The sequence below is a fragment of the Streptomyces sp. 5-10 genome (assembly GCF_014712245.1).
Taxonomy (GTDB): Bacteria; Actinomycetota; Actinomycetes; order Streptomycetales; family Streptomycetaceae; genus Streptomyces; species Streptomyces violaceusniger.
This window is the reverse complement of record NZ_JACVYG010000055.1, coordinates 1-56070: the sequence shown is the minus strand read 5'-3', so window position 1 is coordinate 56070 and position 56070 is coordinate 1. Positions and strand designations below refer to the sequence as shown.

At 71.9% G+C, this 56070-nt stretch carries 54 protein-coding genes (1 of these 54 only partly in view); 26 read left to right on the top strand and 28 right to left on the bottom strand.

The genetic code is table 11. From position 1 onward, the window contains the following. On the bottom strand, positions 1-442 hold the start of the coding sequence (locus IEJ02_RS39375; protein WP_191069173.1) for a helix-turn-helix domain-containing protein. It extends 758 nt beyond the left edge of the window; the window shows 442 of its 1200 coding nt (coding positions 1-442); the start codon lies at positions 440-442; its stop codon lies beyond the left edge, outside the window. Between the two features lie 31 nt (positions 443-473). On the opposite strand from IEJ02_RS39375, the gene IEJ02_RS39370 reads away from it, so the two are divergent. Further along, positions 474-1196, top strand: coding sequence for an HAD family hydrolase (locus IEJ02_RS39370; protein WP_191069172.1), 723 nt, complete (start codon positions 474-476; stop codon positions 1194-1196). 229 nt (positions 1197-1425) lie between these two features. On the opposite strand, the gene IEJ02_RS39365 is transcribed toward IEJ02_RS39370, so the two are convergent. From IEJ02_RS39365 to IEJ02_RS39325, 9 genes are all read right to left on the bottom strand, one after another. Then, complete coding sequence (locus IEJ02_RS39365; protein WP_223865194.1) at positions 1426-3261, bottom strand: ATP-binding cassette domain-containing protein; 1836 nt, start codon at positions 3259-3261, stop codon at positions 1426-1428. Between the two features lie 236 nt (positions 3262-3497). Next, the gene (locus tag IEJ02_RS39360; protein ID WP_191069171.1) at positions 3498-3914 is read right to left on the bottom strand and encodes a lasso peptide biosynthesis B2 protein; all 417 of its coding nucleotides are present in this window, start codon (positions 3912-3914) and stop codon (positions 3498-3500) included. Next, entirely contained in the window at positions 3911-4117 is a 207-nt protein-coding gene (locus IEJ02_RS39355; RefSeq protein WP_191069170.1) for a hypothetical protein, read from the bottom strand. The genes IEJ02_RS39360 and IEJ02_RS39355 overlap by 4 nt, the downstream gene beginning before the upstream one ends. A gap of 99 nt (positions 4118-4216) precedes the next feature. Then, a complete protein-coding gene (locus IEJ02_RS39350; RefSeq protein ID WP_191069169.1) occupies positions 4217-5962 on the bottom strand; it encodes an asparagine synthase-related protein in 1746 nt (581 codons plus the stop codon). Positions 5963-6045: 83 nt separating this feature from the next. Then, on the bottom strand, positions 6046-6219 hold the full coding sequence (locus IEJ02_RS39345; RefSeq protein WP_191069168.1) for a hypothetical protein: 174 nt from the start codon (positions 6217-6219) through the stop codon (positions 6046-6048). A 137-nt stretch (positions 6220-6356) separates the two neighbouring features. Further along, positions 6357-7541, bottom strand: coding sequence for a M20 family metallopeptidase (locus tag IEJ02_RS39340; RefSeq protein ID WP_191069167.1), 1185 nt, complete (start codon positions 7539-7541; stop codon positions 6357-6359). 19 nt (positions 7542-7560) lie between these two features. After that, entirely contained in the window at positions 7561-8340 is a 780-nt protein-coding gene (locus IEJ02_RS39335) for a helix-turn-helix domain-containing protein (RefSeq protein WP_275559263.1), read from the bottom strand. Positions 8341-8808: 468 nt separating this feature from the next. Further along, a complete protein-coding gene (locus tag IEJ02_RS39330) occupies positions 8809-9666 on the bottom strand; it encodes a 3-hydroxybutyryl-CoA dehydrogenase (RefSeq protein WP_137980278.1) in 858 nt (285 codons plus the stop codon). A 123-nt stretch (positions 9667-9789) separates the two neighbouring features. Next, positions 9790-12123, bottom strand: coding sequence for a xyloglucanase (locus IEJ02_RS39325; protein WP_343299672.1), 2334 nt, complete (start codon positions 12121-12123; stop codon positions 9790-9792). Between the two features lie 480 nt (positions 12124-12603). Between IEJ02_RS39325 and IEJ02_RS39320 the strand changes: the two genes are divergently transcribed. Beyond that, complete coding sequence (locus tag IEJ02_RS39320; protein ID WP_191069165.1) at positions 12604-13836, top strand: glycoside hydrolase family 10-like protein; 1233 nt, start codon at positions 12604-12606, stop codon at positions 13834-13836. A 26-nt stretch (positions 13837-13862) separates the two neighbouring features. On the opposite strand, the gene IEJ02_RS39315 is transcribed toward IEJ02_RS39320, so the two are convergent. Both IEJ02_RS39315 and IEJ02_RS39310 read right to left on the bottom strand, forming a co-directional pair. After that, the gene (locus IEJ02_RS39315; RefSeq protein ID WP_020867170.1) at positions 13863-14069 is read right to left on the bottom strand and encodes a DUF1918 domain-containing protein; all 207 of its coding nucleotides are present in this window, start codon (positions 14067-14069) and stop codon (positions 13863-13865) included. 68 nt (positions 14070-14137) lie between these two features. After that, complete coding sequence (locus IEJ02_RS39310; RefSeq protein ID WP_223865193.1) at positions 14138-15403, bottom strand: DMT family transporter; 1266 nt, start codon at positions 15401-15403, stop codon at positions 14138-14140. Here IEJ02_RS39310 and IEJ02_RS39305 point away from each other — a divergent pair. Continuing rightward, positions 15402-16856, top strand: coding sequence for an aminotransferase-like domain-containing protein (locus IEJ02_RS39305; RefSeq protein WP_191069164.1), 1455 nt, complete (start codon positions 15402-15404; stop codon positions 16854-16856). The genes IEJ02_RS39310 and IEJ02_RS39305 overlap by 2 nt on opposite strands. Positions 16857-17363: 507 nt before the next feature. Then, positions 17364-17936 (top strand): histidine phosphatase family protein, encoded by a 573-nt coding sequence (locus tag IEJ02_RS39300; RefSeq protein ID WP_191069163.1) that lies wholly within the window; start codon positions 17364-17366, stop codon positions 17934-17936. A 47-nt stretch (positions 17937-17983) separates the two neighbouring features. On the opposite strand, the gene IEJ02_RS39295 is transcribed toward IEJ02_RS39300, so the two are convergent. After that, a complete protein-coding gene (locus tag IEJ02_RS39295; RefSeq protein WP_223865200.1) occupies positions 17984-18493 on the bottom strand; it encodes a GNAT family N-acetyltransferase in 510 nt (169 codons plus the stop codon). A gap of 150 nt (positions 18494-18643) precedes the next feature. On the opposite strand from IEJ02_RS39295, the gene IEJ02_RS39290 reads away from it, so the two are divergent. Continuing rightward, positions 18644-20863 (top strand): NADP-dependent isocitrate dehydrogenase, encoded by a 2220-nt coding sequence (locus IEJ02_RS39290; RefSeq protein ID WP_191069161.1) that lies wholly within the window; start codon positions 18644-18646, stop codon positions 20861-20863. A gap of 122 nt (positions 20864-20985) precedes the next feature. Here IEJ02_RS39290 and IEJ02_RS39285 read toward each other — a convergent pair whose 3' ends face one another. Both IEJ02_RS39285 and IEJ02_RS39280 read right to left on the bottom strand, forming a co-directional pair. Next, positions 20986-22197 carry a PP2C family protein-serine/threonine phosphatase gene (locus IEJ02_RS39285; protein WP_191069184.1) on the bottom strand — a complete coding sequence of 404 codons (1212 nt, stop codon included), beginning with the start codon at positions 22195-22197 and terminating at the stop codon, positions 20986-20988. Positions 22198-22415: 218 nt separating this feature from the next. After that, positions 22416-23003 (bottom strand): TetR/AcrR family transcriptional regulator, encoded by a 588-nt coding sequence (locus tag IEJ02_RS39280; RefSeq protein WP_191069160.1) that lies wholly within the window; start codon positions 23001-23003, stop codon positions 22416-22418. Positions 23004-23074: 71 nt separating this feature from the next. Here IEJ02_RS39280 and IEJ02_RS39275 point away from each other — a divergent pair, with 71 nt between their 5' ends. The 7 genes from IEJ02_RS39275 to IEJ02_RS39245 all read left to right on the top strand — a co-directional run bounded on the left by IEJ02_RS39275 (position 23075) and on the right by IEJ02_RS39245 (position 31012). Continuing rightward, entirely contained in the window at positions 23075-23968 is an 894-nt protein-coding gene (locus IEJ02_RS39275) for an NADP-dependent oxidoreductase (protein ID WP_191069159.1), read from the top strand. A gap of 239 nt (positions 23969-24207) precedes the next feature. Continuing rightward, positions 24208-25770 carry an amidase gene (locus IEJ02_RS39270; protein WP_223865192.1) on the top strand — a complete coding sequence of 521 codons (1563 nt, stop codon included), beginning with the start codon at positions 24208-24210 and terminating at the stop codon, positions 25768-25770. A gap of 329 nt (positions 25771-26099) precedes the next feature. Continuing rightward, positions 26100-27128: an N-acetyl-gamma-glutamyl-phosphate reductase gene (gene argC, locus IEJ02_RS39265; RefSeq protein WP_137980285.1), complete on the top strand. Its 1029-nt coding sequence runs from the start codon at positions 26100-26102 to the stop codon at positions 27126-27128. Continuing rightward, complete coding sequence (gene argJ, locus IEJ02_RS39260; RefSeq protein WP_191069158.1) at positions 27125-28279, top strand: bifunctional glutamate N-acetyltransferase/amino-acid acetyltransferase ArgJ; 1155 nt, start codon at positions 27125-27127, stop codon at positions 28277-28279. Before argC ends, argJ begins: the two co-directional genes overlap by 4 nt. Next, positions 28276-29253, top strand: a complete 978-nt coding sequence (gene argB, locus IEJ02_RS39255; RefSeq protein ID WP_191069157.1) for an acetylglutamate kinase — start codon at positions 28276-28278, stop codon at positions 29251-29253. The genes argJ and argB overlap by 4 nt, the downstream gene beginning before the upstream one ends. Next, positions 29250-30452, top strand: a complete 1203-nt coding sequence (locus IEJ02_RS39250; RefSeq protein ID WP_191069156.1) for an acetylornithine transaminase — start codon at positions 29250-29252, stop codon at positions 30450-30452. Before argB ends, IEJ02_RS39250 begins: the two co-directional genes overlap by 4 nt. Before the next feature lie 8 nt (positions 30453-30460). Continuing rightward, on the top strand, positions 30461-31012 hold the full coding sequence (locus IEJ02_RS39245) for an arginine repressor (protein ID WP_191069155.1): 552 nt from the start codon (positions 30461-30463) through the stop codon (positions 31010-31012). Positions 31013-31170: 158 nt separating this feature from the next. On the opposite strand, the gene IEJ02_RS39240 is transcribed toward IEJ02_RS39245, so the two are convergent. Then, positions 31171-32223, bottom strand: coding sequence for a LacI family DNA-binding transcriptional regulator (locus tag IEJ02_RS39240; protein ID WP_191069154.1), 1053 nt, complete (start codon positions 32221-32223; stop codon positions 31171-31173). 155 nt (positions 32224-32378) lie between these two features. Between IEJ02_RS39240 and IEJ02_RS39235 the strand changes: the two genes are divergently transcribed. From IEJ02_RS39235 to IEJ02_RS39210, 6 genes are read left to right on the top strand one after another with little or no spacing between them, the layout of a single operon-like run. Continuing rightward, entirely contained in the window at positions 32379-33200 is an 822-nt protein-coding gene (locus IEJ02_RS39235) for an ABC transporter permease (RefSeq protein ID WP_275559276.1), read from the top strand. After that, positions 33200-33985: an ABC transporter permease gene (locus IEJ02_RS39230; protein ID WP_191069153.1), complete on the top strand. Its 786-nt coding sequence runs from the start codon at positions 33200-33202 to the stop codon at positions 33983-33985. The genes IEJ02_RS39235 and IEJ02_RS39230 overlap by 1 nt, the downstream gene beginning before the upstream one ends. 11 nt (positions 33986-33996) lie before the next feature. Then, positions 33997-35031, top strand: a complete 1035-nt coding sequence (locus IEJ02_RS39225; protein WP_165556287.1) for an ABC transporter ATP-binding protein — start codon at positions 33997-33999, stop codon at positions 35029-35031. Next, the gene (locus IEJ02_RS39220; protein ID WP_191069152.1) at positions 35028-36080 is read left to right on the top strand and encodes an ABC transporter substrate-binding protein; all 1053 of its coding nucleotides are present in this window, start codon (positions 35028-35030) and stop codon (positions 36078-36080) included. Before IEJ02_RS39225 ends, IEJ02_RS39220 begins: the two co-directional genes overlap by 4 nt. Continuing rightward, positions 36077-37129 carry a nucleoside hydrolase gene (locus IEJ02_RS39215; RefSeq protein ID WP_191069151.1) on the top strand — a complete coding sequence of 351 codons (1053 nt, stop codon included), beginning with the start codon at positions 36077-36079 and terminating at the stop codon, positions 37127-37129. The genes IEJ02_RS39220 and IEJ02_RS39215 overlap by 4 nt, the downstream gene beginning before the upstream one ends. A 56-nt stretch (positions 37130-37185) precedes the next feature. Beyond that, positions 37186-38898 carry an adenine deaminase C-terminal domain-containing protein gene (locus tag IEJ02_RS39210; protein ID WP_191069150.1) on the top strand — a complete coding sequence of 571 codons (1713 nt, stop codon included), beginning with the start codon at positions 37186-37188 and terminating at the stop codon, positions 38896-38898. A gap of 56 nt (positions 38899-38954) precedes the next feature. Here the strand turns inward: IEJ02_RS39210 and IEJ02_RS39205 are convergent, their stop codons facing one another. Both IEJ02_RS39205 and IEJ02_RS39200 read right to left on the bottom strand, forming a co-directional pair. Beyond that, on the bottom strand, positions 38955-39971 hold the full coding sequence (locus IEJ02_RS39205; RefSeq protein WP_191069149.1) for a bile acid:sodium symporter family protein: 1017 nt from the start codon (positions 39969-39971) through the stop codon (positions 38955-38957). Between the two features lie 66 nt (positions 39972-40037). Further along, the gene (locus tag IEJ02_RS39200) at positions 40038-40628 is read right to left on the bottom strand and encodes a pyridoxamine 5'-phosphate oxidase family protein (protein ID WP_191069148.1); all 591 of its coding nucleotides are present in this window, start codon (positions 40626-40628) and stop codon (positions 40038-40040) included. 51 nt (positions 40629-40679) lie between these two features. Here IEJ02_RS39200 and IEJ02_RS39195 point away from each other — a divergent pair, with 51 nt between their 5' ends. Next, the gene (locus tag IEJ02_RS39195; RefSeq protein ID WP_191069147.1) at positions 40680-41078 is read left to right on the top strand and encodes a DUF488 domain-containing protein; all 399 of its coding nucleotides are present in this window, start codon (positions 40680-40682) and stop codon (positions 41076-41078) included. 19 nt (positions 41079-41097) lie between these two features. Here the strand turns inward: IEJ02_RS39195 and IEJ02_RS39190 are convergent, their stop codons facing one another. From IEJ02_RS39190 to IEJ02_RS39165, 6 genes are all read right to left on the bottom strand, one after another. Then, positions 41098-41877 carry an FAD:protein FMN transferase gene (locus IEJ02_RS39190; RefSeq protein WP_174890225.1) on the bottom strand — a complete coding sequence of 260 codons (780 nt, stop codon included), beginning with the start codon at positions 41875-41877 and terminating at the stop codon, positions 41098-41100. 8 nt (positions 41878-41885) lie between these two features. Further along, positions 41886-42362 carry an FMN-binding protein gene (locus IEJ02_RS39185; RefSeq protein ID WP_191069146.1) on the bottom strand — a complete coding sequence of 159 codons (477 nt, stop codon included), beginning with the start codon at positions 42360-42362 and terminating at the stop codon, positions 41886-41888. 53 nt (positions 42363-42415) lie between these two features. Further along, a complete protein-coding gene (locus tag IEJ02_RS39180; RefSeq protein WP_191069145.1) occupies positions 42416-43786 on the bottom strand; it encodes a ferredoxin reductase family protein in 1371 nt (456 codons plus the stop codon). Positions 43787-43919: 133 nt separating this feature from the next. After that, positions 43920-44780: an endonuclease/exonuclease/phosphatase family protein gene (locus tag IEJ02_RS39175; protein WP_191069144.1), complete on the bottom strand. Its 861-nt coding sequence runs from the start codon at positions 44778-44780 to the stop codon at positions 43920-43922. A 113-nt stretch (positions 44781-44893) separates the two neighbouring features. After that, positions 44894-45175, bottom strand: a complete 282-nt coding sequence (locus tag IEJ02_RS39170; protein ID WP_191069143.1) for a hypothetical protein — start codon at positions 45173-45175, stop codon at positions 44894-44896. A 31-nt stretch (positions 45176-45206) separates the two neighbouring features. Further along, positions 45207-45923: an SDR family NAD(P)-dependent oxidoreductase gene (locus tag IEJ02_RS39165; protein WP_191069142.1), complete on the bottom strand. Its 717-nt coding sequence runs from the start codon at positions 45921-45923 to the stop codon at positions 45207-45209. A 65-nt stretch (positions 45924-45988) separates the two neighbouring features. On the opposite strand from IEJ02_RS39165, the gene IEJ02_RS39160 reads away from it, so the two are divergent. The 4 genes from IEJ02_RS39160 (at position 45989) to IEJ02_RS39145 (ending at position 50446) form a co-directional block, all read left to right on the top strand. Beyond that, a complete protein-coding gene (locus tag IEJ02_RS39160; protein WP_191069141.1) occupies positions 45989-46588 on the top strand; it encodes a MarR family winged helix-turn-helix transcriptional regulator in 600 nt (199 codons plus the stop codon). A 62-nt stretch (positions 46589-46650) separates the two neighbouring features. Next, a complete protein-coding gene (locus tag IEJ02_RS39155; protein WP_191069140.1) occupies positions 46651-47847 on the top strand; it encodes an argininosuccinate synthase in 1197 nt (398 codons plus the stop codon). Between the two features lie 113 nt (positions 47848-47960). After that, positions 47961-49391, top strand: a complete 1431-nt coding sequence (gene argH / locus IEJ02_RS39150) for an argininosuccinate lyase (protein ID WP_137980303.1) — start codon at positions 47961-47963, stop codon at positions 49389-49391. Between the two features lie 65 nt (positions 49392-49456). Next, positions 49457-50446 (top strand): aldo/keto reductase, encoded by a 990-nt coding sequence (locus tag IEJ02_RS39145; protein WP_191069139.1) that lies wholly within the window; start codon positions 49457-49459, stop codon positions 50444-50446. Between the two features lie 235 nt (positions 50447-50681). Here IEJ02_RS39145 and IEJ02_RS39140 read toward each other — a convergent pair whose 3' ends face one another. Both IEJ02_RS39140 and IEJ02_RS39135 read right to left on the bottom strand, forming a co-directional pair. Beyond that, the gene (locus tag IEJ02_RS39140; RefSeq protein ID WP_191069182.1) at positions 50682-51488 is read right to left on the bottom strand and encodes an alpha/beta fold hydrolase; all 807 of its coding nucleotides are present in this window, start codon (positions 51486-51488) and stop codon (positions 50682-50684) included. Positions 51489-51707: 219 nt separating this feature from the next. Then, entirely contained in the window at positions 51708-52382 is a 675-nt protein-coding gene (locus IEJ02_RS39135) for a lysophospholipid acyltransferase family protein (RefSeq protein ID WP_020867138.1), read from the bottom strand. 262 nt (positions 52383-52644) lie between these two features. Here IEJ02_RS39135 and IEJ02_RS39130 point away from each other — a divergent pair, with 262 nt between their 5' ends. The 3 genes from IEJ02_RS39130 to IEJ02_RS39120 all read left to right on the top strand — a co-directional run bounded on the left by IEJ02_RS39130 (position 52645) and on the right by IEJ02_RS39120 (position 55081). Continuing rightward, a complete protein-coding gene (locus tag IEJ02_RS39130) occupies positions 52645-53808 on the top strand; it encodes a glycerophosphodiester phosphodiesterase (RefSeq protein ID WP_137980306.1) in 1164 nt (387 codons plus the stop codon). Between the two features lie 124 nt (positions 53809-53932). Continuing rightward, the gene (locus tag IEJ02_RS39125) at positions 53933-54454 is read left to right on the top strand and encodes a sigma-70 RNA polymerase sigma factor region 4 domain-containing protein (RefSeq protein WP_191069138.1); all 522 of its coding nucleotides are present in this window, start codon (positions 53933-53935) and stop codon (positions 54452-54454) included. Positions 54455-54577: 123 nt separating this feature from the next. Then, complete coding sequence (locus IEJ02_RS39120; RefSeq protein WP_137980308.1) at positions 54578-55081, top strand: GNAT family N-acetyltransferase; 504 nt, start codon at positions 54578-54580, stop codon at positions 55079-55081. Between the two features lie 31 nt (positions 55082-55112). Here IEJ02_RS39120 and IEJ02_RS39115 read toward each other — a convergent pair whose 3' ends face one another. Beyond that, positions 55113-55577, bottom strand: a complete 465-nt coding sequence (locus tag IEJ02_RS39115) for a hypothetical protein (protein ID WP_191069181.1) — start codon at positions 55575-55577, stop codon at positions 55113-55115. Positions 55578-55593: 16 nt separating this feature from the next. Further along, positions 55594-55962 carry a hypothetical protein gene (locus IEJ02_RS39110; protein WP_191069137.1) on the bottom strand — a complete coding sequence of 123 codons (369 nt, stop codon included), beginning with the start codon at positions 55960-55962 and terminating at the stop codon, positions 55594-55596. Between the last annotated feature and the right edge of the window lie 108 nt (positions 55963-56070).

Genomic DNA, 56070 nt, shown 5'->3' with positions numbered 1-56070 from the left:
CGTCGGCTGTTCGTCGGGTCCGGGCAGCGTGCTCGGCATCAGCGATCAGGCTGGGTAGAACACCAGCCATGTCGGTGAACCGCGTTGGGCTGCTCTGCCAGGCTCGCCAGGCGCCCTCCACACGCTCGCGTAGCGCTGTCGGCTCGGCAGCGGGAGCGCTAAGGGGCGGCCCGTAGCCCATCAGAGCCTGCACGATCGCGGGCTCGGTTGTCTCCGGAGGCACGCGGCTGGGCGCGGGTGTGTCAGTGAGTAATGCGGCTGTGGGCACTCCAAGCTCCTGGGCGATGGCGTGCAGGATGGGCAGCGACGGGATCTTGAGCCCCCGTTCGATCTGGGACAGGTAATCGGGAGAGACACCGACGAGCCCGGCCACAACGTCCTGTCGCCGTTCGCCGCGGTAGTGCCTGATCCTGTCGCCGATGGGCAGATCGGATGCGACCATGCCTACCTCCGTACGTATCCCCACTCAGCGTATGGTGCGCGTCACCAAGGGGGCCGGTATCCAACGATCGGAAGGCGAGACAGTGTCGCTGCTTGTGTTGTGGGACATCGACCACACACTCGTAGATACCCGAGGGGTCGGCCGTGAACTCTGGGCTGAAGCCTTCGAGGAGGTCACCGGTCAACCCATGCGGGAGCAGGCGAAGATCGACGGATCGACCGAGCCGGTCATCCTCCGCGAGACTCTGGAACTGCATGGGCTGGAGGACAGCCGAGACCTGTTCGAGCGATTCGCCCAGGCGCTCGGAGCCGCACACGTACGGCGCGCCGCCGAGCTGCGTGAGCGCGGGCACGCCCTCCCCGGGGCGCCGTCGGTGCTCTCCGGGCTGGCAGCTCATGACGGCATCGTGCAGACGGTGGTGACGGGCAACATCCGCGCGGCCGCGGAGGTCAAGCTGGCAGCTTTCGGCCTCGACCCGTACATGGATCTCGCCCTCGGGGCTTTTGGTGAGGACGCCGACGAGCGACCGAGGCTGGTGAGGATCGCTCTCGGGCGCGCGCAGATGCCTGCGGAGTCGACCGTGCTTGTTGGGGATACGCCTTCCGACGTGCGGGGAGCGTTGGCGGCAGGCGTCCGCGTGGTGGCCGTGGCGACCGGGCGTACGCCCCCCGGTGAGCTGCGAGCCGCAGGGGCCGCAGAGGTGGTCAATGACCTGTCCGACACGGAACGGATGCTGAAGCTCCTGACCGGCTGAGTCCGCACAGGCGCCCGATGGGTCGGACTTATGATCCGACTGTGGACATCCCTGACAGACTCATCGAACTCCAGCAGACCGCCGACGACGGATAAGCACGACGAAAGCCTCCTCCCGGCCGCAGCCGAGAGGAGGCACCACGCGTTCAGAGGCGCCGCCGATCGGGAGTGAGCGCCGCCGGGCCGGTCCAGTCTCGATGACCCGGCCCGGCCGGCCCGGTTGGCCGGGACTACCGATCCTCTTGCAACTTGAGCATCTCGAAGAAGATCGAGGTCGCGCCCCGGCTGACGAGATCATCGAAGGTACCCGTCTCGGCGATGCGCCCTTGGTCGAGGACGATGATGCGGTCGGCGAGGCGGGTGTTGGCCAACCGATGGGTGACGAACACGGTCGCTCGTCCCTCGGCGAGTGCCATGAGTCGCGTGTAAATCCAGTGCTCGGCACGGGCGTCGAGCGCGGCGGTCGGCTCGTCCATCACGAGGACGGGTGCGTCGCGATGGAAGGCGCGAGCGACCGCGACGCGCTGCCACTGTCCGCCCGAAAGGTCGTGGCCGCCCCACCAGGAACGAGCCAGCGAAGTATCCAGCCCGTGGGGCAGAGCGGCGATAACACTGTCGGCGCCGGCCGCCTCAGCGGCGGCGTGCACGGCGGTGTCGCCCTCCGGGCGGGGCTGGCCGAGGGTGATGTTCTCGCGAGCCGCGAGAGGCCAGCGGGTGTAGTCCTGCGGCACCAGCGCCACCTTGGCGAGCACCCCGGCCGGGTCGGCGTCCGCCAGGTCCACCCCGTCCCACCGCACCGAGCCTGCCGTGGGAAGGAACAGACCGGTCAGGATGCGGGCGAGGGTGCTCTTGCCCGCACCGTTCTCGCCGACCAGGGCAATGACCTCACCGCGCTTGAGGTCCAGGTTGATGTCCTCGAGCGCGGGAGTTTCGGCGCCGGGGTAGGTGAAGGAGACGTCCGTAGCGCTGATCACCTGTGGGCCGTCCTCGGCCACCGGGGCTGAGCCACGGCGGGTCGTCCACGGCTTGGCCACGGCGAGGAACCGGGCCCAGTCGTCCAGGGACAGCGAGGTGCGGAACAGCCGCGCCCCGGCCTTCACTGTCGTGGCCAGGGCTGCCCCGGAAGTCCGCACCGCCAGCGCGGCGGTTCCCGCGACCGCGAGCTCCATACGGCCGGTGGTCACCAGGAACACGAGCACGGCCCAGGTGGCGGCGGTGCCCGCTGCGGTGAGGGTGTCGCCGATGCCTTGCACGATCAGGGCCTGCCGGGTGGCCTTGAGCTGTTCTGCCTCCAAGCGGCCGGAGACGATGCGGTACTGCCGGATCAGGAAGCCCGCCATGGTGCCCGCACGAACCTCGTCGGCGGTGCTCCGCTCAGTGGTGTACGAGCGGAACACGTTCCGCAGGCGGGAGTCAGCGAGATTGCGGTGGCGCGCGGCGTGCTCGATCCGCGCCCCCCGCACGGCACCCCACGCGCACGGCACGACGGAGAGGACCAGCAGAGGGAGCATCACCGAGTGGAGCACAGCGACGACGGTCGCCGCGGCCGCCATCTGGGCGGCGGCGGAGGTGAGGAGCTGGGCATCGAGGACGAGGTCGCCGGCCTTCTCCGCACCGTCCGAGGCGGCGGCGTGGGCGTCCTCGAAAGCCGGATCCTCGTACGCAACCAGCTCGGCTGCGGTCGCGGCAGTGATGACCTGAAGGTCGGCTTCGCGTACGGCCTTCGGCGCGAGCCGGGCCGCGGCCGCGCGGGCGCCGGCGTCGAGCAAGTAGCGGCCGGAGGCAGCGATGGCGAGGACCACCACGGCGGTCAGGTTCTGGCGCAGCCCGGCGGCGATGTCGCCGCCGGTGAACACCGCGGCCAGCACACGAGTGGTGGCCGCAAGCGCGGTCGCGGTGAGAACGGCGGCGCCGATCTGGCAGCCGAGCAAGGCCAGGACGGCGCGGTGGTCGGTGCGCCAGCCGAGCCGGGCCGCCTCGGCGAGAGTGCAGGGCAGTCGACGCGCTATCGCCCACGTGGACAGGTTGACGCTCGCCTCGAAGTGCCGGTCGGAGGCCAGACGCATGACGGGCGGCTGGCCCGCCGTGGCGACAGGCGAGGAGGGTACAGAAGGACTCACGCGCCCCATGAAGAGGCCGCACCAGACGGCCGGGCAACGGAATTGTCCCGCGCACGCCGCATCGGCGCTGGTTGCTCCGCCCGCCCGTCAGCAGCGCTTCCCGATATTCACCCGTCTGGGTGAAGCCGTGGTCCGGGGCCTGGGAGGCTCGGGCCCGCCCCGGACCACGGCAGCAGGGGCTGCTACGGCACGGACAGGACAGGCATCCACGGCCGGTCGACGGCGTCGCCGATGTCCCGGCCGACCGCCCCTTCGGGCACCTCGGCCCAGGCGTGCGCGGCGTCGGGCAGGAACCGGGCGCCGAGGACCCACCGGGAGCGGCGGCCAGTGAGAGCGGTGGCGATGACGGTAGCGAGGCTGATCTCCATGCAAGCGATCCGGCCCGGCCACCAGGAAGGGATCACCGCCAGCACCGCGGTGTAGAGGGCTTCGAGGCGGTGAAGGCGCGCGTACGGCAGGCCGCGCAGCAGACGGACGGCGGCGATCTGCCAACGCAGCGGCCACCGGCTCATCACCAGGGACAGGGCGAGCGCGGCGGCGGCCACCAAGCGGTCACGCCACAGCGCGGTAGGCCGGGCGGTCGGGACCATGACCGTCATCGGCGCCACCGTCCCCGCCGACGCGGTCGGCCTGTGTCGACGAGGACGCCGACGGCCATCAGATCGCCGACGAACGCGGCGATCTGCTCATCGACGGCCCGCGGGTCCTGGCCGGTCGGGACGGCGATCTCGTCGGCAAGCCCAGCGGTGCCGCCGCGGACGGTGAGGGCGTGCCAGATCTTCGAAGCGTCCGGATCGAGCATTCGAAGCGTCCGGATCGAGCATCAGCCACGCTCCGCGCCGGACGTCGAGCACCGCCGTCCCGTACGGGCTCGTGGCGTGATGGACGTGCGGGGCAGGGGTCAGCATGCCACCACCTCCCTCCTGGTCGTCTGACCGGTGAGCCACCAGCACGTCACGATCAGCTGGTGCAGGTCGGCGATCACCGTGGCGCTCTGCCCTCGGGCCGCCGCAGCCAGCGAGGCGCTGACGGCCGCGGAGTCGATCAGCCCGCCGTCCACGAGCGGACTGGAGACGATCAGCTCCTCGAGCTGGGCACGGTACCGAGCGAGTCCGGCGATGCGCTGGGCAGTGAACGACCCCTTCGAACGCCGGGCCGTCAGCCAGCCCGGGAGTTCGGGCAGCGCAGCCCGTAGCAGCGGCTTGTAGGACACCAGCCCGCGCCGGGCAACGGCCGGCACGGCGAAGGCGGCGCGGACGACCTGGTTGTCCAGGTACGGATACACCGGCCGGATGCCGAGAGTGGCACCGTAGGGGGCCCAGCCGCGGGCGGAGGCGCCCACCGCTCGCAGGGCGGCCCACTGGTCGAACTCGTCTGCCAGCTCCGGCTGCTGGTCGCGAGCGGCCTGCCGCAGCAGAGCGGCGACCTGGTGGCGCCCGAAGCCGGTCAGCCAGGACGCACCGGCCCCCAGGCGGCACCACGACCAGCCAGCCACAGCAGCCTCCGGGGTGCTGAGCCCGCGCTCCAGTGCCTCCGCGGCGCGTTCCAGGGAGCCGGCCCGGCCGAGGGCGGCGGCCTCTTTCAGTGCCTTCCAGTACGGGCCCGGTGCGGTGTTGCGGAGCCGGGCGAACGCCACCACCTGGCGATGGGCGTCACGGCGTCGGCCGTCCTGGAGAAGCCGCACCCAGCAGGAGCCGGAGGCGTCCAGCACGATGTCCCCGCCGTGCCCGGTCAGGTGCAGTGGCAGCTCTCGTACGGGGTGCAAATAGCTGGTGTCCATGGCGAACATCGCCGCCTCCAGCACCGGCTCCACCCCAGTCGGCTGCCCGGATGGGAAGGAGAATGGCAACTGCTCGTCGGCGCCCATGTTGACCGTGTGCGCGATCCCGGTGTGCTCGGCAACGCGGGAAGCGAACGCCATATCCTCCCCGCTGGTGTACCCGTCCGTGTAGGTCACCGCGTGCACGTCTCCGGCCTCGGCGGCCAGCACGACGGCCGCCGAGGAGTCCAGGCCGCCGGACAGGTCCGCCCCCACCACTCCGCCGGCGGCGCGGACCTGGTGCTGGACAGCCTCAGTGAGCGCGCGACCGAACCGGTCGGCACCCTCGCGAAGGTCGTCTACCGGCTCGACGCCGGAGATGTCGATGAGCCGCGGAGGTGCCCCAGGCACGAGCAGCAGCCCGAACCCGCCGGGCACCATGCGGATCTCCTCGTACGGGCTGCGGTGCGGCCAGTGATGCTCACCCGCCGCGAGCCGGGCTGCCAGATACGGCAGATCCGTCACGAGGGGACGCCCCAGCAGGCCGGGCTCGGTCGCCCACTGTGGTCTTTCCTCGCCGCGCGAGTAGTAGACGGCCCGGATGCCGGCCAGGTCGCCGCACACGAACCGCTGCCGCCCATCGTCCGCGACCACCCAGTACGAGCCCGCCCACCGGCTCAGCTCACCCCAGCGGCCCGCCCGTACGGCCGGAAGCGCGTCGCGGACCTCCTGCGTCGTGGCCGGGCAGTCGCCCACGACCCCGAGTACGACCGGTCCATCGACGGCGACGCGCACCCGCGTGGTAGGAGCCCGGCGTATATCGCCGAGCCCGTCGATCATCACTCCGTCCACGGCGGCGATGCCGCCGGTCATCCACTCCCGTTCCATCTGTTCGCCTCCCCTATTGACGGGCCCGGGGGCCGACCGTCGAAGCGGCCGGCCCCCGGGGTGTTCCGTGGTGTCCTGGACGGTCACGGGCTCTCGAAGTAGTTGCTCTTGTCCGAGTCGTTGGCGTTCTGCCTGCCCAAGGTGAGGGTGGCCACCGGGTGGGTGCTGACCTGCGGTGCGAACCGGCTGGTGCGCGGCGCCGGGATGGGCGTGCTCTCCGCGGCGGGCTGGGTGGTGACGGTGATCTGTGCGGCCATGACCGGCCTCCCTTGTCTCCGTGGATGTGGAGGTGGTGCTGCCTCTATGTCACCGCGAGCCAAGGCCCGTTCCCAGAGACGGAGTTGGGCGCTTCCTGGGAGTGGATCTGGGAGGAAGTTGGGACGGGCCTGGGACGTCAGCCCCCAAGGAGTTGGAGCACGGCCCGCCGGTAGACGGTGTAGACCTGCGGCAGCTCGGCCAGGTGGGCGCGCTCGTCGATGCCGTGGAGCCCCTCATACGGCACGCCGAAGCCGGCCGTGGCCGGGATGCCCTCCCCCGCGAGCAGGTTGCCGATGTTCGACGGCCCCGCGGTCTTCGCCCGCACCATCAGCCCTGCCTCGGCGGCGGCGTTCAGCAGGGCGGCGGCTGGCTGCTCGCCCTCGGCGAGGCGGAAGGGTGGCCAAGCGGCGACCGGGGTGACCTCGGTGGGCGTCGGAGCGGGCAACTCTGCGTCGAGCTCGGCGACCGCCTTGCGGACGAGTGTCTCGGCGTCATGGGCGTCGAAGGTCGGGGTGGTGCGGATGTCGACGTTGAGGTCGCACCGGTCGGGAGTGACCGAGAAGCCCTGGCCGCCGTGGAAGGACGTGATCGACAGCTTCGGCGGCAGGGGGAAGGCGCCGTCGACGCTGGGCAGGTCGGCGGCATCCAGGAGGCGTACGAGGTGTGCGGCCCGGGAGATGGCGCCGACCACGGCCCGACTCGATCCGGAGTGCCCAGAGGGGGCGTGGACCGCGACGCCGGCTCGCCACAGGCCCCGACCGCCGACCACGACATCGTCCAGCCCGGGGTAGCCGATCATCACCCCGGCCGGGCGAGCCGCTGCGGGGTCGGTGAGATAGGCGCGGGCACCCCCGAAACCGCCGGTGTGCTCATCCACGTCCAGGAGCACGGCGAGCCCGCCGTGCAGATCAGCCGCGTGGGGCATCAGATCGGCGGCGATGTGGCAGAACATCGCCGCGGCGAGCTTGGAGTCGGCCGCACCCCGGCCGCGCAGCCAGCTGTCCACGATGTCACCGGAGTCCGGCGGGAAAGACCAGGCAGTCTCGTCGCCGTAGGGGGCGGTGTCCACGCACGCGTCCAGCGTCCACCAGGCGCCCGGCCGACCGCCGGGGATCTCCACCAGCAGCCCGACCAGCTCGCCCGCCGCGTCGTGCAGGCGGCGGTGCGGCAGGGCACGGGTGGTGAGCCAGTCCTCCAGCACGCCCAGGACCGGCTCGTACTCGTCGATCCCGGCCCGGCTCGGGCGGCGGATCAGCTCTTGAGCCAGCTCGATCACGGATGCCGCGCGGGCCTCGGCCGCCTGCTGAAGGTTGTCGCTCACGCCTCTCCCTCGCCTCTTCTTAGTTGTGACGTATCGGCAGCGCGCGGACGGCCTCGATCGTCTCCACCGGCCGCGCTGACGCGCATGCCTCCCGCCCATGGTGGACCAGTCCGACGGCCGCCTCGCGGCTGAGTAAGACGCCGCAGTCAAAGCCCTCGGCCCCGTGAAAACTGGGCAGCGGCACCACCGCCGCGGTCTCGGAGGCAACGAAGAACCGTTCCAGCGCCTCGGCCTGCTCCACCATCCCGATGTGCAGCGTCTTAACACCGTTGCGGCGCGCGGACGGATCGCGCAGCTCCAGTAGCCGCAGCAGGTGGTCAGCGAGCGCCCGGTGCCGCGGCTCCCCGTACAGCACCCGGTAGTGCACCAGGTCCGGATGCTGGGCCACGGCCGTCTCGATCGCTGCCAGATACGCCTTCTCCCGGCTGCGGGAACCGGTGGCAACCAGGTGCTCGCGCGCTCCGGCGGCGACATCCACCATCGCCTCGACCAGGTCGGTCCAGCGGGTGAGCACCTTGACCACCACCGCGGTGCCGGAGGACTCCAGCACGCTGGTGGCCGCCCCGTCCTGATGGGCAAACAGCACCTCCGGGCGCTCCCGGTACAACTGACAGAGGGCGGCCCGGTTCCGCTTGCCGGTCCGTCGCCGGCCGGACTCCCACGCGCTCATCAGGCTCGCATCCGACGCGCCTCCGGTGATCGCGTTCAGGGCGTCGGCTGCCTCCTCCAGCGTCATGTTCCGCGCCACCCTGGCCCGCTTGAGCGCCGAGTCCGTACTGCCGACCACGGCCACGGACACCGCCCCCTCCCCATAGACCGGCATGTGTCCCCGAGTCTTCCCCACACGCCGGTCGTTCAGCACTGCGCCGCTCTCGCGGCCCGATGTCGGACCGTGCCCGTACGCTTATCGGTATGTCCCCCAGTTCTCCCGGCGCGGCACGGCCGTGCGCTGCCGAGTCCGCGAACCGGGCGATCCGCGCGTTCATGAGCGAGCGCTCCGGGCAGCCGCTGTTCGCGGAGGAGCGGGCGGAGTACGGGCGGCTCCTGAAAGCAGCCGGTACTTCAGCCCTGGCCAGCGTCCGGCCGTACCGCGCGGGTCACGGTCGCGGCGGCGAGGGGGCTGCGTGAGCTCCCGCCGAACCCCCTGAGAACTCCCTGGGTGATAAATGATCAGCAGGGGCGGCTATCCGTGGTCCGGGATGGCCGCCCTACTGATGTCCGCAGGGCCTCACGGGCTACCTCTTCGGGCGGGCGTCAGCGCTGGTCATCAGTACGTGTAGAAGCCCGAGCCCGTCTTGCGTCCCATACGGCCCGCGTCCACCATCCGCAGCAGCAGCGGGGGAGCGGCGTACAGCGGCTCCTTGTACTCCTCGTACATCGAGTCGGCGATCGCCGCGATGGTGTCCAGGCCGATCAGATCGGACAGCTTCAGCGGGCCCATCGGATGGGCGCAGCCCAGCTCCATGCCGTTGTCGATGTCCTCGCGGCTGGCGATCCCGGACTCGAACATCCGGATGGCGGACAGCAGATACGGGATGAGCAGCGCGTTGACCACGAACCCCGCGCGGTCCTGGGCGCGGATGGCGTGTTTGCCCAGGATGTCGCCGACCAGCGCCTCGGAGCGCTTGATGGTCTCCTCGCCGGTGGTGAGCGCCGGGATCAGCTCCACCAGCGCCTGCACCGGTGCCGGGTTGAAGAAGTGGATGCCGATCACCTGGTCCGGGCGGGAGGTGGCGACGGCCAACTTGACCAGCGGGATGGAGGAGGTGTTGGAGGCGAGGATCGCGTCCGGGCGGGTCACCACCTGGTCGAGGACCTGGAAGATCTCCGTCTTGATCTGCTCGTTCTCGACGACCGCCTCGATCACCAGATCACGGTCGGCGAATTCCCCCAGATCGGTGGTGAAGCTCAGCCGGTCCAGCGTCGCGTCGCGCTGCTCCTCGGTGATCTTGCCGCGCTCGGCGGCCTTCCCGAGGGAGTTGGTCAGCCGGGTACGCCCTATCTCCAGGGCCTCACCCGTGGTCTCCGCGACCATGACGTCCAGGCCTGATCGGGCGCACACCTCCGCGATGCCCGCACCCATCTGGCCACAGCCCACCACTCCGACGCGTTCGATGTCGGTCACATCGTGCCTTTCGCTGGTCCAACCGTCCGTTGTGTCGTCCCCCTGTCGCCCCAGACGTTACCCTCCGGTTATCGGCAGGGGGCGGGGCGGGGCCGGAAATCCGGCCCCGGCCCGCCCTCGCGGTCAGGAGATGTCGCCGCGCAGGATGCCGCGCCCGTTGGTAGCCAGGTAGACCCGTCCGTAGACCCGCGGGTCGCCGGTGATCGAGGCGCCCGTCCAGCCCCACTGGTGGGCGTCGTCGTTGATCCGGGTCCAGCTCGCCCCGGCGTCCGTGGAGCGGAAGACGCCGCGCACCCCGCCGATTTTCGCGCTGGTGTAGAGCGCCTGGTACGAGGCGCCCGGCGCCGCCTTGCCGAAGCCGATGGTGTCCGCCTGCTGGACGCCGCTCAGCTTGGTGAAGGTCGCGCCGGAGTCCGTGGAGTGCCACAGCCCGTACGCCCCGCCGGTGCTGCCGCCCGCGAGCCAGATGTCGCCCTCGGCGCCCGGCAGCGCCTTGAACCGCGCCGGGCCGTCGGCCGGCAGCCCGGAGGACGCCCTGGCGGTGAAGGTGGCGCCGCCGTCGGTGGAGACGTAGAAGGTGCCGGCCTTGAAGCCGTAGAACTTCTTGGGGTTCTTGCGGTCGGACTCCACGACCGCCCCGGCCGGGATGCCGCTCGACGCCGACCACGAGTTGCCGAAACCGGTGGTGTGGTAGACGGCCGAGGTGCCCTCCGGGGCCCAGACGAAGCCGCTGCCGTCGGCCGCCGCGGCCACCGTGCCGCCACCGGTGACCCCGGACGGCTCGCTGCCCTGGAACCAGTTGGCGCCGTTGTCGGTCGAGAAGGCGATCCGTGGCGCGGAGTCGTTGTTGCCCACCCGGACCACCGTGTTCGGATTGGTCTCGGCGTAGTCCAGGCTGGTGGTCGTGGTGAACGTCGGCGAGGTGTACATCCTCGCGGGCACCGCGTCGAGATCGGTGTGGCGGAAGCCCCCGATGTCACCGAGCGCGCTGAGCAGCGGGGCGCCGGTGGGCGGGCTGGCCAGGTCGTTGACCGCCGTCTCCTCCAGGCCCTTGACCATGGGCGTGATGGCGATTTTGCCGCCCGTGTCCCAGTTTCCGAGGTTCTCCGTGCCGTAGACCGTCGCCCCCGTGCCGTACATCATCCGGTTGGAGTCGAACGGGTCGATCTCCAGCGCCTCGGTCATCCAGCCCAGCTTCGGGGTGACTTCGGGCGGGGAGGGGTTGGTGCCGAAGGTCAGCCAGGGGACGGCACTGACGTCCTGGGTGTAACGGAAGGACCGGTTCGGATAGCTGGTGAAGTCCCAGGCCCGGGTCCAGGTGGCACCGGAGTCGGTGGAGCGGAAGATCTGGGTGTCCGGCCACCAGGAGCTGTAGCCGGTCACCATCAGCGTGCCCGGCTTCTGGCGGTCCACCGTGAGCCCGCCGTAGCCGAAGTAGGTGTCGGCGTCCGCCATGGGGCTGATGTTCTTCCACTCCCCGGTGGCCGTGGTGTACCGCCACACCTGGCCCTTCTCGCCGTCGTACGGGCCGCCCTTGTCGCTGGTGGTCAGGTACAGATAGCCGTTCTTGGCGTCCAGGACGCCCTTGTGGGAGAGATAGCCGGTGGGCTGCCCGGCCACCCGCGACCAGGTGGCGCCCGCGTCCGTCGAGCGGTAGACGGTGTTGTCCTTGTCCGCCACGCCCACGTAGATGGTCTTCGTGGCGCTGCCGGAGGAGCCGGTGCGCTCGTCGAAGGTCACCCACACCACGCCTTGGTTGTCGCTCAGATAGCCGCTGGTGTCGCTCGCGTCCTGGACGTACGTGCCGGGGTTGGGGAAGGACGTCACCTTCGACCAGGTGACACCGGAGTCGGTGGAGCGCCACAGCCCGTTGCCGCTCGGCGCGCCGAGGTAGAGCACGCTGTTCCGGTTGGGGTCCACCGCCAGCCGCTCGCCCATGCCGCGGCCGGGCATATTGCCGCCCAGCTTGAAGGGGAGGGTGGTGGACTGCCAGCTGGCGCCCCGGTTGGACGAGCGCAGGATCGCGCCGTTGCCCGGGTCCCAGCTGTTGGTGTACGTACCGGCCGCCACATAGACCTTGTTGGGATCCACCGAGTCGCTGGCCAGGCTCACCACCCCGGTCCAGCCCCAGTGGTCCCAGTCCAGCGAGTCCAGCAGCGGCACCCAGCGCTTGCCGGACTGGTCCCAGCGGTACGCCCCGCCGATGTCGGTGCGGGCGTAGGCGAGGTTCCTCTCCTTGCGGTTGAAGACGATGCCGGGGACGAAGCCGCCGCCGTCCACGCGGACGTTCTTCCAGGTGTAGGCGTCGGCCTGGGCGGTGGTGGCCCGAGTGGTGGCCCGGGCGGGGGCGGCTTCGGGGCGGGCCGCGGCGGGGGAGGCCGCCGCGGTGAGTAAGCCGCCGACGAGTGCCAGCGCGGCCATGAGCGCGCCGACCGGTCTTCTGCCGTTGCTGCGCACGGGAACTTCCTCTCCGGACGTGGGGGTAGTGAGGCATGAGGGCCATGCGGGCGAGGGTATTTGGGAGCGCTCCCATGCGTGCGTCATCCGATGCTAGCGGCCGGATGGCCGCGCGAGAAGGGTGAAGTCAAGGGGTCCTCAAGGGGTCCTCAAGGGGTGTTGGGCCCCGCCGTCCCGGATTCGCGGTAAGCATTGCCGGGCGCCCCGCAAGGGCCCCATCATCAGCGGGAGTTGCCACTTGCCACCACATCGGGCACGCCACCACATCGGGCACGCCGCCGCGGGGCGCCCGGCGCGGGTCGCCCGGCGCGGGCTCGGCGCGGGCCACCCGGCCACCGCTGGGTGGCGCCCCCGGCGCGTCGGCGTTGTCCGGCACCACGCTCCCTCGGGGGCGACGGGGGACGGTCTCCTGGCCCTTCGGTCCGGCTGGTGGCGGCGGGCTTACGTTGACGGCACGACCGAGGCGAGGAGTTGGGTTTCATGGGTGGGATCACGCGCAGAAGTCTCACGGTGGCGGCCGCCGGAGCCCTGGCCGCCACCGTCACGGCGGGCGACGCGCTGGCGGAGGGGCGGGGCGGTGGGCAGCGGCCCGAGTTCCGCGGGATGTGGCTGGCCACCGTCGCCAACCGCGACTGGCCGTCCAGGCCCGGTCTCCCCGCGGAGCGGCAGCGGGCCGAGCTGCTGGGCTTCCTCGACACGGCCGTGAGCCGCCGGCTCAACGCGGTGGTCTTCCAGGTGCGGCCGACGGCGGACGCGCTGTGGCCCTCACCGTACGAGCCGTGGGCGGAGTGCCTCACCGGCGTGCAGGGCAAGGATCCGGGCTGGGATCCGCTGGGCACCGCCGTGCGCGAGGCGCACCGGCGCGGTCTGGAGCTGCACGCCTGGTTCAACCCGTACCGGATCGCCAATCACACCGACCCCGCACGGCTGGTCCCCACCCATCCGGCCCGGGTGCACCCCGAGTGGGTCGTGCCGTACGGCGGGAAGCTCTACTACAACCCCGGGCTGCCGGAGGTTCGCCGCTTCGTCCAGGACGCCATGCTGGAGGCGGTCGCGCGCTATGACATCGACGCCGTCCACTGGGACGACTACTTCTATCCGTATCCGGTGGCCGGTCAGGTCTTCGACGACGACGCGGCGTACGAGCGCTACGGCGCGGGCTTCCCGGACCGCGCGGCCTGGCGGCGGAACAACATCGACCGCCTGGTGTACGAGACGGCCGTGCGCGTCAGACGACTGAAGCGGCGGGTGCGGTTCGGCATCAGCCCCTTCGGCGTCTGGCGCAACCAGGCCACCGACCCGCTCGGCTCCGCCACCACGGCGGGGGTGCAGACCTACGACGACCTCTACGCGGACACCCGTGGCTGGGTGCGGCGGGGATGGCTCGATTACGTCGTCCCGCAGGTCTACTGGAACATCGGCTTCGCCGCCGCCGACTACGCCGTGCTCGTCCCCTGGTGGTCGGAGGCGGTCCGGGGCACCGGGGTGAACCTCTACATCGGCGAGGCGCTCTACAAGGCGGGCGACCCGGCGCAGCCCGCGCCCTGGCAGGACCCGGCGGAGCTGTCCCGGCACCTCACCTTCGACCAGGGCTTTCCCCAGGTGCGCGGCAATGTGTACTTCTCGGCGAAGGAAGTGGCCGCCGACCGCAACGGCGCCATGGCGCGTGTGGTCGCCGACCACTATCCGTATCGCGTCCGTCCGCCCCGCTGACCCGGGACCTGCCCCTGTGGGGACAACTATCGCTGCCCGGGTCCGGCGGCCAGGTGGCGGACGACCGAGTCGGGCCCGGGGGAGAACAGGCACTCGTGTCCGTCGTCCTCGTAACGCACGCGGTAAGGCGGTTCCCCGTTGTCTCCGAGCACTTCGATGATCTCCGCTACACGATCGTGAATTCCGACAACCCTGCCGTGTACCAGCAGCTTGTCGCCTACGGTCGCCTCCATGTGCGTGACCTCCCGTCCGCTGGAGGGCAATGCGGTCTGCTGAGGGCAATGCGATCCCTGAGGCCAGTCTATGGCCGGTTGTCCTGGTTTGCTCCCGCCGGGGAGTGATTCCGGTCCGCCGCCTCGGGGATCCGGTCCGTCCTTTCGGGTGTCCGGTCCGCCGCTTCGGGGATCCGGTCCGATCCTTCGACGGTTTCGACGGTCTTGACGGTTTCGGCCGGACGCGTCCGGCCGGGGCCGGAAGCCCGTACCGCCCCGGCCGGGACCCGGGCCCGCTGTGTCGCCCCGATGCACACCAGCACCGCGACGGCGGCGATCGGGGCGGCGGGGGTCAGCGTCTCGCCGAGCAGCAGCACCGACCACACCAGGGTGAGCAGCGGCTGGGCCAGTTGCAGCTGGCTGGCCCTGGCCACCCCGATGGCGGCCATCCCCCGGTACCACACCACCAGGCCCACGAACTGCGAACCGGCCGCCAGCCACAGCAGCCCGGCCACCGCACGACCGCCGAGGTGGACGTCCTCGCCCGCCAGCGCGAGCACCGCGCCCGGCACCGACAGCGGCAGACAGCCCACCAGCGCCCAGCCGATCACCTGCCAGCCCGGCATGTGGCCGGCCAGCCGGCCGCCCTCGGTGTAGCCCGCCGCGCACACCACCAGCGCGCCGAACAGATACAGATCGCCGGTGGTGAGCGCCCCGCCGCTCTGCTGCACCGCGAAGGCGATCACGACCGCCGCCCCGGCCAGCGCCGCCGCCCAGAACACCCGCGAGGGCCGCACCCCGGTGCGTACGGCAGAGAAGGCGGCGGTGGTGAGCGGCAGCAGGCCGACCACCACGGCCGCGTGCGCGGTGGTGGAGGTCTCCAGGGCGAGCGTGGTCAGCAGCGGGAAGCCCACGACGACCCCGGCCGCGACGACCAGCAGCCCCGGCCAGTGGCGGCGGTTCGGCACCGGCACCCGCAGGGCGACCAGCGCCCCGCCCGCGATCAGCGCGGCGAGCACCACCCGGCAGCTGGTCACCGTCCAGGGGCCGAGGCCGGTGAGCGCCCAGGCGGTGGCGGGGAAGGTGAGGGAGAAGGCGGCCACGCCGAGCGCGGCGAGCAGGGTGCCGGTGCGGAGGGCGAACGGCGTCGGAAGCGCCGGGGCCGCCCGGGCGCCGCCCCGGTCCTGGGCTGGGCCGCGACCTGGGGCGGGGCCGCCATCCGGGGCGGGGTCGCCGTGCTGGGCGGGGGTGCTATCCGGTGCTGGGTCACCGTGCGGGGCTGGGGCGCCACCCGGGGCCGGGTCGCCGCTCACCGCTATCGCACTGCTGTCAGTAGCGCTATCCTGTGCTGTCATGCAACAGCGTAGCAGTGTGGCCGACCTCGCAGAATCCCTGCGGAAGGAGCTGGACCGCTACTCACCTGGAGAGAAGCTGCCGTCCAGCCGGGCCCTGGTCGAGCGCCACCGGGTGAGCCCGGTGACCGTCTCCCGCGCCCTCGCCGCGCTCGTCGCCGAAGGGCTGGTGGTCACCCGCCCCGGCGCCGGTGCCTTCCGCGCCGACCGGCCACGGGCCGGGGCGCAGCGGCCGGGCGACACCTCCTGGCAGGAGGTCGCGCTGAGCCTGGAGACGGCCGGTGAGCCGGTGCCGCGCTCGGTGGACGCCTCCGGCGTCCTGGCCACGCTCGCCGCCCCGCCGCCCGGGATCCTGGAGTTCAACGGCGGCTATCTGCACTCCTCCCTCCAGCCCGAGCGGGCGCTGGCCGCCGCCCTGGCGCGCGCCGGGCGGCGGCCCGGGGCCTGGGACCGCCCGCCGGTGGAGGGCCTGCCCGAGCTGCGCGCCTGGTTCGCCCGCGAGATCGGCGGCCCGGCCGGGGCCCTCGGCGCCTCCGACGTCCTGGTCACCGCGGGCGGCCAGTCCGCGCTCACCTGCGCGCTGCGCGCGCTCGCGGCGCCCGGTGCGCCCGTCCTCGTGGAGTCCCCCACCTACCCCGGCATGCTCGCCGCCGCCCGCGCCTCCGGGCTGCGCCCCGTGCCGGTCCCGGTGGACGCCGACGGGGTGCGCCCCGATCTGCTCGCCGAGGCGCTGCGGGCGACCGGCGCCCGGGTCTTCGTGTGCCAGCCGCTGTTCCAGAACCCCACCGGCGCGGTGCTCTCCGCCGGGCGGCGCCGCGAAGTGCTCGCGATCGTCCGTGCGGCGGGCGCGTTCCTGGTGGAGGACGACTTCGCGCGCCGGCTCGCCCACGAGGACGCGGGCCCGCTGCCCGCCACCTTGGCCGCCGACGACCCCGACGGGGCGGTGGTCCACGTCTGCTCGCTCACCAAGGCCACCTCGCCCAGCCTGCGGGTGGGCGCGCTCGCCGCCCGCGGTCCCGCGCTGGAGCGGCTGCGCGCGATCCAGGTCGTGGACAGCTTCTTCGTGCCCCGTCCGTTGCAGGAGACCGCCCTGGAACTCGTCGGCGCGCCCTCCTGGCCCCGCCATCTGCGCACCGTCGCCGCCGATCTGCACACCCGCCGCGAGGCGCTCGCCACCGCCGTACGGCGGGAGCTGCCCGCGCTGGAGCTGCGCCATGTCCCGCGCGGCGGCTACCACATGTGGCTACGGCTGCCCCAGGGCACCGACGAGGCCGCCCTGGCCTCCGCCGCGCTGCGCGCCGGGGTCGCCGTCGCCCCCGGCCGCCCGTACTTCTGCGCCGAACCGCCCGCGCCGCATGTGCGGCTGAGCTTCGCGTCGGTGGCGGGGACCGGTGAACTGGGGGAGGGGGTGCGGCGGTTGCGCACCGCGTGCGAGGAGGTGCTGGCGGGGGCGTAGGGGGGCGTTCGACGGGTCGTGTCGCCTGCGGCGGGCTACTCCCCTCCCCGCCCCTTCCCGAAACTGGTGCTCCGCCCCAGCCCCCGGCCGGTGCTCCGCCTCGGGCCTCGGCCGGGGTTTCGCCTCGGGTCTCGGGTCGGGGTTCCGCCCCAGGTCCCGGGCCGGGGTTCCCCTCGGGCCCCGGGGCCGGGGTTCTGCCCCCGGGGCCTCAGGCCCCAGGCCCCGGGGCCCGGACCCCGGGGTCCAGGGGCGGAGTNGGGCCTCAGGCCCCAGGCCCCGGGGCCCGGACCCCGGGGTCCAGGGGCGGAGTCCCTGGTATCGGGAAGGGGCGGGGAGGGGAAAGACCCCCGGCGGCCCGCGCCGCTTCCCGCCCGCTACCCACGATGCGCACGGTGTTCATGAGACGGCCGCTTCGAGTCGCCCGGTGACCCGGCGCACACCCAAAGGCCCCTGCTCTTCTCCTGGTTACGGGCCCTGGAGCCGGGGCCGTGACCTTACGATGCCGGGATGACGTTTCGGCTGACGCTGGTCGCCGCCGGCCGTAGCTCCTCCCGGCTGGGGGAGCGCTTCGGCGACGACCGGCCGCTGGATCCGGAGGGGCGGCTCGCCGCCGAGCGCGCGGCCCCCGCGCTGCTGCCGCTGGCCGCGGCGGAGCTGCGCTACTGCTCGCCGTCGGCCCGCAGCCGGGAGACCGGCGACGTGCTGGGCTTCACGCCACTGGTCCAACTCGCGCTGCGCGACTGCGACATGGGCCGCTGGGCGGGCCGTTCCCTCGCCGATGTGATGGCGCGCGAACCCGCGGAGGTGGACGCCTGGCTCGGCGATCCGCGCTCCGCACCGCACGGCGGGGAGTCGCTGCACGCGTTCATCATGCGGATCGGCGGCTGGCTGGACACCCGCCCGGCCGAGGACCACGCCAAGATGGTGGCCGTGGCCGACCCCGGGGTGGTCCGCGCCGCCCTGATGTACGCGATCAAGGCGCCGCCGCACTGCTACTGGAACGTCGACGTCCGTCCGCTCTCCACGGTCACCCTCACCGGCCGGGCGGGCGAGTGGCGGCTGCGCGTGGACGGTACGTGACGGAAACGCTCCCCACGTGACGGAAACACTCCCCGGGCCCCCGCCGTTCACGGCGTGAGCTCCTCGGCCAGCAGATCCATCAGCAGGCCGTCGTGCCACGTACCGTCCGGACCGCGCTCATAGGACCGCATCACGCCGACGGGCCGGAAGCCGACCTTGCCGTAGCACCTGATCGCGGCGGCGTTGTCCGCCGCCGGGTCGATCACGATCCGGTGGTGGCCGTGGTCGGCGATCAGATGGCGGGCCAGGGTGCGTACGGCGTCGGTGCCCAGCCCCCGCCCGTGCACCGCCGGGTCCAGGTAGATGTCGATGCTCGCGTGCCGGTAGTCCGGATCGGCCTCGGCCGACCACTGGATCAAGCCGATCACGGCGCCCTCGTTCTCGATGGTCCACTGCTCGGCGCCGGGGTCGGCCAGGTCCTCGCGCACCGCCGCCACCAGGTCCTCGCCGCCTTGCCAGCGCGCGTACACCTCGGGCGTGGCGCGGATCGCGGCCAGGGAGGGAACATCGGAAGGGACGGTGGGGCGCAGCACCACCCGCGCGCCCCGCAGAGTCATCGGCATGGACGGGACGATCCCACCGAAGCGCGTGCCGTGACCAGGGCGCGGCGCCTCGCGCGGCTTTCTGCCCAGGGCCCTTTCGGGAAAGCACTCGGCACCGGATATCTTGATGTCGAGCAATGTTGCAGACGTGGAGCGGAGCACCCGGTGACTGACTCGACCATCATCTATACGCACACGGACGAGGCCCCTGCCCTCGCGACGTACTCGTTCCTGCCGGTGATCGAGGCGTATGCCTCCACGGCCGGGGTCAGCGTGGAGAGCCGGGACATCTCCCTGGCGGGCCGGATCATCGCCCAGTTCCCCGAGCACCTCGAAGAGGGCCAGCGCATCCCCGACGCCCTCGCCGAGCTGGGTGACCTTGCCAAGACCCCCGAGGCCAACATCATCAAGCTGCCGAACATCTCGGCCTCGATCCCGCAGCTGAAGGCCGCGATCGCCGAGCTGCAGCAGCAGGGTTACGCGCTGCCGGACTACCCGGACGACCCGAAGACCGACGAGGAGCGGGAGATCCGCGCCCGTTACGACAAGGTCAAGGGCTCCGCGGTGAACCCGGTGCTGCGCGAGGGCAACTCCGACCGCCGCGCCCCCGCCTCGGTGAAGAACTACGCCAAGGCCAACCCGCACCGCATGGGCGCCTGGTCGGCCGATTCCAAGACCAATGTGTCCCACATGGACACCGACGACTTCCGCTCCACCGAGAAGTCCGTGGTGATCCCGGAGGACGGCTCGCTGCGCATCGAGCTGGCGGGCGACGACGGCTCCACCACCGTGCTGCGCGAGTCGGTGCCGGTGCTGGCGGGCGAGGTCGTGGACGCCTCCGTGATGCGCGTCGCGGCGCTGCGCGAGTTCCTCTCGGCGCAGGTGGCCCGCGCCAAGGCGGAGGGCGTGCTGTTCTCGCTGCACCTGAAGGCCACGATGATGAAGGTCTCCGACCCGATCGTCTTCGGCCACGCCGTACGCGCCTTCTTCCCCAAGACCTTCGCCGAGCACGGTGAGACCCTCGCCGCCGCCGGTCTGACCCCGAACGACGGTCTGGGCGGCATCCTCAAGGGCCTGGAGGCCCTGCCCGAGGGCGCGGCGATCAAGGCGTCCTTCGACGCCGAGCTGGCCGAGGGCCCGGAGCTGGCCATGGTCGACTCCGACCGCGGCATCACCAACCTGCATGTGCCGTCCGACGTCATCGTCGACGCCTCCATGCCGGCCATGATCCGCACCTCCGGCCACATGTGGGGCCCGGACGGCGAGGAGCACGACACCCTCGCGGTGATCCCGGACAGCAGCTACGCCGGGATCTACCAGGCCGTCATCGACGACTGCCGCGCCAACGGCGCCTTCGACCCGGCCACCATGGGCTCGGTGCCCAACGTCGGCCTGATGGCGCAGAAGGCCGAGGAGTACGGCAGCCACGACAAGACCTTCGAGATCCCCACCACCGGCACCGTCCGCGTCCTGGACGGGGCGGGCAACGCGGTCATCGAGCAGGTCGTCGGCGCCGGTGACATCTTCCGGATGTGCCAGACCAAGGACGTGCCGATCCAGGACTGGGTCAAGCTGGCCGTCACCCGCGCCCGCGCCACCGGTGACCCGGCCGTCTTCTGGCTGGACGAGGGCCGCGCCCACGACGCCAACCTCATCGAGAAGGTCAAGGCGTACCTGCCCCAGCACGACACCGAGGGCCTGGACATCAGGATCCTGGCCCCGGTCGAGGCGATCAAGCTCTCCCTGGAGCGGATCCGCCGCGGCGAGAACACGATCTCGGTCACCGGCAACGTCCTGCGTGACTACCTGACCGACCTGTTCCCGATCCTGGAGCTGGGCACCAGCGCCAAGATGCTCTCGGTCGTCCCGCTGATCAACGGCGGCGGTCTGTTCGAGACCGGCGCGGGCGGCTCGGCGCCCAAGCACGTCCAGCAGCTGGTCAAGGAGAACTACCTGCGCTGGGACAGCCTGGGCGAGTTCCTGGCCCTCGCGGTCAGCTTCGAGCACCTCGCGCAGAAGACGGGCAACGCGCGGGCCCAGATCCTCGCCGACACCCTCGACCGGGCGACCGGCACCTTCCTGGCCGAGAACAAGTCGCCCAGCCGCCGCGTCGGCGGTATCGACAACCGCGGCAGCCACTTCTACCTGGCCCTGTACTGGGCCCAGGAGCTGGCCAAGCAGACCGACGACGCCGACCTGGCCAAGGCGTTCGCCCAGCTCGCCGACACGCTCTCCACCCAGGAGCAGACGATCGTCGACGAGCTGATCGCGGTCCAGGGCTCCCCGGCCGACATCGGCGGCTACTACCAGCCCGACTCGGCCAAGGCCGCGGCCGTCATGCGCCCGTCCGCGACCTTCAACCAGGCCCTGGCCACCCTCGGCTGACCCGCCTGACACGCGCTCGGCGCGTCTGACACACCCACACCGCACCACACCGCCCCGGCCGGCACTCGCCCGGCCGGGGCGGTCCCCTTCTCCCGCCTCGTGCGGGCGGCTCCATGGAGCGGCTATAGGGAGGGGACGCCCATCAGGGCGGCGGCCTGAACGGTGGGGCCGGGCACCGGGCCCAGCCATTCGCAGAGCAGGACGGTGGCGTCGTCCTGGAGGTGGCCTTCGTGGTGGGCCATGACGGCACCGACCAGGCGGCGCAGGGTCTCCGGAACGGGCAGCCCGTCGGCGTGCTGCCGGATGAGGAAGTCGACGAACCGGGTCAGGCCGAACTCACGGCCGCCGGGGCGCCGTGCCTCGGTGATGCCGTCGGTGTAGAACACGATGCGGTCACCGGGCTGAAGCTGCTCGCGGCACAGCGTGGCCTCCAGCCCCGGCCCCAGGCCCATGCCCAGGGGGAGGCCCGGCGGGCACCGCAGCTGGCTGGTCCAGCGGCCGCCGCGGATGACCAGCGGCGGATGGTGGCCGTAGCTGACCCAGCGCAATTCCCCGCCACGGGTGTCCAGCTCGGCCAGGATGCCGGTGGCGTAGCGGCCTCCCTGGAACTGCTCGATGAGCGCCTCGTCGATCCGCTCGCCGGTCCGCACCAGGTCGGCACGGCGGCGGCGGGCGTTGCGGCACGCTCCCAGGGCGAGGTTGGCGGTCAGCCCGGCGGCGGTGTCGTGCCCCATCGCGTCGAAGACCGCCAGGCGCACCATCGGCCCGTCGGTGGCGTAGTCGTAGGCGTCCCCGCTGATGTCGTACGCCGGCTCCATGACGGCGGAGATGGCCACCCGGCCGTCCGCGTAGGTGGTCTGTGGCATCAGCCGCCACTGCATTTCGGCCGCGATGGTCATCGCCTCGCTGCCCACCAGCCGGGCGAAGGCGTCGCTGAAGTCGCGCTTGCTGACCACGAGCAGTGCCACCAGGGCGGAGAGCAGCTTCATGTCCTCGCGGGCCCGTGCGTCGTCGGTGGCCGTGGTGACGCGCAGCAGACCCATGCGCTCGGTGCCGTTCAGCAGCGGCACCCACCACTGGTGGCGACCCGGCTCGGCGGGGGCGGCGGGCAGCACCTCACCGTACTGGTAGGCCCGGCCCGGCACGGTGCCCTCGACCTTCAGCTCCTCCGGCTTCCCGCCCTCCGGCTTCCCGCCCTCCGGTCCCGTGGCGCCCGAGGTGGTCAGCTGCCGCAGCACCTGCCGCCGCACATCGACCAGGTAGATCAGCACCTGGCCGATACCGGCGGGTGCCGCGTGCTCGGCCACGGCGGCCGGCAGCATCTCCAGGGGCATCAGATGGCTGGCGGCCAGCAGCTCGCCGAGCAACCGCCTGCTGCCCGACTCCCGACTCCGGTCCGTCACGACCGCTCCCTCTCGTCCGAGGCCGCGGAACGCGACCCGGCACCCCCTTCAGTGTCGCGCGCCCCGGCGGCCCCGGCCCACCCGGCACCGCGCCGGGCCGAAGCCCCGCAGCCCCGGCCGGCCCCTGTCCCACCCGGAGGAACGGTGCCTCAGGTACGCCGAGAAGGTGAGGCGACCTCCCAGGCCGCCTCGATCATCCGGAAGATCTCGTCCACCGCGGCCTCCGGGTCGGCCGCCTCCCGGGCCAGCGAATAGGCGTCGATCACGAACCTCGCGATCGTCCGGCAGGCCGTCGTGGTCTGTGACCGCTCGGGATCGGCGGCGATGGCCGCTGCCAGCGACTCCGCGTGGCGCAGCCGCATCGACTCCTCGTACTCCCGCAGGGCGGGTGATGTCTCGATCATCTGCCAGATCGGGGCGGCACCGTCCGCCGTGCAGTGGCGCACCAGGGCGTGGATCTCGCGGCGCAACGCGGGGAGCAGCGGTTCGTGCGGCGCCCGGTCGGTGACCGCCCGCGTGAGGCGGCGCTCGAAGTCCTCGTCCTGCTCGAACACCAGGGCCTCTTTCGAGGCGAAGTGGGAGAAGAGCGTGGTGACGGCCACGTCGGCCTCGGCGGCCACCTCGCGGATGCCCACCGCGTCGTATCCCCGTTCCAGGAAGAGCCGCAGGGCGGCATCGGCGATCTTCTGGCGGGTCGCGGCCTTCTTGCGCTCACGGCGTCCGGTCGGCACGGTCATGGCCGTCACGCTATCAGATGCAAAACCAGAACGGTTCTGAAACCCTAACTGTTAGTGCTACGGTCGGCCGCATGAAGAGAGTGAGCTTCGCCGAGTTCGGCGGTCCGGACGTTCTGCAACTCATTGACGCCGAGGAGCCCCACGCGGGCCCCGGCCAGGTACGTATCGCCGTACGGGCGGCGGGCGTGAACCCCGTCGACTGGCGGATCCGTGAAGGCCAGGTCCTGGGGGCCCATCCGACCAAGTTGCCCTCCGGGGTCGGGCAGGACGCCTCCGGGGTGGTGGACGAGGTCGGCGAGGGTGTCGAAGGGGTCGAGGTCGGCGACCGTGTGTTCGGCGAGGGGTCGAGCACCTATGCCGAGTTCGCCGTGCTGTCGGCCTGGGCCCGTATGCCCGAGGGGCTGACGTTCGCAGAGGCGGCCGGATATCCCTCCGTGGTGGAGACCGCGCTGCGCATCATCCGCGAGGTCGGTGTCCGGCCCGGGCAGACGCTGCTGGTCAGCGGCGCGTCCGGGGGAGTCGGATCGGCGGTGCTGCAGATCGCCCGCGACCGCGGCATCACGGTGATCGGCACGGCCGGGGCCGCGAACCAGGACTATCTGCGGAGCCTGGGTGCCGTTGCCACGACGTACGGCGAGGGCTGGGTCGAGCGGGTGCGGCGGCTCGGCCGGGTCGACGCGGCCCTCGATCTGGCCGGCTCGGGGGTGATCCGCGAACTCGTCGAGCTGACCGGGGATCCGCAGAAGGTGATCTCCATCGCCGACCTCGGTGCGCCGGAGCTCGGCGTCCGGTTCTCCGGCGTGGCCGGAAGCGTGCCGGAAGCGCTCGCCGAGGCCGTCGACCTCATCGCGCGGGGCAGGCTCCACATCCCGGTCGAGAAGTCGTACCCGCTCGCCGAGGCCGCGGCGGCGCACATCGACAGCCAGGCCGGCCACACGCGCGGACGCCGGGTCATCGTCATCTGAGCCGTTTTCCCGCGCGGTCGGGCGGTCCGGTCCCGCGTGGTCGGGCGGCCGGGTGAGCCGCATTCCCTGTGACCGAGGATTTTAGTTGGCATATCTCGGTCTGAGCCGTGCAGGTCAGACTGGCCGTGCAGATGCCCGTTGCCGCTGCCGCGTTCAAGGAGCCCGCATCCCTTGAGGGATGGCGCTGGAGCCGGTCTGTAAGGTCACGGCCGTACGGCCGTGACGTTCGTGGAGGGCTGATGACCGTTCTGAACGCTTTGGACGCGACGGAACTGGCACGGTGCATCCGGGCCCGTGAGGTGTCCTCCCGTGAGGTGGTGCAGGCCCATCTCGATCGCATCGCGGCTCTGGATCCCCATATACACGGCGTGATCACCTTGCTTGGTGAACAGGCTCTCGCCGCGGCGGATCAAGCGGACTCCGCTGTCGCGCGCGGCGACGACCTCGGTCCGCTGCACGGAGTCCCCTTCACGATCAAGGACTCACTCGACACCGCGGGCGTGGTGACCACGCGGGGATCGCGGCTGTTCGCCGACCACGTGCCGACGGCCGACGCGACAGCCGTGGCGCGGATGCGTGCCGCGGGTGCCATCCCGCTCGCCAAGACGAGCCTGCCGGAGTTCTCGTACTGGACGGAGACGGACAACCTTCTGGTGGGCCGCACCCGTAACCCCTGGGATCCGGGGCGGACTCCGGGGGGATCCAGCGGGGGTGAGGCGGCGGTGATCGCGGCAGGTATGTCACCGCTGGGCCTGGGCAGTGACGTGGCCATCTCGGTCCGTGGTCCCGCCCATTTCACCGGCATCGTCGCTCTGAAGGCCACGCACGGCCGTATCCCGTGCACGGGACACTGGCCGCCCGTACTGCGTCGCTACTGGCACGTCGGCCCCATGGCACGCACCGTCCGGGACATCGCCACCGCCTACCGGATCCTTGCCGGACCTGACGGCATCGACGGATACGCGACCGCGCCGCGTGAGATCCCTCGCGACCCGGTCGACGGCACACCTCGGCGCATCGGCGTGCTGCTCTCGCCGGCATTCGGCCCCGTCGACACCGATGTCGCGGCCACGGTCCGGGCCGCGTCCGACGCCCTCGCGTCCTCGGGCCTGGCTGTCGAGTCGGTCCGGATCCCCGTCTTGGAGGAGTACAACGCTACCCGCCTCAGCGCCACCCTGTACACGGCCGAAGTACTCCCGTTCCTGCGGACGTTGACCGCGGGCCACGAGGACAGCCTGCACCAGGTCGCACACGCCACCTTGCGAGCCAGGGAGCCCTCGTCGGCCGATGTGGTCCAGGCCCAAAGCGTCGTTGAACGCCTGCGGGACGAGTTCGCGGCCTGTTTCAGCCGATATGACGCGCTGTTGTGCCCGGTGGTGACGATCCCCGCCCCGCTGCCGGCCCAGCCCGTCCACCACATCGACGGGGTCGAGGTACCGGCGCGGGACGTCATGCGGGCCACGGTGCCGTTCAACCTCACCGGTCTGCCGGCGCTGTCGCTCCCGTTCGGTGCCACCGCGGACGGCCTGCCGATAGGCGTCCAGCTCGTCACCCCCCTGGGACGCCGAGGACGCGCTGCTTCAGCTCGCATCACTCCTGGAGTCCGCGAGCCCAGTCCGCAAACGCCGCCCGCCGGTGACCCCCACGCCGGCGACCACCGGCTCCTGAGTTCTGGACCGGGCAGGTGCACCACTTGCTGTCAACAAGGCCCGGTGATGCCGACCGCCAGGTGCAGTCCTCCCGGGCAGGATGCAGTCATGGTGCGGACAGGATGCGGGGAAGTGCTCGGCCGGCGCGCGTAGTCGGGCAGGCGCACGGACTTGGTCCCGGCGTGGCCACGCCCCCCGCGTCACCGTCCGGGCCGAGGGCTCGGGGCGTATCTCCCTAGCCGGTCTGGTGTGCCCACCGGCCGGGGCTTCGGCTTCTGCTGCGCCGGTCGGCGGCCCGGGGGAAGGAGGCGTGCTTCGGCTTCCTGGACCGCAGGCAGCCAGAACCGTCCTTGGTGGATGAGGGCGACCCGGGACAACTAAAAATCTCGGTCGCAGTTCCCCGGCGGTGGGAATCCGGCCACCCTTTGCATAAAGCTGTCGTGAAACGTATAGTCATGCCATCATCGAGGGAGGACGACGGCATGGCCATACGTGCTGCGGTGGCGGGCGCGAGCGGATACGCGGGCGGGGAACTGCTGCGGCTGCTGCTCGCCCACCCCGAGGTGGAGATCGGCACCCTGACCGGCAACTCCAACGCCGGGCAGCCCCTCGCCGGGCTGCAGCCCCATCTGCTCCCGCTGGCCGGGCGGGTGCTGGAGCCCACCACCGCCGAGGCGCTGGCCGGGCATGACGTGGTCTTCCTGGCACTGCCGCACGGGCAGTCCGCCGCCGTCGCCGAGCAGCTCGGCGACCAGGTCCTGGTCGTCGACTGCGGCGCCGACTTCCGGCTGAAGGACGCGGCGGACTGGGAGCGGTTCTACGGTTCGCCGCACGCCGGCACCTGGCCCTACGGCCTGCCCGAGCTGCCCGGCGCCCGCGCCGCGCTGGAGGGCACCAAGCGCATCGCGGTGCCGGGCTGCTACCCCACCGCCGTCTCCCTCGCGCTCTTCCCGGCGTACGCGGCCGGGCTGCTGGAGCCCGAGGCGGTCATCGTCGCCGCCTCCGGGACCTCGGGCGCGGGCAAGGCACCCAAGCCGCATCTGCTGGGCAGCGAGGTCATGGGCTCCATGAGCCCGTACGGCGTCGGCGGCGGCCACCGGCACACCCCCGAGATGATCCAGAACCTGTCCGCCGCGGCGGGGGAGCGGGTGTCGGTCTCCTTCACCCCGACCCTCGCCCCGATGCCCCGCGGCATCCTCGCCACCTGCAGCGCCAAGGCCAGGCCCGGAGTCACCGGGGAGAGCCTGCGCGCCGCGTACGACAAGGCGCTGCGGGACGAACCGTTCGTCACCCTCCTCCCCGAGGGCCAGTGGCCCTCCACCGCCGCCGTGTACGGATCCAACGCCGCGCTGCTCCAGGTCGCCCATGACGAGGCGGCCGGCCGCGCCCTCGTGATCAGCGCCATCGACAACCTCACCAAGGGCACCGCGGGCGGCGCGGTGCAGAGCATGAACATCGCCCTCGGCCTCCCCGAGGAGCTGGGACTTTCCACGATCGGAGTCGCTCCATGAGCGTTACGGCAGCCAAGGGCTTCACGGCCTCCGGCGTCGCGGCAGGGATCAAGGAGAACGGAAACCCCGACCTCGCCCTCGTGGTGAACACCGGCCCGCGCCTCGCCGCCGCGGCCGTCTTCACCTCCAACCGCGTCAAGGCCGCCCCCGTCCTGTGGTCCGAGCAGGTCGTCAAGGGCGGTCAGGTCTCGGCCGTCGTCCTCAACTCCGGTGGCGCCAACGCCTGCACCGGCCCGCTGGGCTTCCAGGACACCCACGCCACCGCCGAGAAGGTCGCGGAGGTCCTCGGCCACAGCGCGGGCGAGGTCGCCGTGGCCTCCACCGGCCTCATCGGCGTCCGGCTGCCCATGGACGCGGTGCTGTCCGGGGTCGGCAAGGCCGCCGATGCGCTCTCCCCGCACGGCGGCGAGAAGGCCGCGATCGCCATCAAGACCACCGACACCGTCCACAAGACGGCCGTCGTACAGAGCCCGGCCGGCTGGACCGTGGGCGGTATGGCCAAGGGCGCCGGGATGCTGGCCCCGGGCCTGGCCACCATGCTCGTCGTCCTCACCACCGACGCCGACGTGGACACCCCCGGGCTGGACACCGCGCTGCGCGCCGCCACCCGCACCACCTTCGACCGGATCGACTCCGACGGCTGCATGTCCACCAACGACATGGTGCTGCTGATGGCCTCCGGCGCCTCCGGTGTCGCCCCCGACGCCGCGGAGTTCGCCGAGGCGGTCCGCGAGGTCTGCGCCGATCTCGCCCGCCAGCTGATCGGGGACGCCGAGGGCGCCTCCAAGGACATCCGGATCGAGGTCGTGGGCGCGGCCACCGAGGACGACGCGGTGGAGGTGGGCCGCTCCATCGCCCGCAACAACCTCCTCAAGTGCGCCGTCCACGGCGAGGACCCCAACTGGGGCCGGGTGCTCTCCGCGATCGGCACCACCTCGGCCGCCTTCGAACCCGACCAGCTCAACGTCGCGATCAACGACGTCTGGGTGTGCAAGAACGGCTCGGTGGGCGAGGACCGGGAGCTGGTCGACATGCGCTACCGCGAGGTCCGGATTACCGCGGACCTGGCCGCGGGCAGCGCCTCGGCGGTCATCTGGGCCAATGACCTCACCGCCGACTACGTCCACGAGAACAGCGCATACTCCTCATGAGCCAGCCGACCACCCGTAAACACACCGCCCTGCCCAAGGCCCGCATCCTCATCGAGGCGCTGCCCTGGCTGACCCGGCACCACGGCAAGACCGTGGTGGTCAAGTTCGGCGGCAACGCCATGGTGGACGACGAGCTGAAGGCCGCCTTCGCCCAGGACGTCGTCTTCCTGCGCCACGCGGGTCTGCGCCCGGTCGTCGTCCACGGCGGCGGCCCCCAGATCAGCGCACAGCTGGACCGGCACGGTCTGGTGAGCGAGTTCAAGGCCGGGCTGCGGGTCACCACCGACGACGCCATGGACGTCGTACGGATGGTGCTGGCCGGACAGGTCCAGCGCGAACTGGTCGGGCTGCTCAACCGGCACGGCCCGCTGGCCGTCGGCATGACCGGCGAGGACGCGCACCTGATGTCCGCCACCAAGCACTTCGCCGAGATCGACGGCGAGCAGGTGGACATCGGCCGGGTCGGCCAGATCACCGAGATCGACACCGGTGCGGTCCAGGCCCTGCTGGACGACGGCCGGATCCCGGTCGTCTCCTCCATCGCCCGCAGCGCCGACGACGGCCATGTCTACAACGTCAACGCCGACACGGCCGCGGCCGCCCTCGCCGTCGCGCTGGGCGCCGAGACCCTGATGGTGCTCACCGATGTGGAGGGCCTGTACGCCGACTGGCCCAACAGCGACGAGGTGATCAGCAAGCTCACCGCGAGCCAGCTGGAGAAGCTGCTGCCGGAGCTGGCCAGCGGCATGGTGCCGAAGATGGAGGGCTGTCTGTACGCCGTGCGCCACGGGGTCACCACCGCCCGCGTGCTCGACGGGCGGGTACCGCACTCCATCCTGCTGGAGATCTTCACCGACGAGGGCATCGGCACGATGGTCCTGCCGGACGGGACCGCGATCGGCATGGACGACCAGGACGGCAAGGGCGACCAGGACGGCAAGGGCGACCAGGACGGCAAGGGGGAGGACCAGTGAGCAACGCGGAGCTGAAGCGGCGCTGGCAGGGGGCGCTCATGGACAACTACGGCACCCCCCGCCTCCCGCTCACCCACGGCGAGGGCACCAAGGTCTGGGACGCGGACGGCAAGGAGTACCTCGACTTCGTCGGCGGTATCGCCGTCAACTCCCTCGGCCATGCCCACCCCGCCGTCGTCCGGGCGGTCTCCGACCAGATCGCCACCCTCGGCCACGTCTCCAACCTCTTCGTGGCCGAGCCCCCGGTGGCGCTCGCCGAGCGGCTGCTCCAGCTCTTCGGCCGCTCCGGACGCGTGTACTTCTCCAACTCCGGCGCGGAGGCGGTCGAGGCCGCCTTCAAGATCGGACGGCGCACCGGGCGCACCCATATGGTGGCCACCGCGGGCGGCTTCCACGGCCGCACGATGGGCGCGCTGGCCCTGACCGGCCAGCCCGCCAAGCAGGAGCCCTTCCTCCCGCTGCCCGGCGATGTGACGCATGTGCCGTACGGGGACGTGGAGGCGCTGCGCGCGGCCGTGACCACCGACACCGCCCTCGTCATCCTGGAGCCCATCCAGGGCGAGAACGGCGTCATCGTGCCGCCGGCCGGCTATCTGGCGGCGGCGCGGGAGATCACCCGGGCCACCGGCACCCTGCTGGTGCTCGACGAGATCCAGACCGGGATCGGGCGGACCGGGCACTGGTTCGAGCACCAGGCGCAGGGCGTCGAGCCCGATGTCGTCACCCTCGCCAAGGGGCTCGGCGCCGGGCTGCCCATCGGCGCCACCCTCGCCTTCGGGCCCGCGGCCGATCTGCTGACCCCAGGGCAGCACGGCTCCACCTTCGGCGGCAACCCCGTCTCCTGCGCCGCCGGTCTCGCCGTCCTCGACACCATCGCCGCCGACGGCATCCTGGACCGGGTCAAGCGGGCGGGGGAGCGGCTGCGTAACGGAATCGAATCGCTCGACCACGCACTGGTCGCCCGGGTCCGCGGCGCCGGGCTGCTGCTCGGTATCGTGCTCACAGAGTCCCTCGCGCCGCAGGTGCAGAAGGCGGCTCAGGACGCGGGACTCCTGGTGAACGCGGTCGCGCCGGACGTGGTCCGGCTCGCCCCGCCGCTCGTCATCTCCGACGGCGAGGTGGACACCTTCCTCCGGGAGCTGCCGGCCGTCCTGGACGCCGCACATGAGGGAGACGGGGAACGACGAGCCGGAGACTGACGACACCGATGACCGAGGCGCAGCACACCGACGCGCAGGACGTGGGCCACGGCGGACCGGCCGTGCCACAGACCCGCACCGCACGCCACCGCCGGATCGTGGACATCCTGAACCGGCAGGCCGTGCGGTCCCAGAGCCAGCTCGCCAAGCTGCTCGCGGACGACGGGCTCTCCGTCACCCAGGCGACGCTCTCCCGGGACCTGGACGAGCTGGGCGCGGTGAAGATCCGCAACACCGGCGGTGAGCTGATCTACGCGGTGCCGAGCGAGGGCGGCGACCGTACGCCGCGCGCCCCGCTCGGCGAGTCGGCGAGCGAGGCGCGGATGGCCCGGCTGGCGGCCGAGCTGCTGATCTCGGCGGAGGCGTCGGCCAACCTCGTGGTGCTGCGCACTCCGCCGGGCGCCGCCCAGTTCCTCGCCTCGGCCATCGACTCGGCGGAGCTGCACGACATCCTCGGCACCATCGCGGGCGACGACACGCTCCTGCTGATCAGCCGCGACCCGCTGGGCGGCCAGCCGCTCGCCGACCATCTGCTGCGGCTGGCCCAGAAGGAGCGCTAAGAGGGCGCGCGGATAGGTGGGGTGGAGGAAGGAGCGGGGCGAGGGGCAAGCATGGCAAGGCGGAGGAGGGAGGCGACGCGGAGCGTCGTCGACCGACGACAACGCCGCCAGGCGCCGCCCATCGCCCCGCGACGCCGCCCCACCTATCCGCGCGCCCTCTAACTCTTCCGGGCGCGCGACGGGGTGTGCGACGGGGCGCGTGACGTCAGCGGCGGTGTGCGCGTCGAGCCGCTGGGCGGCGCCGCGGTGGAGTCGCGCACCACCAGCCGCGTGGCGATCCGGACGCGCGGTGGCCGGGAGCCCGCCGCGGGGGCCTCGCGCACCAGTCGGCATGCCTCGCTTCCTGCCTCCTGGAGGGGGACATGGAGCGCGGTGCTGCCCGGCTGGGTCATGCCGATGACGGTCAGGTCGTCGGAGGCGGCGAGGCTGATGTCCTCCGGGACCCGCAGTCCGGCGCTGCCCAGTCCCATGAAGAGGCCGAGCAGCACATAGCTGCTGTAGACCATGACGGCGGTGATCGGGGTCTCCTGCCGCACCAGGAGTTCCGCCGTGGCCAGTCCGGCGTCGAACCGCGGCGGTACGGGATCCAGGACGATCAGTTCACCGCCGCCGTCGGCCACCGCGGTCAGGGCGGCCTTCCGGCGCTGCCGGTCCATCCAGGAGCCGGGCGGACCGCCGAGGTAGGCGATGCGACGGTGGCCGAGGCCGAGGAGATGGTCCATCAGTTTCGTTACTCCGCCGGGGGTGTCCACCACCACCCCGGGCAGCCCCGGGGCCGTGCGGTCCACCGTCACCACGGGCAGCCGCTCGGCGAACGAGCGCAGGGCGACGTCCGGGCTGACCGGCGCGACCAGGATGAGCCCGTCGACCCGCGGGCCCAGCTGGTGCACCAACTCCCGCTCACGGTCCGCCGAGTGGTCGGAGACGCCGAGCAGGACGTTTCCGCCCGCCTCGGTGAGGGGCTGCTGAACGCCCGTGACGATGGGCGGGAAGAAGGGGTTGGCGAGGGTGGGGACGATGACTCCCACCAGCCCGGTGTGGCCGGTGGTCAGGGCGCGGGCGGTGGCGTTGAGCCGGAATCCCATCTCGGCGGCCACGAGGGACACCCGCTCCCGGGTCTCCGCCGCGACCATGTCGGGCCTGCTGAGCGCGCGTGACGCCGTGGAAGTGGACACGCCCGCCGCTCGAGCGACGTCTGCCAGTCGAACCATCCGCCCCTGCTCTCGTTGCCGGTTACACGGTTTTAACCGATGGCCGTTGACGGCCTCCCCGGGCCTAGCGTACCTTGCCTGCAACCGGTTGCTGCAACCGGTTGCACATCGGTGGTGGCGCACGGCGCACCGTATTGTCGACGGAGGACGGGTTCGTGTCACGCAGAGCGGCGTCTGGCCTCTTGCTCCTGCCCGGGGTGGCGCTGCTCGCCTTCGGCTTCCTCTATCCCTTCGGCGTCACCCTGTTCGCTCCGCCCGCCGCCGAGCACCCCGATGTACTCGGCAAGCTCGGCGGGATGCTCGGTGACGCCTACGTCCTTCAGGTGGCGGCCCGGACCATCCGGGTCGCCGCCCTCACCACGGTCATCTGTCTGCTGCTCGGCTTCCCGGTGGCCTACCTGATCTCCCGGGCACCCAGGCGCCGTCAGGGCCTGCTGCTCGCGCTCGCCGTCTTTCCGCTGTTGCTCTCCACCGTCGTCCGCACCTTCTCCTGGCTGGTCATCCTCGGCCGCAACGGACTGATCAGCTCCGTGCTGATCGACCTGAAGCTCGTGGACGGTGGCACCCAACTGCTCTACACCGAATTCGCCCTGGTCGCCGGGCTCACCCAGCTCTTCACCCCGATCATGATCCTGACCTCCTACAGTTCGCTCTCCCATATCGACGCCAAGCTGGAGGACGCGGCCAGGGGGCTCGGGGCCAAACCGGGCCGGGCGTTCCGGAGCGTGGTGCTGCCCCTCGCGCTGCCCGGCGTGCTGGTCGGCGCGACCCTGGTCTTCGCCGGCGCGGTCACCGCGTTCACCACCCCGCTGCTGCTCGGTGGCACCCGCAACCGCACGCTGGCCACGCTGCTGTACGACTACGCCAATGTGAAGCTCGACTGGAGCGCGGCGAGCGCGGTCGCCCTGATCATGACCGTGCTGGTGCTCGCCGCGAGCTGGATATCCGGCCGGCTGTCCCGGGTGGGGGCGGTCTGATGCGAGGGCGTCCCGTGCTCACCGCGTTGTCCGCGCTGGCGCTGCTGTTTCTGCTCGGACCGATCCTGCTCGTCGTCGCGATCGCGTTCTCCTCCGGTGACACCGTCGAGTTCCCGCCCCCGGGCCTGTCGGGGAAGTGGTTCACCAAGGCGCTCGCCCACCAGCCCTTCCAGGACGCGCTCCTCACCAGCGCGCTGGTGGCGGCCGGAGCGACGGCCCTGGCGCTGCTGGTCGGCGTTCCGGCCGCGCTGGCGATCCAGCGCCGCCGGTTCCGCGGTCGTCGGGCGATCGAGGCGCTGTTCCTGTCCCCGGCGATCGTGCCGGAGTTGGTCCTGGGGTTCGCCCTGTTCCAGCAGCTGATGGTCACCCTGCGGATCACCGCCCTCGGGGCGCTGCTGATCGGCCACACCGTGCTGCTCCTGCCGTACGCGGTGCGGGTGACCGGAGCCTCGCTCGCCATGGCCGACCCCGCCCTGGAGGAGGCGGGACGCGGTCTCGGCGCGGGGCCGCTGCGGACGTTCCTGCACATCACCCTGCCGGTGATGACGCCCGGCATCGTCTCCGCGGCCGTGCTGTCCTTCCTCACCTCCTTCAACAATGTGCCGCTGTCACTGCTCCTCAACGGTCCCGGTGTCTCCACCCTCCCGGTCGAGATGCTCCATTACGTGGAATTCTCCTTCGACCCGGTCGTCGCGGCCGTGAGCACGCTGCTGCTGGTGGCGACCGTGCTGGTCGCCCTGGTCACGGAGCGGCTCGTCGGATTCAACAAGGTCTTCAGCAAGTAGGGATGCGCCAGATGACGACGCCAGTGGTCCAGCTCCGGGCCATCACCCGGGAGTTCTCGGGGTCGGTGGCCGTGGACGCCATCGATCTGACCGTGGAGCGCGGACAGTTCACCGCCCTGCTCGGGCCCAGCGGCTGCGGCAAGACCACGACCCTGCGGATGATCGCGGGATTCCTCCCGCCCAGCTCCGGCACCATCCTGCTCGACGGCGAGGAGGCCACCCGGCTGCCGCCCGAGCGCCGCAACATCGGCATGGTGTTCCAGTCGTACGCCCTCTTCCCGCATCTGACCGTGGAGAAGAACGTGGCGTTCGGGTTGCGGATGCGGGGCGTGCCCGCCGCCGAGATCCGCACCCGGGTGGGCGAGGTACTGGAGCTGGTCGGCCTCGCCCATCTCGCCCGGCGCAAGCCCAAGGAGCTCTCCGGCGGCCAGCAGCAGCGGGTCGCGCTCGCCCGCGCGGTGGCCATCCGCCCCTCGGTGCTGCTGCTGGACGAGCCGCTGTCCAACCTGGACGCGCGGCTGCGCGTCCAGATGCGGCAGGAACTGCTGCGCGTCCAGCGCGAGACGGGTCTCACCGCCATCCTGGTCACCCACGACCAGGAGGAGGCGCTGGAGCTCGCCGACTCCATGGTGATCCTCGACCGCGGCCGGATCGTGCAGCAGGGCCCGCCGCGCGAGGTCTTCCGGGCGCCCGCGACCCGCTTCGTCGCGGAGTTCCTGGGCTATGAGAACTTCCTCGACCTCCCCGGCCGGGGCCCGATCACCATCAGGCCCGAGCATGTGGGCGTCCTCGCCCCCGGACAGAAGCCGCCCCCCGGCGGTGAAGTGGTCGAGGGGACCGTGGCCGCGGTCCGCTTCCGCGGTACGGACGTGGCGGTCACCGCCACCGTCGGCGACCGGGTCCTCCACGCCATCAGCACCGACGACACCCTGCGCGCGGGGGAGCCGGTACGGCTCCACCTGCCCCTTGCGCGGGCCGTCCCCCTGGCCGGCGACGACGGCGACGCCCGGCCGGCCACCTCGAAACAGCAGGAGTGTCCCGCATGACCCACACCACCAGAGTCCTCGCCGGCGCGGCGGCCGCGGCCGCCCTCTCCCTGTCCCTGTCCGGCTGCGCCGAAACCGCCGACGCCGACCCCAAGAAGCTGACCGTCTCCACCTTCGGCTTCGGGGCGGACCGCTTCGAGAAGACGGTGGTCGAGCCGTTCGAGAAGAAGACCGGGATCGATGTCACCGTGGAGACCGGCGCCAACGCCGACCGGCTCACCAAGCTCCGCGTCAACAAGGCGAACCCCACCGTCGACGTCGTCATGATCACCGACCTCTTCGCCGCCATGGGCCAGAAGCAGGGCCTCTTCGACAAGATCGACCCCAAGAAGGTCCCCAACCTCTCCAAGGTGCACGCGTTCGCCAGGAGTGAGGACGGCTACGGCCCCGCCTACACCTACCAGTTGCTCGGCATGCTCTACCGCACCGACAAGTTCAGCGAGCCGCCCACGCTGAACGAGCTGTGGAAGGCCGAGCACAAGGGCAAGGTCGCCGTCCCCGACATGTCCACCAGCGCCGGAATGCCCTTCCTGGAGGCCACGTCCGCCACGTACGGCACGGGCCCCAAGGACGCCGACGCCGGATTCAAGAAGCTCTCCGACCTCAAGCCAAATGTGCTCAAGTTCTTCAACCGCAGCACCGAACTGGTGAGCCTCCTGGACCGCGGTGAGGTCGAGATGGCCCCCGGCCTCGACCTGTTCGCCGTGGACCCGGCCAAGGCCGGCAAGCCCATCGGCTGGGCACCGTTCGACAAGGGCCGCTACGTCGCCGCCAACACCGCCCAGATCGTCAAGGGCAGCAAGAACAAGGCGGGCGCCGAGAAGTTCATCAACTATCTGCTCTCCGCGGACGTCCAGGAGAAGGCCGCCGCCTCCTTCAACGACAAGCCGGTCAACAAGGACGCCAAGGTGCCCGCGTCCCTCACCAAGGTGGCGGGCGAGGCCGCGAGCGACCCGTCCGCCGCCGGGTTCACCTCCCCCGACCTCGGCTACGCGGTCGATCACAACGACGCGTGGGTGGACCGCTTCCAGCGCGAGGTCTCCGGATGAGCCAGGTCCCCCACCGGGCCATCATCGACTGCGACCCCGGGATCGACGACGCGATCGCGCTGCTGCTGGCGTACGCGTCACCCGAACTCGACGTCGTGGGCGTGACCACCGTCGCGGGCAACGTCGGACTCGATCAGGTCGTCGACAACGCCCTGCGGCTGTGCGACCTGATCGGCGGCGCCGCGGCGGCCACCCCGGTGCTCCGCGGCTACGCCGGCCCACTGGCCCGCGCGCTGCGCCACCCCGACGAGCCGGTGCACGGCGCGTACGGCCTGGGCGGTGTGGAACTCCCCACGCCCACCCGGGCCGCCCACCCCGGCCACGCCGTGGACTGGATGGCCGAACGGATCCGTGTCGGCGCCCCCCAAGAGATCACCCTCATCGCCACGGCGCCGCTCACCAACGTCGCCGCGTTGCTGCACACCCACCCCGACGTCCGGGAGCGGCTGGCGGAGATCGTCATCATGGGCGGCGCGGCCTTCGCCCCGGGCAACACCACGCCCGCCGCCGAGTTCAACTTCCACGCCGACCCCGAGGCCGCCCGCTACGTCGCCGAGGCCGGGGTGCCGCTGCGCATCGTCGGGCTCGATGTGACCCGTAAGGCCCTGACCCCGCTCGCCGACGCCGAGGCACTGATCGCCGACGGCGCGCCCGCGACCTCGGCGGCCGGGCGGATGCTGAGCCATCTCATCGAGCGCTACGCCCGCCGCCACGCCGTGCGTGCCTGCGCCGTGCACGACGCGCTCGCTGTCGCTGCGGCCGTCCGGCCGGACCTCCTCCAGTGGACCGAGGCCTGGGTGACCGTGGAATGCGCGGGCGAGTTCACCCGTGGCGCGCTGGTCGCCGACGTCCACGGGCGCACCGGCCTGCCGCCCAACGCGAAGGTGGCGACGGGCGTCGACGCGGAGGCGTTCCGCGCGTTCCTGATGTCGCGGCTGCGTGACCGCTACGGCGCGCACACCGCGCCCGCGCCGAGTGCCCCCGTACGGAGCGCTGCCGTGTCAGGTGCTGCCGTACGGAGCGCTGCCGCGCCGGGCGCTTCGGCGTAGGGCCGACGCACCCGCCCCCTCCCGATTCCAGAGCAGAGAACGAGCAGGAGACCCCCATGCCGATGCCAAGCCGCTGCGATCTCCTCATCCGTGGTGCCGGCGTCGTCTCGGTGCACACCGGCGAGATCCGGCCGGCGGACGTGGTGGTGACCGGGGACCTCATCCGAGCCGTGGTCGCGCCCGGTGTGCGGATCGACTCCGACCGCGTCCTGGACGCCGAGGGGCTGCTGCTGGCGCCCGGGTACATCGACGCCCATATGCACATCGAGAGCTCGCTGCTCACCCCCGCCGAGTTCGCCCGGATCACGGTGCGGCGCGGTACCACCACTGTGCTCGCCGATCCGCACGAGATCGTCAACGTCGCCGGGCGCGAGGCCATGGCCTGGATGATCGAGCAGGGCCGCGCGCCCGCGCAGACCATGCTGTGGGCCGTGCCCTCCTGCGTCCCCGCGCTCGAGGGCTTCGAGACCGCCGGATCCCGGCTCACCGCCGAGGACATCGCCGAGATGCTCGACTGGGACGGGGTGACCACGCTCGGCGAGGTGATGGACTACCGGGCCGTCGTCGAGGGTTCCCCGCGGATGCGGTCGATCGTCGAGGCCGCCCGGCGCAAGGGCGTCCGGCTCGACGGCCACTGCCCGGGCCTGACCGGTGACGATCTGGGCGAGTACCTCTGGGCGGGGATCGACTCCGACCACACCAAGAACACCCCCGAGGTCGCCGTCGAGAAGGCCCGGCTCGGAATGTTGCTGATGCTCCAGGAGAAGTGCCTCACCCCCGAGTTGGTGGCCCGCCTCCGCGAGCTCCCCGTCCTGCCCGACTTCTGCCTGGTCACGGACGATCTGGCAGCCGATGCCATCCTCGAGCGCGGACATCTGGACCATATCGCCCGGGTCGCGCTGGACGCCGGGCTCAGCCCGCTGACCGTGCTCCGGGCCCTCACCCTGCACCCGGCACGCCGCCTCGGCCTGGACGACCGTGGCGTGGTGGCACCGGGGAAGCGGGCCGACCTCGTCCTGCTGCGCGCGCTGGAGGACCCGACGCCGGTGACCGTCGTCTGCGGTGGACAGGTCGTCGAGGCCGCCGACGCCGACGCGACGGCCCCGGTCCGCAACCCCTTCGCCGACTCGGTACGTCTCAGCCCGCTCGACGAGGACGACTGCCGCTGGCGGGTGGAGCTGCCCGATGGGGAACACACCTTCCGGGCGCTGCGGGTGAACCCCGTGGACACCTTCACCGAACCGGCCGAGGTCGTGCTGCCCGTACGGGACGGCACCGTGAAGTGGGAGGGCAGGACGGCCGTGCTCGCGGTGTACGAGCGCCACCAGCGCTCCGGCCGCCGGACGATGGCCCCCGTGGTCGGCTTCGAGCTGGCCGAGGGCGCGGTCGCCACCACGTACGCACACGACAGTCACAACCTCACCGTCGTCGCCACCGACGCCACCGCGCTGCGCCATGCGGCCAATCGGGTGATCGGCTCCCACGGTGGCATCTGTGTGGCCGTCGCCGCAGAGCCGGTCGTCCACCTCCCACTGCCGGTGGGCGGCGTGATGTCCCCGGCCCCGGCCGCCGCGGTCGCCCGGGGCGCGGCCGCCGTACGGGAGGCGCTGCACCGGTGGGGCTGGCGGCACCGCAATGCCTTCATGAGCATCTCGACCATGACGCTGCCCGTCTCGCCGCGGATCAAGCTCACCGACAAGGGCCTGGTGCGGGTGGTCGACCGGGCGTGGGAGCCGGCCGTCGTCCGACGGCCGGACAGGATCGGCTGACGGCCGGACGGGGGTCGGCCGTCAGCCGCGTCCGGGGGCGGGCCGGGCCGTCGCCGTCAGCCGGTCTCCGTCCTGCGCGCCCGGTACGCCATCCAGGCCGCCACCACCGCCCCCGAGACGTTGTGCCAGACGGAGAACACGGCGGCCGGCAGCGCGGCCAGCGGGCTGAAGTGGGCGGCGGCCAGGGAGGCGGCGAGCCCGGAGTTCTGCATCCCGACCTCGAAGGCCATGGCCCGGCTGGCGGGCGCGCCCAGCCGGGCCAGCTTCCCCGCCCCGTAGCCCAGCGCCAGGCCGAGCCCGTTGTGGAGCACCACGGCGAGCAGCACCAGCGCCGCCGCCGACTTGATGGCGTCCGCGCTCGCGGCCACCACGATCGCCACGATCACGCCGATGGTGACGGCCGACAGCCAGGGCAGCAGCCCCAGCGCCCGCTGGACGAACCGCCCGGCGACCAGCCGTACGACCAGCCCCCCGACCACCGGCAGCAGCACGGTCTTGAGGATGTCGGTGACCATCGACTCCGCGTCCACCGGCAGGAACTCCCCGGCCAGCAGCAGCGTCAGCGGCGGGGTGACCAGCGGCGCGAGCACCGTGGAGACGGTGGCGACCGACACCGACAGCGCCACATCGCCGCGCGCCAGGTACGTCACCACATTGGAGGCCGTTCCGCTCGGCGCGCAGCCGACCAGGATGACACCGGCCGCCAACTGCGGGGAGAGGCCGAGGGCGTGGGCGATCAGCCATCCAAGACCCGGCATGATCACATAGTGCGCGACCAGCCCGAGCGCCACCGCCCAGGGCCGCTTGGCCACACCGGAGAAGTCCCGGGGGGTCATGGTCAGCCCCATGCAGAACATGACCACGCCGAGCAGATAGGGCACATTCGGCGCCCAGCCGCTGAAGGTGCCGGGCGTGGCGAGGCCCGCCGCACCGGCGGCGAGGACGAGGAGGGGGAAGACGGTGACGGCCCGCCGGGCCGCCCGGTCGGCGGCGGCGGGCTCCGGTGACGGCGAGGGCGCCTGCCCCGCCGTCGTCGAGGAGTTGGCCGCGGAGCTCTTCGATTCGGATCGCACCGCGTGATGGAACGCTTCCGGAGGCGCTTTCCGCAACACCGTCTCGTTATGTGGTCACTACACCCACTATGTGGAAGGGAGCGGCGGCAGCGGAAGCGGAAGCCCCGGCAGACCGTCGATGCTGCTGGCGATGTGCTCCTTCTTGTGGAAGTAGCGGTCCAGCGATTCGTCGTCCTCCCGCCGGAAGCGGGAGGCGTGCAGCGGGCGGTCCTCGCGGTAGTCCAGATACGGGACCGCGTAGCCGCAGGTGTCCCGGATCAGCTCGGCCGTCACCACGATGACCGCCCGCAGCCCGTGGGCGTCGACATCGATGTCCGGGAAGTGCTCGAGCAGTGCGGGGAAGCGCGGATCGTCACGGAACACCGGCTCGCCCCGGCCGTGGACGCGCACGATGTTCGGCGGGCCGGTGAAGGCGCACCACATCAGGGTGATCCTGCCGTTCTCCCGCAGATGGGCGATGGTCTCCGCGTTGCTCCCCGCGAAGTCCAGGTAGGCCACGGTCAGTTCGTCGAGTACGGCGAAGGAGCCGGTCAGCCCCTTCGGGGAGAGGTTCACCGTGCCGTCCTCGGCCAGCGGGGCGGTGGCGGTGAAGAAGATCTTCTGTTCTTCGATGAAGGTGCGGAGTCTGCCGTCGATGCGTTCGTACACCTTTCCCATGTGGCGCATTATCCCTGCGGATGGTCGCCGGGGCGATGGTTCCATGGGCGTATGGCCACCAAGAAAGCCTCCGCGCGAGCGTCCGCGACCGAACCCCCGATCCGGATCCGCCGGGTGTACGACGCCCCCGACCCGGACGACGGCACCCGCGTCCTGGTCGACCGCGTCTGGCCGCGCGGCCTCGCCAAGGCCGACGCCCAGCTGGACGAATGGGCCAAGGAGGCAGCCCCGTCCACCGAACTGCGCCGCTGGTACGGCCACGACCCGGACCTCTTCCCGGAATTCACCCGCCGCTACCGCGCCGAGCTCACCACCCCGGAGCGCCGGGAGGCCGTCGCCCACCTCATCGAGCTGACCGCCTCCGGCCCCCTGACCCTCCTCACGGCCGTGAAGGACCTCGACCACGGCCATGTCCAGGTCCTGGCGGAGGCGATCCGCGACCAGGAGTGAGCGCCGCTGAGCAGTGGCCCTATACGCACAGCCCCGCCGAATAGCGGGCGAAGCCGCTGGTGTGCCAGGTGGAGCCGTCCGCGGTGATGAGATAAGCCTCGGCGTCGGGGAGCCGTCCCAGCCAGGGGCGGGCGCGTTCGGCGCCCATGGCGCAGGCCGCGGTGGCCACGGCGTCCGCGTCGGCCAGGCTGGTGGCGATCACGGTGACCGAGGCCAGGCCCTGCGCCGGGGGGCGGCCGGTGTGGGGGTCCAGGATGTGGCAGCCCCGCTCGGCCGGGCCCGAGGTGGCCACGGCCAGCTCGCCGTGGGCCTCCACGATCGCCGCCAGCTCGCCCCGGCGCAGCGGATCGGCGATGCCCACCCGCCAGGGGCCGCCGTGCACCTGGACGTCGCCGCCGCCGTTCACACACACCGACCCGGCGCCCGAGGAGACCAGCATCCGGGCGGCGCGCTCCACCGCCCAGCCCTTGACCAGGCCCGTCGGGTCGAGGCGGCCACCGGCGTAGCGGGCGGTGAACCAGCCGCCGCTGCGGTGCTCGGCGTCCTCGCACATCCGCAGCACGTCGCGGACCTCGGGGGCACAGCGCGACAGCGTCAGCTCACCGCGCCCCAGCCGGCTGATCTGGCTGTCCCGGCGGTAGGTGGAGAACAGCTCGTCCACCCGGTGCAGCCCCACCACGGCCCCGTCCAGCGCGGCCTGCACCCGGGGCCGGTCGGCGGGCGCGACCTCGCGGACGTCGAAGGAGAAGACCGTGCCCATGACGTGCTCGACATGGCGCAGCGGCTCGGGTTCGTCCATTCCGTACATCACTTGGCACCCGCCTTGTCGAGCGCGCTCTGCAGGGACTTGGCGTAGCCCTCGCTGGTGTAGGTGGCCCCGGAGACCGTGTCCACCTTCGCCGCGGCCACCGCCTGCTGGTTGAGCTTGGGGATGGAGTCCTTGGCGATCTGCTCGCTGCGCGGGCCGGAGTCCGGCGTCTTGACCGCCTGCGCGCCGGTGATCTTCCCACCGTCGACGGTCAGGCTCACCTGGACCGGGCCGTACTGCGTCTGCACGGCGTCCCCGGTGACCGTACGGGCGCCGCCCGCACCCGCCCCGGCCCCCGCGCCCGCCCCGCCCGGCGGTGCCGTGGCCGCGACCGGGGGCGCCTGCCCCGGCTGGTTCCCGGCGACGGCCTGGCCGCCCCCCGAACCGGGCTGCTTCAGCGCGAGCAGCAGCACCACACCGGAGACGGTGGCGGCCGTGCCCACGACGATGCGGCGCAGCGGATGCTTCCTCTTCATGGCTTCACCTCGGTCACAGCTCGAACGACTGGGTCACGGCTCGAAGGTCTCGGTCACAGCTCGAAGGATTCGTGGTGGATCCGGCGATCCGGAACCCCCGCCTCACGCAGCGCCCCGTACGCGTGCTCGGCCAGGCCCGGGGGGCCGCACAGATAGACGTCGTGGTCCTCGATGTCGGGGAGCAGATGGCGCAGCCGCTCGGCGGTGATCTCCGGCCGGGCGCCGTCCGGGCCGTTCACCGCGTACAGCAGCCGGGCCCCGCGCTCGGTCGCGATCTGCTTCAGCTCGTTCCACAGCGCCAGGTCCTCGAGGCTGCGGGCCCGGTAGAGCAGGGTGAGGTCGCTGCCCTTGCCCGGCAGCGTCTCGAACAGCGCGCGGATCGGGGTGATCCCGGCCCCGCCCGCGATCATCAGCACCTTGCCGCGGCTGCGCCGCGCCGCGGTCATCGCCCCGTACGGCCCCTCCGCCCACACCCGCGTCCCCGGCTCCAGCGAGGCCAGCCCCGTGCTGTGGCCGCCCACCGCCTTCACCGTGATCCGCAGCAGCTCCGGCCGGGGCGGCGCGGAGAGCGAGTACGGATGGGAGCCCCAGCGCATCCCCGGGGCCAGGAACCGCCATCGGAAGAACTGCCCGGCCTGCGCCCCGAGCCGATGCAGCTTGCGCCCCTTGATCAGCACCGACACCACCCCGGGCGCCTCCGGTACGACGGCCTCCACCCGCATCCGGTGCCGCAGGTTCAGCCGCAGCGGCACCAGCAGCCGGTACCAGATGACCAGCGCGGTCACCGCGCCGTACAGCGCGTACCAGGCGGTCTCCGCGGTCTTGTTCCCGACGAACTCCGCGCCGGTCGCGAGCTGGTGCCAGAAGGTCAGGAAGACCGCCAGATAGGTGAACAGATGCAGGTAGTACCACACTTCGTACGGCATCCGGCGGCGCACCATCCCCGCCGAGATCAGCCCGATCACCACCAGCATCGCGGTGCCGACCACCGCCTTGATCATGTCCGGGTAGTCCATGACCACGGTGACCGACTGGTCGACGAAGCCGGTGCCCGCCTGCTCCGCGTAGCCCGCGATGATCAGCCCCACATGCGCCACGATCAGACACAGCGCGTACCGCCCGCTCAACGCGTGCCACCGCGAGACCCGGTCCGACCCCACCCGCCGCTCCAGCGCCGGAACGCGCGCCATCTGGAGGACGACGAGGGCGAGGACATAGCCGCCGAGCAGCCCGCTGAGCCGCCCGGCGTGGGTCAGCCACTGCGCGGTGCCCTCGACGTTCGGAGTGTTCTGCCACCACAGCGACAGCACCGCCGCCGCGCCTGCCAAGGCGAGCAGGATCAGCGGCACGGCGGGCGAACGGCGAGGCTGGATGCGGCGCATGGCCTGCCGCCGTCCGGCCCGGCTGTTCAGTAGCGTCGTCACGGCCTGTCCCCTTCCCTTGGGCTCCGGCGCAAGGGAATACGGCCGCGAGCGCGGGATGACTCAAAGGCCGCGCGAATTCACAGGTTTCGGCCCGGCGCTCACAGGTCCGGCTCAGGATTCACAGGTTCGGGCGTCACCGGCGGTGGTGCACGGGCAGCAGCAGATCGCTCACCAGCGGCAGGTGGTCGGACGCCTCCGGGTCCGCCGTGAACACCTGGGCGGTGAGCGGGCGCAGGTCGCGGGAGGGGAGGAGGAAGTCGATACGGGCGTGCGGGTTGACGGAGTCGTAGGTGAAGCCGTCGCCGGTGCCGGCCTGGGGCCACACATCGCCGAGCGCGTCGGTCAGGATCCGGATCTCCGGGGTCTCGGACGTGGCGTTCAGGTCGCCGACCAGGACGGTGTGCTCGGGGGAGGAGCCGAGGAGTTCGACGATCCGGGCGGACTGGCGCTCGCGCTCCTGGTTGTCGTTGTGCTGGAGATGCGTCACCGCGAAGTCGACGCAGGTGCCGCGCACGCCCAGCGTGGCCCGGAGCAGACCGCGCTGCTCATGGCCGGGGACGAGCGGCAGAGGGGTGTTGGTCCAGGACCGGATCGGCCAGCGGGAGAGCACCGCGGTGCCGTACTGGCGGCGCGGCCGGCCGGGCTCCTCCGGGTCCAGGTCGAGGTTGGCGCCGAAGGCGTGATGCATCCCCAGCCGCTCGCCCAGCCAGGCGGGCTGGTCGACGGAGCCGCTGCGCTTCCAGAACCGGTCGACCTCCTGAAGGCCGACGACGTCCACCCGCATGGCCTGGATCACCCGGGCGACGCGGTCCAGGTCCAGCACGTCGGCGGGGCTCGCGCCATGGTGGATGTTGAACGTGGCCACGCGCAGCGGCCGCGGGCCGGTGGCGGCGGCCGCCACCCCGGACGTCCCGGCGGCGGCGGTGGCGCCGAGGCCGACCGCCGTGGCGGCGAGGAACCGGCGGCGGCTGGGGGCAGGGTTCAGGTGATTCATGGCGGTCAGCGTGCGTTCCGGTTCCGAACGCCTTCCCACGGCGCCATGAACGGCCTTGGGCGGGTGGGAGTCGTCTCGGCCGGAGCGGTCCGCCGTCCGTGCCTCCACGGATGTCACCGATGGTGGAACTTGATCGGGTAGGACACCGTTGAGCGCGGTTTGGGCCGCTTCTTGGCGTCCTTCCCGGCGTCCTTCTTCCCGTCGTCCCTCTCGAAGTGGACGGGATACCGGGCCGTCTGATGGGGATTCGGCGACTTGTCGTCGCGGGTGTTGCCGTCACCGTGGTTGTTGATCCACAGGACCCCGACCACGAACGCGCCGAGCACCATCATCTGCTTCTTCTGCACCGGCCCCGACTCCCCCTCGGTCCGCAGCTGCGCTCCCCGCCCCGCCATGGTCTCAGCCCGGCGGTCGAATGGGCAGGTGCTACCGCGTGGTGAAAGCGCCTCCGTTGACGTGAATGGTCTGTCCGGTGATGTGCCGCGCGCCGGGCGAGGCGAGGAAGAAGGCGGTCTGCGCGATGTCCCAGACAGTGCCCGCACGCTTGTTGTGGGTCTCCGCCACGAGCGCGGCGCGGCGTTCGTCGGTCATCTGGCCCTGGAAGAAGTTCGTACCGGCGATGAAGCCCGCGGAGATGACATTGCAGGTGACGCCCTTCGGCGCGAGCTCGGCGGAGGTCGAGGCGTTCCACGCGGCCAGGGCGGCCTTCGCCGCGCCGTACGAGCCGCCCCGGCGCTCGGCGCCGATCGAGCCGATACTGATGACGGAACCGCCGCCGGTCAGCTTCTCCTGGACCGAGGCGGTGGTCAGCACCGCGGTGAGCAGGTTCTGGGACAGGCTGCTGTGCCACTGGGCGAGCAGCGCGTCCAGGGGCGAGAGGCCGTCGGACGCCGCCTCGGGCAGTCCGCCCGCCGCGTTGACCAGGACGTCCAGCTCGCCGAGCCGGTCGGCGAGGGCGGCGACCCGCTCGGGGGAGCCGGCGTCACAGACGACGCCGTGCGCACCCGTCTCCTTGGCGGTCTGTTCGACGGTGTCGGGGTGGCGGCCGGTGATGAAGACCTCCGCCTGGTCGGCGATGAACGCCTCCGCGATGGCGCGGCCGATGCCGCTGGTGCCACCGGTGATGAGCACGGTACGGCTCACAAGTCCTCCTCCACTCAGCTACGTTTAGGTCTAAACGTAACTCATGGCGACAGGAGAACGCATCCATGGCCGACCCCGACCCCACCCCCGATGTCCCGGAGCCCGGTGCCTATGGCGCATCGGAGGAGCCCGGGGCCGTCCACTCCGCCGCGGACATCGCCGCGGCCTGGCAGCGGGAGCGCCCGGGTGCCCCCACGGAGTCGATCGAGATCGTCACCCCCATCTGGTGGCTGGGAAAGCTCTTCGCCGACGACCGCGACCGGGCGCTGCGCGCGGCGGGGATCGACGCGGCCACCCTCGATCTGCTGTCCGTCATCCGCCGCTCCGGCCCGCCCTACGCCCTGAGTACGCGCGAGATCGCCCGCCGGACCATGGTGACCGCCGGAGCGATCTCGCAGCGCGTCGCTCGGGCCGAGCGGGACGGCCTCGTCGTGCGCAGACCCGGGACCACCGGCCGCCGCGCCGTCCTGGTGTGTCTGACGGCCGAGGGCCACGCCCTCATCGAGCGGTCCGTCGACACCGTGCTCGGTCGCGAGGCCAGGCTGGTGCGCGGCCTGTCGGACGAGGAGCGCACGGTGCTCGCCGGCCTGCTGGTCAAGCTGATGGCGGACGTCCGGCGGCGTACGGAGCGGGACCGGGTGGGGGTCCGGCGCCCGCCGCTTTGACGAAACATACGGTGCAGTGCATACTCATGCAGAGAAAGCGTATGGATCGTAAGGAGGCACCCGTGACCGAGCGCGTCGTACTCGCCTACTCGGGCGGCCTGGACACCTCCGTCGCCATCGGCTGGATCGCCGAGGAGACGGGTGCCGAGGTCATCGCCGTCGCCGTGGACGTCGGCCAGGGCGGCGAGGACCTGGACGTCATCCGCAAGCGCGCGCTCGCCTGCGGGGCGGTCGAGGCGGAGGTCGCGGACGCCAAGGACGAGTTCGCCGAGGAGTACTGCCTTCCGGCGATCAAGGCCAACGCGCTGTACATGGACCGCTACCCGCTGGTCTCCGCGCTGTCCCGGCCGACCATCGTGAAGCACCTGGTGGCCGCCGCCCGCAAGCACGGCGCCGGGACCGTCGCCCACGGCTGCACCGGCAAGGGGAACGACCAGGTGCGGTTCGAGGCCGGTATCTCCTCCCTCGCCCCCGATCTGACCTGCATCGCGCCGGTCCGGGACTACGCGATGACCCGGGACAGGGCGATCGCCTTCTGCGAGGCCAAGGGCCTGCCGATCGCGACCACCAAGAAGTCCCCGTACTCGATCGACCAGAACGTCTTCGGGCGGGCCGTGGAGACCGGCTTCCTGGAGGACATCTGGAACGCGCCGATCGAGGACGTCTACGAGTACACCTCGAACCCGGCCACCCCGCGCGAGGCCGACGAGGTGATCATCACCTTCGACAAGGGCGTCCCCGTCGCGATCGACGGCGAGCGCGTCACCGTGCTCCAGGCCATCCAGCGGCTGAACGAGCGGGCGGGCGCCCAGGGCGTCGGCCGGATCGACATGGTCGAGGACCGGCTGGTGGGCATCAAGTCGCGGGAGGTCTACGAGGCGCCCGGCGCCATCGCGCTGATCACCGCCCACCAGGAGCTGGAGGCCGTCACCGTCGAGCGCGAGCTGGCCCGCTACAAGCGGCAGGTCGAGCAGCGCTGGGGCGAGCTGGTCTACGACGGTCTGTGGTTCTCGCCGCTCAAGCGGGCCCTGGACGGATTCATCGCCGAGGCGAACGAGCACGTCTCCGGCGAGATCCGGATGACCCTGCACGGCGGCCGTGCCGTCGTCACCGGACGGAAGTCGCACACCTCGCTGTACGACTTCCACCTGGCGACCTACGACACCGGCGACACCTTCGACCAGTCGCTGTCCAAGGGCTTCATCGAGATCTTCGGGATGTCCAGCAAGATCGCCGCGAAGCGGGACCTGCGGCAGTAGCCTTCGCATCAGCGTCAAGCCCGCGTACCCGATGTACGCGACGCATCACGAGCCGCCTCCCCGCTCCGCGGCGGGGAGGCGGTCGCACACCCACAGCCGACAGGAGCAACAGCGTGAGCAACGGCAACAGCGGCGACGTCCGGCTCTGGGGCGGCCGCTTCGCCGACGGCCCGTCCGAGGCACTGGAGAAGCTCAGCGCCTCCGTGCACTTCGACTGGCGCCTGGCGCCGTACGACATCGCCGGATCCCGCGCCCACGCCCGGGTGCTGCACACGGCGGGGTTGCTCAACCCCGATGAGCTGGAGCGGATGCTGGCGGGCCTGGACCGGCTGGAGGCCGATGTCGCCTCCGGCGACTTCACCGGCACCATCGCCGACGAGGACGTCCACACCGCCCTGGAGCGCGGACTGCTGGAGCGGCTGGGCCCGGACCTCGGCGGCAAGCTGCGGGCCGGACGGTCCCGCAACGACCAGATCGCCACCCTCTTCCGGATGTATCTGCGCGACCACGCCCGGATCATCGGCGGGCTGATCGCCGACCTCCAGCAGGCCCTGGTGGGACTCGCGGAGGCGCACCCGGACGTGGCGATGCCCGGCCGTACGCACCTCCAGCACGCCCAGCCGGTGCTCTTCGCCCACCATGTCCTCGCCCATGTCCAGGCGCTGTCCCGGGACGCGGAGCGGCTGCGGCAGTGGGACGAGCGCACCGCCGTCTCGCCGTACGGCTCCGGCGCGCTGGCCGGGTCCTCGCTGGGTCTCGACCCGCAGGCGGTCGCGGCCGACCTCGGCTTCGAGCGGGGCTCGTCCGCCAACTCGCTCGACGGCACGGCCTCCCGTGACTTCGTGGCCGAGTTCGCGTTCATCACCGCCATGATCGGCGTCGATCTGTCGCGGATCGCGGAGGAGATCATCCTCTGGAACACGAAGGAGTTCTCCTTCGTGACCCTCCACGACGCCTTCTCCACCGGCTCCTCGATCATGCCGCAGAAGAAGAACCCGGACATCGCGGAGCTCGCGCGCGGCAAGTCCGGCCGGCTGATCGGCAACCTCACCGGGCTGCTGGCCACGCTCAAGGCCCTGCCGCTCGCGTACAACCGCGACCTCCAGGAGGACAAGGAGCCGGTCTTCGACTCCTGCGACCAGCTGGAGGTGCTGCTCCCGGCCTTCACCGGGATGATGGCCACGCTGACCGTCAACCGCGAGCGCATGGAGGAGCTGGCCCCGGCCGGGTTCTCGCTCGCCACCGACATCGCCGAATGGCTGGTGCGGCAGGGCGTGCCGTTCCGGGTGGCACACGAGGTCGCGGGGGAATGCGTCAAGGAGTGCGAGCGGACGGGCATCGAGCTCGACCAGCTCACCGACGAGCAGTTCGCGAAGATCTCGCCGCATCTGACGCCCGAGGTCCGGAGCGTCCTCAATGTGCAGGGCGCGCTGGCCGCGCGCGGCGGGCGCGGTGGCACCGCCCCCGTGGCGGTGCGGGCCCAGCTCGCGGAGGTCAAGGAGGATCTGGCCGCTCAGTACGCGTGGGCGGGCGCCAAGCGCTGACGCGGAGAGACGGCCAGGGAGAGACGGTCAGCGAGAGACGGAAAGGGAGAGGTGGGGACGGAGCCATGGGTGTCGAACGTCTCGCGGAGATCGCGACCCCCGGGGCGGGAGTGGCCCGGATCGGGCTCGGCCTGGCCGCGGTCGGCCGCCCCGCCTACATCAACCTCGGCCGGGACCGTGACCTCCCGGCCGAGCGCCCGGTCGAGGTGATGCGGCGGCGCAGCCATGAGCTGCTGGACGCCGCGTACGCCGCCGGGGTGCGCTATCTGGACGCGGCGCGCTCCTACGGCCGGGCCGAGGAGTTCCTGGCCGACTGGCTGCGGGACCGCCCGGACGCCGCGCGGGACGTGGTCGTCGGCTCCAAGTGGGGCTATACGTATGTCGCCGAGTGGCGTACGGACGCCGAGACGCACGAGGTCAAGGACCATGGCGTCGAGACCTTCGAGCGGCAGCGCGAGCTGACCGACGCGCTGCTCGGCGACCGGCTGGACCTCTACCAGATCCACTCGGTGACCCTCGACAGCCCCGCCCTCACCGACCGCGGGCTGCACGCGCGGCTGGCGGAACTCGCCGCGGAGGGCGTGACGGTCGGCGTGTCCACCAGCGGTCCGCGCCAGGCCGAGGCGATCCGCGCCGCGCTGGCCGTGGAGGTCGACGGCCGGCCGCTGTTCCGTACCGTCCAGTCCACCTACAACCTGCTGGAGCCCTCGGCCGGGGCGGCGCTGGCCGAGGCCCATGCGGCGGGCCGGGCGGTCATCGTCAAGGAAGCCGTGGCCAACGGCCGGCTCACCGAGGCGGCCGAGCGGCTGCCGGAGGCCCTGTGCCAGGTGGCCGAGGAGACGGGCGCCACTCCGGACGCCGTCGCGCTGGCCGCGGTGCTGTACCGGCCCTGGGTGACGGTCGTCCTCTCCGGCGCCGCCACGACCGACCAGCTGCGCTCCAACCTGGCCGCCGCCGACCTCCGCCTGGACGAGTCCCGGCTGGCCCGGCTGGAGGAACTGGCCGAGCCCCCGGAGGCCTACTGGCACCACCGCTCGCAGCTGCCCTGGGCCTGACGGCTCGCCGTCAAGCCCGGCCGGCGATTGAGGCCACGCCCGGAGGGCGTGCGGGGGGACGGGGGGAGAGACACGGCTACGAGGTGTCCGCCACGTGGCAGGGCTTCGCCCCGGGCCCCGGGGTCTGGGGCTTCAGCCCCAGTTGAGGGAAGGGGCGGGGAGGGGAAAGCATCGATATGCGGCTCCGCCGCGTGGCCCGCCGCAGGCGTACGCGTACCGCCGGGCACCGTACCCGCTACAACAGGCTCAGGAACGAACGGACCGCACGGGCATACGGCCGGGGCGCGTCGTCGTGGATCCAGTGACCGCACCCGGCGAACTCGCGGAGCCGCGTGTTGGGGCGGCGGGTGGCCATCTCGTGGGCGTGGCCCGGCGGAAGCAGCGAGCTGTGCTCGCCGCGCATCAGCAGCGCGGGGCAGGCTGAGCCCAGCCAGTCGTCCCAGAAGTCACCACACATGGCCTGCTGGGACGCCATCATGTGGCTGGGCTCGAACAGCAGCCGCCAGCCGCCCGTTTGCGGGTCCGGCTCGGCGCTGTCCAGGAAGTACGAGGCGTCCGGGATGCCCCGGGACTCGATGGCCGCGCGCAGCTTCTCCCGGTCCACGGCCCAGGTCGGCCAGCCGGAGACATCGAGCACCGGGTGGCTGACCACCGGACGGTCCGTCACCGCGCCGATGTCCTCGACGACGAGCGCGCTCACCAGGTCCGGGTGGCGGGCGGCCAGCGCGTACGCGCCCACCGCGCCCGTGGAGTGGGCGACGACCGGGACCGGGCCGAGACCCAGCTCCCGCAGCAGCGCGGCGGCGTCGGCCACGTACTCGTCCAGCGTGAAGGGGCCACCGCCGCCGGTCAGCCCGTGCCCCCGTTGATCGAGGGCGATCAGCCGCCGTTCGGGGGCGAGGGCGGCGGCCAGCGGCGCGTACATCCGGCCCCGGCCGAAGTGGCCGTGCAGGGCCAGGACCGGGGCGCCCGGTCCGCCGAAATCGGTCACGGCGAACCGCCGACCGCGCAGCATCACGAAGTCGGGGGAGGGCACGGTCATCGTGGTCACCCGCGGCACCATAGTGGCCGCGCCCGGTGGTGACCAGCGGGTAGCGGAATCAGGCCTTCCGTAAAACGGGTGCCCCGCGACACCGGCCGGACCGTCGGCCCGCCGGACCGCGAGGCGGCGTTCTCGGCCGAACCCGGCCCGGACACACAAACGCGGCGGCCCGGAACCACCGGACCGCCGCGGTTCGCCCGAAACGTCAGGCGTCAGCCGTTATGCGGCCGACTTCGCCTTCGTGGCGTAGATGTCCACGTACTCCTGCCCCGACAGCCGCATGACCTCGCTCATCACCTCGTCGGTCACGGCCCGCAGCACATAGCGGTCGCGGTCCATGCCCTCGTAGCGGGTGAACTCCAGCGGCTCGCCGAAGCGGACCTCGACCTTGCCCGGCCGCGGCAGCCCCTTGCCGCCCGGCTGGATCCGGTCGGTACCGATCATCGCGAACGGCACCACGGGCGCGCCGGTCATCAGCGCGAGGCGGGCGATACCGGTGCGGCCGCGGTAGAGGCGGCCGTCGGGGGAGCGGGTGCCCTCGGGGTAGATGCCGAAGACCCTGCCCTCCTCCAGCACCCGGCGCCCCGTCATCAGCGCCGCGACGCCGCCGCGTCCGCCGTCCCGGTCCACCGGGATCATGCCGACGCCGGTGAAGAACCAGGCCATCAGGCGGCCCTTGAGGCCCTTGCCCGTGACGTACTCGTCCTTGCCGATGAAGAAGACCTGACGGTCACAGACCAGCGGCAGGATCATCGAGTCGATGAAGGTGAGATGGTTCCCGGCGAGGATCACCGGGCCCGAGCCCGGAATGCCCTCGGCCCCCTCGACCCGTGGGCGGAACATCAGGCGCATCAGCGGACCGAGTACTGCCTTCAGAAACGCGAATCGGGACACGGGCCCTCCGGTCGGGGTCAAGGTCTGGGACGCAACCGTGTGCGGTCCGTCAACCTCGTACCGCACCAGAGCGCCGATGAGGACGATACTCGCCGGTCGCGCTCCGGCGCACACCAGGTTCACCCACCTGATACGCGGTGTTGACCCACGTTCCCCACGCGTTTCGCCCGATGTCTCCCGGAGGAAAGCCGCCCACGCCTACCATCAGGCCGTTCTCTGACGGGATTTGACAGGTGTTGAACACCACATCGAGGAGTGCTGCATGGAGCGGGAGCAGAAGCCCGGACGGCGCGCCCTGCTGGGGGCCGCGGCCCTCGGCGCGGGAGCGATGGCGCTGAGCGGCGCGGGCACGGCGACGGCCGCGGGGACGCAGACCGCGCCAAACGCGGCCGCGGGAACGTCCGGCCGGGGCCATGAGCTGCCGGTCCCCACCGTGATCGGCCACCGCGGCGCCAGCGGCTACCGGCCCGAGCACACCCTCGGCTCGTACCAGCTCGCCCTGGACATGGGCGCGGACATCATCGAGCAGGACCTGGTCCCCACCAAGGACGGCCATCTGGTCTGCCGCCACGAGAACGACATCACGGCCACCACGGACGTCTCCGCCCACCCGGAGTTCGCCGACCGCAAGACCACCAAGACGGTCGACGGCACCAAGCTCACCGGCTGGTTCACCGAGGACTTCACCCTCGCCGAGCTGAAGACGCTGCGCGCCAAGGAGCGCATCCCGGGCAACCGCCAGCGCAACACCCTCTACGACGGCCGCTGGGCGGTGCCCACCTTCGAAGAGGTGCTCCAGTGGGCCGAGCGCGAGGGCCGCGAGCGCGGCCGCCGGATCTGGCTGTACGTGGAGACCAAGCACCCCACCTACTTCCGCAAGCTCGGCCTCGGCCTCGAGGAGCCACTGGCCAGGCTGCTGCGCCGGTACGGCCGCCACAAGAAGGACGCGGCGCTGTTCCTGCAGTCCTTCGAGCCGAGCAGCATCCAGCGGCTGCGCAAGCTGGTGGACACCCCGGCCGTCGTGCTGCTGTCCACCGTCAACAGCCGGCCCTGGGACTTCGTCGAGGCGAACGACCCGCGGACGGTCGCGGACCTGGTCAAGCCCGAGGGGCTCAAGTGGATCGCGAGCTACGCCCAGGGCATCGGCCCCGATCTGTCGGTCATCATCCCCCGGACGCCGGACGGCAAGCTGGGCACGCCGACGAGTGTGGTGAAGGACGCGCACGCGGCGGGGCTGATCCTGCACCCGTACACCATGCGCAACGAGAACACCTTCCTCCCGGCCGACTTCCGCCGCGGCAGCGACCCCAACGCCTACGGTGACGCTTTCGGGGCGTTCAAGGCATACTTCGCGACCGGAATCGACGGAATCTTCTCCGACAACCCGGACACCGCGCTGCTCGCGGCGGCGGACTTCCGCAAGTGATCCGTCCGTGAGAGGCGGCGGCGGGGACGCGCGAGCGTCAAGGCGCGGCCCCGCCGCTTCCCCGGTCGGGTGAGACCGCGGTCACCCGGCAACCACCCCACGACCGCCCCTCGTCCCGCCCGGCATGGACCTTGTGAAGCAGCTGGGCCCGTTGCTGGCCGCCGAGGCGGCGGCCGAGGCACACGGCGTCGGCGTCGAGCCCGCCGAACTCGAACAGGCCGTCTGGCTGCGGCTGCTGGAACGCACCCGGGACACCGGACCGCCGCCCCACCCCGCCCGCTGGCTGCGCTGCGCCGTACGGGCCGAGGTGCGCGGGGCCAGGCGCCGGGCGCGCCGCGAGGTGCCGTACGACCCGGTGGCCGGCGGCCCGCCCAGCGGCCCCGAGTCCCACCCCGCCGAACACGCCGTGCTGGCCGCGGAGACCCGCCGGACGCTGCGCGCGGCGGTGCGGCGGCTGCCCGGGCGCTGCCCCGCGCTGCTCGCGGCGATGCTCTCCCGGAGGGATCCCACGTATCGCGAAATCGCCGGTCAGTTGGGAATGTCACAGGGCAGTCTGGGCCCGGTACGTTCCCGATGTCTGGGTTGCCTGCGCAGAATGCTCACGGCGGAGGTTGCGGCTCCTGAACCGTGGGGAAAGGAGCGATAGACAACCGGCGCCTCGGAGGCGGACGCCGATCACGCGGCGCCTCCACCCAGGCCATGAACCCCCGGTCGCACTCCTACCCTCATCGCGGCCGGTGGACTGACGACATAGGGGAGGCATGCGCACATGGGCATGAGCGTGACCATCTCCGCGGCGACCGCGGACGACGCCGAGCAGATCCTGAAGCTGCAGTATCTGTGCTACCAGGGCGAGGCGGAGCTCTACGGCGACTATTCGATCGAACCGCTGACGCAGTCGCTCGACGACCTGCGCGCCGAACTGAGCGAGGGCTGTGTGCTCGTCGCCCGGCTCGGCGAGGAGGTCGTCGGCTCGGTCCGCGGAGCCGTCGACGACAAGGGGACCGCCGCCATCGGCAAGCTGATCGTCCACCCGCGGATGCAGCGGCACGGCCTGGGCGGACGGCTGCTCGCGGCGATCGAGGAGCGGCTGTCCGAGGAGCGGGCCGCCAAGCGGTACCGGCTGTTCACCGGCCACCGCAGCGACGGCAATCTGCGGCTGTACCGCCGTTACGGCTACGCCCAGGTGGGCACCGAGGAGGTCAACCGCCGGCTGAGCCTGGTCACCCTGGAGAAGGACGCCACGGCCACGGCGTACGCCGCCAGCGCCTGACGCGGAAGGCAGGGCCGCGGGCCCGCCGGGGTCAGCCCCGGCGGGCCTTCCTGAGCCACAGCAGGCCCGTGACCGGCAGGAAGATCGGGATGAACAGATAGCCCATCCCGTAGTCGGACCACACCGTCTGGTCCGGGAAGGCCGAGGGGTCGGCAAGAGTCCAGGTGCCCACGGTCAGCACCCCCAGCAGCTCCAGCGCACAGCAGACGAACGCCGCCTTACGGGCGCCCTCGCCGCCGCGCACCAGCGAGACCGTGATGAACGCGTACACCACGGCGGAGACCGCCGAGAGGAGGTAGGCGAGCGGGGCCTCCTGGTACTGGGCGATCAGCTGGTAGACGGAGCGGGACGCGGCGGCCACGGTGAACACCCCGTAGAGCATCACCAGCAGCCGCCCCGGGCCCTGACCGAGCCCGGTGCGCGCGGCGGATTCCGGATTTCCGGTCGCCTCCCCGGCTTTCCCGGCCGCTTTCCCGGCCGCCGAGTCCTCGGTCATCGACGCCTCCCGTGATTCAGCCACCGACGCCTCCCCAGATGTCATAGAGCCGCACCTCGAGCACGGCCAGCACCACGGCCGCAGCGGAGACCGTCGCCGACCCCCAGCGGGTCCGCTCCGTCAGCGACATGAACGCCGCGATCGGCACCGCGAGCGCCGAGCCGATGAGATACGCCACGAAGATGGCCACACCCTGCTGCGGGTCGGCCCCGCCCGCCAGCCGCACCACCCCTATGACCAGCTGCACGATCGCCAGCAGGGCCACCACGGCCATGCCGATGAAGTGCCAGTCCTTGGTCGGCTGGTTCCGGTAGGCGGCGAAGCCGCACCACGCGGCGAGGAGGAGCGCGGTCACACCGAGCGCGACCGTCAGCGCGTCGATCAACGGGACCTCCGCGCGGTGCGGCGGCGCACCCGACGGCGGCGCACACAGGGAGTGACAAGCATGGGACGAGGGTAATCCGCCCGGCCCACCGCACCGCGCCCGGCCCAC

Bases quoted from the DNA above. Each gene is read 5' to 3' on its own strand.
- IEJ02_RS39225 (WP_165556287.1), top strand. From the start codon at position 33,997: ATGACGACGCCAGTGGTCCAGCTCCGGGCCATCACCCGGGAGTTCTCG.
- IEJ02_RS39350 (WP_191069169.1), bottom strand. From the start codon at position 5,962: ATGGAACGGGAGTGGATGACCGGCGGCATCGCCGCCGTGGACGGAGTG.
- IEJ02_RS39220 (WP_191069152.1), top strand. From the start codon at position 35,028: ATGACCCACACCACCAGAGTCCTCGCCGGCGCGGCGGCCGCGGCCGCC.
- IEJ02_RS39370 (WP_191069172.1), top strand. From the start codon at position 474: ATGGTGCGCGTCACCAAGGGGGCCGGTATCCAACGATCGGAAGGCGAG.
- IEJ02_RS39175 (WP_191069144.1), bottom strand. From the start codon at position 44,780: ATGAATCACCTGAACCCTGCCCCCAGCCGCCGCCGGTTCCTCGCCGCC.
- IEJ02_RS39185 (WP_191069146.1), bottom strand. From the start codon at position 42,362: ATGAAGAGGAAGCATCCGCTGCGCCGCATCGTCGTGGGCACGGCCGCC.
- IEJ02_RS39200 (WP_191069148.1), bottom strand. From the start codon at position 40,628: ATGGGAAAGGTGTACGAACGCATCGACGGCAGACTCCGCACCTTCATC.
- IEJ02_RS39190 (WP_174890225.1), bottom strand. From the start codon at position 41,877: ATGGACGAACCCGAGCCGCTGCGCCATGTCGAGCACGTCATGGGCACG.
- IEJ02_RS39270 (WP_223865192.1), top strand. From the start codon at position 24,208: ATGACCGTTCTGAACGCTTTGGACGCGACGGAACTGGCACGGTGCATC.
- argB (WP_191069157.1), top strand. From the start codon at position 28,276: ATGAGCCAGCCGACCACCCGTAAACACACCGCCCTGCCCAAGGCCCGC.
- IEJ02_RS39130 (WP_137980306.1), top strand. From the start codon at position 52,645: ATGGAGCGGGAGCAGAAGCCCGGACGGCGCGCCCTGCTGGGGGCCGCG.
- IEJ02_RS39280 (WP_191069160.1), bottom strand. From the start codon at position 23,003: ATGACCGTGCCGACCGGACGCCGTGAGCGCAAGAAGGCCGCGACCCGC.
- IEJ02_RS39275 (WP_191069159.1), top strand. From the start codon at position 23,075: ATGAAGAGAGTGAGCTTCGCCGAGTTCGGCGGTCCGGACGTTCTGCAA.
- IEJ02_RS39300 (WP_191069163.1), top strand. From the start codon at position 17,364: ATGACGTTTCGGCTGACGCTGGTCGCCGCCGGCCGTAGCTCCTCCCGG.
- IEJ02_RS39365 (WP_223865194.1), bottom strand. From the start codon at position 3,261: ATGCGTCTGGCCTCCGACCGGCACTTCGAGGCGAGCGTCAACCTGTCC.
- IEJ02_RS39215 (WP_191069151.1), top strand. From the start codon at position 36,077: ATGAGCCAGGTCCCCCACCGGGCCATCATCGACTGCGACCCCGGGATC.
- IEJ02_RS39140 (WP_191069182.1), bottom strand. From the start codon at position 51,488: ATGACCGTGCCCTCCCCCGACTTCGTGATGCTGCGCGGTCGGCGGTTC.
- IEJ02_RS39305 (WP_191069164.1), top strand. From the start codon at position 15,402: ATGCAACAGCGTAGCAGTGTGGCCGACCTCGCAGAATCCCTGCGGAAG.
- IEJ02_RS39315 (WP_020867170.1), bottom strand. From the start codon at position 14,069: ATGGAGGCGACCGTAGGCGACAAGCTGCTGGTACACGGCAGGGTTGTC.
- IEJ02_RS39310 (WP_223865193.1), bottom strand. From the start codon at position 15,403: ATGACAGCACAGGATAGCGCTACTGACAGCAGTGCGATAGCGGTGAGC.
- IEJ02_RS39355 (WP_191069170.1), bottom strand. From the start codon at position 4,117: ATGCTCGATCCGGACGCTTCGAAGATCTGGCACGCCCTCACCGTCCGC.
- IEJ02_RS39115 (WP_191069181.1), bottom strand. From the start codon at position 55,577: ATGACCGAGGACTCGGCGGCCGGGAAAGCGGCCGGGAAAGCCGGGGAG.
- IEJ02_RS39195 (WP_191069147.1), top strand. From the start codon at position 40,680: ATGGCCACCAAGAAAGCCTCCGCGCGAGCGTCCGCGACCGAACCCCCG.
- argJ (WP_191069158.1), top strand. From the start codon at position 27,125: ATGAGCGTTACGGCAGCCAAGGGCTTCACGGCCTCCGGCGTCGCGGCA.
- IEJ02_RS39295 (WP_223865200.1), bottom strand. From the start codon at position 18,493: ATGACTCTGCGGGGCGCGCGGGTGGTGCTGCGCCCCACCGTCCCTTCC.
- IEJ02_RS39230 (WP_191069153.1), top strand. From the start codon at position 33,200: ATGCGAGGGCGTCCCGTGCTCACCGCGTTGTCCGCGCTGGCGCTGCTG.
- IEJ02_RS39345 (WP_191069168.1), bottom strand. From the start codon at position 6,219: ATGGCCGCACAGATCACCGTCACCACCCAGCCCGCCGCGGAGAGCACG.
- IEJ02_RS39145 (WP_191069139.1), top strand. From the start codon at position 49,457: ATGGGTGTCGAACGTCTCGCGGAGATCGCGACCCCCGGGGCGGGAGTG.
- IEJ02_RS39120 (WP_137980308.1), top strand. From the start codon at position 54,578: ATGGGCATGAGCGTGACCATCTCCGCGGCGACCGCGGACGACGCCGAG.
- IEJ02_RS39125 (WP_191069138.1), top strand. From the start codon at position 53,933: ATGGACCTTGTGAAGCAGCTGGGCCCGTTGCTGGCCGCCGAGGCGGCG.
- IEJ02_RS39320 (WP_191069165.1), top strand. From the start codon at position 12,604: ATGGGTGGGATCACGCGCAGAAGTCTCACGGTGGCGGCCGCCGGAGCC.
- IEJ02_RS39160 (WP_191069141.1), top strand. From the start codon at position 45,989: ATGGCCGACCCCGACCCCACCCCCGATGTCCCGGAGCCCGGTGCCTAT.
- argC (WP_137980285.1), top strand. From the start codon at position 26,100: ATGGCCATACGTGCTGCGGTGGCGGGCGCGAGCGGATACGCGGGCGGG.
- IEJ02_RS39245 (WP_191069155.1), top strand. From the start codon at position 30,461: ATGACCGAGGCGCAGCACACCGACGCGCAGGACGTGGGCCACGGCGGA.
- IEJ02_RS39240 (WP_191069154.1), bottom strand. From the start codon at position 32,223: ATGGTTCGACTGGCAGACGTCGCTCGAGCGGCGGGCGTGTCCACTTCC.
- IEJ02_RS39285 (WP_191069184.1), bottom strand. From the start codon at position 22,197: ATGCCCCTGGAGATGCTGCCGGCCGCCGTGGCCGAGCACGCGGCACCC.
- IEJ02_RS39360 (WP_191069171.1), bottom strand. From the start codon at position 3,914: ATGACGGTCATGGTCCCGACCGCCCGGCCTACCGCGCTGTGGCGTGAC.
- IEJ02_RS39210 (WP_191069150.1), top strand. From the start codon at position 37,186: ATGCCGATGCCAAGCCGCTGCGATCTCCTCATCCGTGGTGCCGGCGTC.
- IEJ02_RS39170 (WP_191069143.1), bottom strand. From the start codon at position 45,175: ATGGCGGGGCGGGGAGCGCAGCTGCGGACCGAGGGGGAGTCGGGGCCG.